Origin of the sequence: Actinoplanes sp. KI2 (assembly GCF_025630775.1) — a bacterium.
Lineage (GTDB): Bacteria > Actinomycetota > Actinomycetes > Mycobacteriales > Micromonosporaceae > Actinoplanes.
Genome location: NZ_JAOSZE010000003.1, coordinates 55915 through 111889 on the forward strand (window position 1 = coordinate 55915; position 55975 = coordinate 111889).

General features: G+C 71.9%; 53 protein-coding genes and 1 pseudogene (2 of these 54 running past the window's edge). 31 read left to right on the plus strand and 23 right to left on the minus strand.

Annotated elements, in window-relative coordinates; translation table 11 throughout:
* The 5 genes in view from ODJ79_RS03625 to ODJ79_RS03645 are tightly spaced (at most 22 nt apart) and all read left to right on the plus strand, a layout consistent with a single transcriptional unit that may run on beyond the window.
* Positions 1–513, plus strand: partial view of an alpha/beta hydrolase gene (locus ODJ79_RS03625; RefSeq protein WP_263021854.1) — the 3' portion only. It extends 192 nt beyond the left edge of the window; 513 of the gene's 705 nt are visible here — the last part of the coding sequence; its start codon lies off the left edge, out of view; the stop codon is at positions 511–513.
* 16 nt (positions 514–529) lie between these two features.
* Complete coding sequence (locus ODJ79_RS03630) at positions 530–1567, plus strand: hypothetical protein (protein ID WP_263021855.1); 1038 nt, start codon at positions 530–532, stop codon at positions 1565–1567.
* Positions 1568–1582: 15 nt separating this feature from the next.
* Positions 1583–2365, plus strand: coding sequence for an SAM-dependent methyltransferase (locus ODJ79_RS03635; RefSeq protein WP_263021856.1), 783 nt, complete (start codon positions 1583–1585; stop codon positions 2363–2365).
* 22 nt (positions 2366–2387) lie between these two features.
* Positions 2388–3278, plus strand: coding sequence for a fructosamine kinase family protein (locus tag ODJ79_RS03640; RefSeq protein ID WP_263021857.1), 891 nt, complete (start codon positions 2388–2390; stop codon positions 3276–3278).
* The gene (locus ODJ79_RS03645) at positions 3271–3654 is read left to right on the plus strand and encodes a VOC family protein (protein ID WP_263021858.1); all 384 of its coding nucleotides are present in this window, start codon (positions 3271–3273) and stop codon (positions 3652–3654) included. The genes ODJ79_RS03640 and ODJ79_RS03645 overlap by 8 nt, the downstream gene beginning before the upstream one ends.
* Here the strand turns inward: ODJ79_RS03645 and ODJ79_RS03650 are convergent, their stop codons facing one another.
* Entirely contained in the window at positions 3655–4455 is an 801-nt protein-coding gene (locus ODJ79_RS03650; protein ID WP_263021859.1) for a right-handed parallel beta-helix repeat-containing protein, read from the minus strand.
* Between the two features lie 275 nt (positions 4456–4730).
* Here ODJ79_RS03650 and ODJ79_RS03655 point away from each other — a divergent pair, with 275 nt between their 5' ends.
* The gene (locus tag ODJ79_RS03655; protein ID WP_263021860.1) at positions 4731–4961 is read left to right on the plus strand and encodes a hypothetical protein; all 231 of its coding nucleotides are present in this window, start codon (positions 4731–4733) and stop codon (positions 4959–4961) included.
* 91 nt (positions 4962–5052) lie between these two features.
* Positions 5053–6042 (plus strand): fatty acid desaturase, encoded by a 990-nt coding sequence (locus ODJ79_RS03660; protein ID WP_263021861.1) that lies wholly within the window; start codon positions 5053–5055, stop codon positions 6040–6042.
* Here the strand turns inward: ODJ79_RS03660 and ODJ79_RS03665 are convergent.
* The 3 genes from ODJ79_RS03665 to ODJ79_RS03675 form a co-directional block, all read right to left on the minus strand.
* Positions 6014–8098, minus strand: coding sequence for a cellulose binding domain-containing protein (locus ODJ79_RS03665; RefSeq protein WP_263021862.1), 2085 nt, complete (start codon positions 8096–8098; stop codon positions 6014–6016). The genes ODJ79_RS03660 and ODJ79_RS03665 overlap by 29 nt on opposite strands.
* 170 nt (positions 8099–8268) lie before the next feature.
* A complete protein-coding gene (locus ODJ79_RS03670; RefSeq protein WP_263021863.1) occupies positions 8269–8697 on the minus strand; it encodes a hypothetical protein in 429 nt (142 codons plus the stop codon).
* Between the two features lie 181 nt (positions 8698–8878).
* Positions 8879–9757 (minus strand): serine protease, encoded by an 879-nt coding sequence (locus ODJ79_RS03675; RefSeq protein WP_263021864.1) that lies wholly within the window; start codon positions 9755–9757, stop codon positions 8879–8881.
* Positions 9758–10074: 317 nt separating this feature from the next.
* On the opposite strand from ODJ79_RS03675, the gene ODJ79_RS03680 reads away from it, so the two are divergent.
* Positions 10075–12837 (plus strand): beta-galactosidase, encoded by a 2763-nt coding sequence (locus tag ODJ79_RS03680; RefSeq protein ID WP_263021865.1) that lies wholly within the window; start codon positions 10075–10077, stop codon positions 12835–12837.
* On the opposite strand, the gene ODJ79_RS03685 is transcribed toward ODJ79_RS03680, so the two are convergent.
* Positions 12834–14801, minus strand: coding sequence for an L-lactate permease (locus tag ODJ79_RS03685; RefSeq protein ID WP_263021866.1), 1968 nt, complete (start codon positions 14799–14801; stop codon positions 12834–12836). The genes ODJ79_RS03680 and ODJ79_RS03685 overlap by 4 nt on opposite strands.
* Before the next feature lie 126 nt (positions 14802–14927).
* On the opposite strand from ODJ79_RS03685, the gene ODJ79_RS03690 reads away from it, so the two are divergent.
* Positions 14928–15428: a hypothetical protein gene (locus ODJ79_RS03690; RefSeq protein WP_263021867.1), complete on the plus strand. Its 501-nt coding sequence runs from the start codon at positions 14928–14930 to the stop codon at positions 15426–15428.
* Here ODJ79_RS03690 and ODJ79_RS03695 read toward each other — a convergent pair.
* The 3 genes from ODJ79_RS03695 to ODJ79_RS03705 all read right to left on the minus strand — a co-directional run bounded on the left by ODJ79_RS03695 (position 15387) and on the right by ODJ79_RS03705 (position 17755).
* Positions 15387–15842, minus strand: a complete 456-nt coding sequence (locus tag ODJ79_RS03695) for a SitI3 family protein (protein WP_263021868.1) — start codon at positions 15840–15842, stop codon at positions 15387–15389. The genes ODJ79_RS03690 and ODJ79_RS03695 overlap by 42 nt on opposite strands.
* Before the next feature lie 14 nt (positions 15843–15856).
* Positions 15857–17077: a hypothetical protein gene (locus ODJ79_RS03700; protein WP_263021869.1), complete on the minus strand. Its 1221-nt coding sequence runs from the start codon at positions 17075–17077 to the stop codon at positions 15857–15859.
* A 123-nt stretch (positions 17078–17200) separates the two neighbouring features.
* The gene (locus tag ODJ79_RS03705; protein ID WP_263021870.1) at positions 17201–17755 is read right to left on the minus strand and encodes an isochorismatase family protein; all 555 of its coding nucleotides are present in this window, start codon (positions 17753–17755) and stop codon (positions 17201–17203) included.
* Between the two features lie 129 nt (positions 17756–17884).
* Between ODJ79_RS03705 and ODJ79_RS03710 the strand changes: the two genes are divergently transcribed.
* The gene (locus ODJ79_RS03710) at positions 17885–19015 is read left to right on the plus strand and encodes a type III PLP-dependent enzyme (RefSeq protein ID WP_263021871.1); all 1131 of its coding nucleotides are present in this window, start codon (positions 17885–17887) and stop codon (positions 19013–19015) included.
* Between the two features lie 3 nt (positions 19016–19018).
* Here the strand turns inward: ODJ79_RS03710 and ODJ79_RS03715 are convergent, their stop codons facing one another.
* Entirely contained in the window at positions 19019–19207 is a 189-nt protein-coding gene (locus ODJ79_RS03715; RefSeq protein ID WP_263021872.1) for a DUF397 domain-containing protein, read from the minus strand.
* Between the two features lie 8 nt (positions 19208–19215).
* On the minus strand, positions 19216–20058 hold the full coding sequence (locus tag ODJ79_RS03720) for a helix-turn-helix domain-containing protein (protein ID WP_263021873.1): 843 nt from the start codon (positions 20056–20058) through the stop codon (positions 19216–19218).
* Between the two features lie 101 nt (positions 20059–20159).
* Here ODJ79_RS03720 and ODJ79_RS03725 point away from each other — a divergent pair, with 101 nt between their 5' ends.
* A complete protein-coding gene (locus ODJ79_RS03725; protein WP_263021874.1) occupies positions 20160–20375 on the plus strand; it encodes a hypothetical protein in 216 nt (71 codons plus the stop codon).
* Positions 20376–20620: 245 nt separating this feature from the next.
* Here the strand turns inward: ODJ79_RS03725 and ODJ79_RS46975 are convergent.
* Together ODJ79_RS46975 and ODJ79_RS03730 are read right to left on the minus strand one after the other, a co-directional pair.
* A pseudogene (locus tag ODJ79_RS46975) lies at positions 20621–20940 on the minus strand (transposase); the annotation flags it as partial.
* Positions 20941–21071: 131 nt separating this feature from the next.
* Complete coding sequence (locus ODJ79_RS03730) at positions 21072–21311, minus strand: hypothetical protein (protein WP_263021875.1); 240 nt, start codon at positions 21309–21311, stop codon at positions 21072–21074.
* A 156-nt stretch (positions 21312–21467) separates the two neighbouring features.
* Between ODJ79_RS03730 and ODJ79_RS03735 the strand changes: the two genes are divergently transcribed.
* Both ODJ79_RS03735 and ODJ79_RS03740 read left to right on the plus strand, forming a co-directional pair.
* The gene (locus ODJ79_RS03735; RefSeq protein WP_263021876.1) at positions 21468–22649 is read left to right on the plus strand and encodes a sensor histidine kinase; all 1182 of its coding nucleotides are present in this window, start codon (positions 21468–21470) and stop codon (positions 22647–22649) included.
* A complete protein-coding gene (locus ODJ79_RS03740; protein WP_411267260.1) occupies positions 22630–23322 on the plus strand; it encodes a response regulator in 693 nt (230 codons plus the stop codon). The genes ODJ79_RS03735 and ODJ79_RS03740 overlap by 20 nt, the downstream gene beginning before the upstream one ends.
* Positions 23323–23393: 71 nt before the next feature.
* On the opposite strand, the gene ODJ79_RS03745 is transcribed toward ODJ79_RS03740, so the two are convergent.
* Entirely contained in the window at positions 23394–24341 is a 948-nt protein-coding gene (locus ODJ79_RS03745; protein ID WP_263021878.1) for a helix-turn-helix domain-containing protein, read from the minus strand.
* Between the two features lie 175 nt (positions 24342–24516).
* Here ODJ79_RS03745 and ODJ79_RS03750 point away from each other — a divergent pair, with 175 nt between their 5' ends.
* Positions 24517–25593, plus strand: coding sequence for a DNA glycosylase AlkZ-like family protein (locus tag ODJ79_RS03750; RefSeq protein WP_263021879.1), 1077 nt, complete (start codon positions 24517–24519; stop codon positions 25591–25593).
* Between the two features lie 101 nt (positions 25594–25694).
* Positions 25695–26678, plus strand: coding sequence for a pectinesterase family protein (locus ODJ79_RS03755; RefSeq protein WP_263021880.1), 984 nt, complete (start codon positions 25695–25697; stop codon positions 26676–26678).
* A gap of 10 nt (positions 26679–26688) precedes the next feature.
* Here ODJ79_RS03755 and ODJ79_RS03760 read toward each other — a convergent pair whose 3' ends face one another.
* Positions 26689–27684, minus strand: coding sequence for an RICIN domain-containing protein (locus tag ODJ79_RS03760; protein WP_263021881.1), 996 nt, complete (start codon positions 27682–27684; stop codon positions 26689–26691).
* 174 nt (positions 27685–27858) lie between these two features.
* Between ODJ79_RS03760 and ODJ79_RS03765 the strand changes: the two genes are divergently transcribed.
* The 3 genes from ODJ79_RS03765 to ODJ79_RS03775 are packed head-to-tail and all read left to right on the plus strand — an operon-like array spanning position 27859 to position 32591.
* The gene (locus tag ODJ79_RS03765) at positions 27859–30498 is read left to right on the plus strand and encodes a hypothetical protein (protein ID WP_263021882.1); all 2640 of its coding nucleotides are present in this window, start codon (positions 27859–27861) and stop codon (positions 30496–30498) included.
* A gap of 23 nt (positions 30499–30521) precedes the next feature.
* The gene (locus ODJ79_RS03770) at positions 30522–31352 is read left to right on the plus strand and encodes a helix-turn-helix domain-containing protein (RefSeq protein ID WP_263021883.1); all 831 of its coding nucleotides are present in this window, start codon (positions 30522–30524) and stop codon (positions 31350–31352) included.
* A 9-nt stretch (positions 31353–31361) separates the two neighbouring features.
* The gene (locus tag ODJ79_RS03775) at positions 31362–32591 is read left to right on the plus strand and encodes an FAD-binding oxidoreductase (RefSeq protein WP_263021884.1); all 1230 of its coding nucleotides are present in this window, start codon (positions 31362–31364) and stop codon (positions 32589–32591) included.
* Here the strand turns inward: ODJ79_RS03775 and ODJ79_RS03780 are convergent.
* The gene (locus ODJ79_RS03780; protein ID WP_263021885.1) at positions 32521–35319 is read right to left on the minus strand and encodes an ATP-binding protein; all 2799 of its coding nucleotides are present in this window, start codon (positions 35317–35319) and stop codon (positions 32521–32523) included. The genes ODJ79_RS03775 and ODJ79_RS03780 overlap by 71 nt on opposite strands.
* A gap of 90 nt (positions 35320–35409) precedes the next feature.
* Between ODJ79_RS03780 and ODJ79_RS03785 the strand changes: the two genes are divergently transcribed.
* The 7 genes from ODJ79_RS03785 to ODJ79_RS03815 all read left to right on the plus strand — a co-directional run bounded on the left by ODJ79_RS03785 (position 35410) and on the right by ODJ79_RS03815 (position 42624).
* On the plus strand, positions 35410–36225 hold the full coding sequence (locus tag ODJ79_RS03785) for a class I SAM-dependent methyltransferase (RefSeq protein WP_263021886.1): 816 nt from the start codon (positions 35410–35412) through the stop codon (positions 36223–36225).
* Positions 36222–37601: an aminotransferase class V-fold PLP-dependent enzyme gene (locus ODJ79_RS03790; RefSeq protein ID WP_263021887.1), complete on the plus strand. Its 1380-nt coding sequence runs from the start codon at positions 36222–36224 to the stop codon at positions 37599–37601. The genes ODJ79_RS03785 and ODJ79_RS03790 overlap by 4 nt, the downstream gene beginning before the upstream one ends.
* A 26-nt stretch (positions 37602–37627) precedes the next feature.
* A complete protein-coding gene (locus ODJ79_RS03795; protein ID WP_263021888.1) occupies positions 37628–38905 on the plus strand; it encodes a putative acyl-CoA thioester hydrolase in 1278 nt (425 codons plus the stop codon).
* A 116-nt stretch (positions 38906–39021) separates the two neighbouring features.
* Complete coding sequence (locus ODJ79_RS03800) at positions 39022–39417, plus strand: type II toxin-antitoxin system RelE/ParE family toxin (RefSeq protein ID WP_263021889.1); 396 nt, start codon at positions 39022–39024, stop codon at positions 39415–39417.
* Positions 39414–39728, plus strand: a complete 315-nt coding sequence (locus ODJ79_RS03805; protein WP_263021890.1) for a helix-turn-helix domain-containing protein — start codon at positions 39414–39416, stop codon at positions 39726–39728. The genes ODJ79_RS03800 and ODJ79_RS03805 overlap by 4 nt, the downstream gene beginning before the upstream one ends.
* Positions 39729–39821: 93 nt before the next feature.
* Complete coding sequence (locus ODJ79_RS03810) at positions 39822–41165, plus strand: pyridoxal phosphate-dependent decarboxylase family protein (RefSeq protein WP_263021891.1); 1344 nt, start codon at positions 39822–39824, stop codon at positions 41163–41165.
* 25 nt (positions 41166–41190) lie between these two features.
* The gene (locus tag ODJ79_RS03815) at positions 41191–42624 is read left to right on the plus strand and encodes a UbiD family decarboxylase (RefSeq protein ID WP_263021892.1); all 1434 of its coding nucleotides are present in this window, start codon (positions 41191–41193) and stop codon (positions 42622–42624) included.
* Here the strand turns inward: ODJ79_RS03815 and ODJ79_RS03820 are convergent.
* The 7 genes from ODJ79_RS03820 to ODJ79_RS03850 all read right to left on the minus strand — a co-directional run bounded on the left by ODJ79_RS03820 (position 42579) and on the right by ODJ79_RS03850 (position 49216).
* On the minus strand, positions 42579–43685 hold the full coding sequence (locus tag ODJ79_RS03820; RefSeq protein WP_263021893.1) for a VWA domain-containing protein: 1107 nt from the start codon (positions 43683–43685) through the stop codon (positions 42579–42581). The two genes, ODJ79_RS03815 and ODJ79_RS03820, sit on opposite strands and share 46 nt — an antisense overlap.
* Complete coding sequence (locus tag ODJ79_RS03825; RefSeq protein ID WP_263021894.1) at positions 43685–44659, minus strand: VWA domain-containing protein; 975 nt, start codon at positions 44657–44659, stop codon at positions 43685–43687. The genes ODJ79_RS03820 and ODJ79_RS03825 overlap by 1 nt, the downstream gene beginning before the upstream one ends.
* Positions 44656–45537 (minus strand): DUF58 domain-containing protein, encoded by an 882-nt coding sequence (locus ODJ79_RS03830; RefSeq protein ID WP_263021895.1) that lies wholly within the window; start codon positions 45535–45537, stop codon positions 44656–44658. Before ODJ79_RS03830 ends, ODJ79_RS03825 begins: the two co-directional genes overlap by 4 nt.
* Positions 45538–45539: 2 nt before the next feature.
* Positions 45540–46538: an AAA family ATPase gene (locus tag ODJ79_RS03835; RefSeq protein ID WP_263021896.1), complete on the minus strand. Its 999-nt coding sequence runs from the start codon at positions 46536–46538 to the stop codon at positions 45540–45542.
* A 15-nt stretch (positions 46539–46553) separates the two neighbouring features.
* On the minus strand, positions 46554–47423 hold the full coding sequence (locus ODJ79_RS03840; RefSeq protein WP_263021897.1) for a S1C family serine protease: 870 nt from the start codon (positions 47421–47423) through the stop codon (positions 46554–46556).
* A gap of 99 nt (positions 47424–47522) precedes the next feature.
* Positions 47523–48287 carry an ABC transporter permease gene (locus ODJ79_RS03845; protein ID WP_263021898.1) on the minus strand — a complete coding sequence of 255 codons (765 nt, stop codon included), beginning with the start codon at positions 48285–48287 and terminating at the stop codon, positions 47523–47525.
* Positions 48284–49216, minus strand: a complete 933-nt coding sequence (locus tag ODJ79_RS03850) for an ATP-binding cassette domain-containing protein (RefSeq protein WP_263021899.1) — start codon at positions 49214–49216, stop codon at positions 48284–48286. Before ODJ79_RS03850 ends, ODJ79_RS03845 begins: the two co-directional genes overlap by 4 nt.
* Positions 49217–49278: 62 nt before the next feature.
* On the opposite strand from ODJ79_RS03850, the gene ODJ79_RS03855 reads away from it, so the two are divergent.
* From ODJ79_RS03855 to ODJ79_RS03880, 6 genes are all read left to right on the plus strand, one after another.
* Positions 49279–50028, plus strand: coding sequence for a TetR/AcrR family transcriptional regulator (locus ODJ79_RS03855; RefSeq protein WP_263021900.1), 750 nt, complete (start codon positions 49279–49281; stop codon positions 50026–50028).
* Between the two features lie 66 nt (positions 50029–50094).
* Positions 50095–51831: a YncE family protein gene (locus ODJ79_RS03860; protein WP_263021901.1), complete on the plus strand. Its 1737-nt coding sequence runs from the start codon at positions 50095–50097 to the stop codon at positions 51829–51831.
* Positions 51828–52244, plus strand: coding sequence for a sigma factor-like helix-turn-helix DNA-binding protein (locus tag ODJ79_RS03865; protein WP_263021902.1), 417 nt, complete (start codon positions 51828–51830; stop codon positions 52242–52244). The genes ODJ79_RS03860 and ODJ79_RS03865 overlap by 4 nt, the downstream gene beginning before the upstream one ends.
* Positions 52241–52951, plus strand: coding sequence for a zf-HC2 domain-containing protein (locus tag ODJ79_RS03870; protein WP_263021903.1), 711 nt, complete (start codon positions 52241–52243; stop codon positions 52949–52951). Before ODJ79_RS03865 ends, ODJ79_RS03870 begins: the two co-directional genes overlap by 4 nt.
* A gap of 69 nt (positions 52952–53020) precedes the next feature.
* Entirely contained in the window at positions 53021–54262 is a 1242-nt protein-coding gene (locus ODJ79_RS03875; RefSeq protein WP_263021904.1) for a hypothetical protein, read from the plus strand.
* 81 nt (positions 54263–54343) lie between these two features.
* A complete protein-coding gene (locus tag ODJ79_RS03880) occupies positions 54344–55633 on the plus strand; it encodes an APC family permease (RefSeq protein ID WP_263021905.1) in 1290 nt (429 codons plus the stop codon).
* Positions 55634–55705: 72 nt separating this feature from the next.
* On the opposite strand, the gene ODJ79_RS03885 is transcribed toward ODJ79_RS03880, so the two are convergent.
* Positions 55706–55975 carry the end of a choice-of-anchor D domain-containing protein gene (locus ODJ79_RS03885; RefSeq protein WP_263021906.1) on the minus strand. Its footprint extends 1449 nt past the window's final position, so only the last 270 of its 1719 coding nucleotides appear in the window; its start codon lies beyond the right edge, outside the window; the stop codon is at positions 55706–55708.

The following is a 55975-nucleotide window of genomic DNA, read 5'->3' on the forward strand; positions in this document are numbered from 1 at the left end:
CTGGTCGCCGGCCGCGGCGTGCTCGGCGCGACCGTGGATCATCGGCTGCACGCCCCGGATGCGTACCCGGTCGCCGCCGACGACGTCCGCGGCGCGGTCGAGGCGGTCCGGGCCGACCCGCGGGTGGACGGCGGACGCGTCGCGCTGTGGTTCTTCTCCGGGGGTGGGCTGCTCGCCGCGGACTGGCTGCGTGAGCCGCCGCCCTGGCTGCGGTGCGTGGCACTCACGTACCCGCTGCTGGTGCCCTTGCCCGGCTGGCCGGTGCCGGACCGCTTCCGTGCGGTCGACGCGGTGGCGGCCGCCGGCGATCTACCGATCGTGCTCACCCGGGTCGGCCGGGAGAACCCGGCGATCGCCGAGGGCGTGAGCGCGTTCCTCGGCGCCGCGAAGTCCCGGCCGGACGTGGTCGAGGTGCCGCACGGCCGGCACGGCTTCGACTACCTCGACGATGACGACGCCTCCCGGGCCGCCATCCTGCGCGCGGTCGACCTGGTCCTCGCGACGATGATGTAACGATTACCATGCGCGAGTGATCGGACACCGCAATCTGCCCGCGCTCTGTGCCGAGCTGGCCTCCGCCGTGTTGCGCCTGGACGGCACCGAGTCCACAAAGAACCACCGCGCCATCGTCGAGCGGGTGCCCCTCGCCGACGAGGCGGAGCTCAGCGCCGGCCTGCTCCAGCTCGGGCCGGCGCTCTCCGACGTGGCTCTCGGCAACGGCGGATTCCTGGCCACCCTGGCGGCCGGCCTGATCGAGATGGGCGCCGACCCGATGCCGGTGCTCGGCGTACTGGTCGAGCGGCTCGCCGGCGGGCTCGAGGCGGCGGCCCAGTTCGGCCTGTTCGCCGACAAGCTCGGCGATGACGTCCCCGCGCCGGCCACCGCCGACGAGTACCGCGCGCTGCGCGAGCGGATCGTCGCGGCCGCGCCCTCGGCCGGACTCAGCGTCGAGGAGGCCGGCGCGATCACGCAGGCTTGGTTCTCGGTGAACGACTGGATCCCCGCCCTGCTGCTTCCGCTGCAGCAGAAGCGCTGCCGGCAGGCCCTGCCGCAGCGTGACCGGCTGACCGTCGCGACGATCGCGATGACCGAGCACGCCGACGACGCGCCCTGGCTGCTCGGCCTGCTTCGCGTCCTCGACGACGCGCCGCTCCTGGTCGCGCACCGGCCGAGCGGCAAGGTCTTCGAGATGACGATGAGCGGCGTCGGCGACAACATCCAGCTGCACCTTCTGCTCGCGGACGTCCTGGTCGGCGCCGGCCGCGTCCCCGGCGAGGCACCCGACCCGGACTGGGTGGCCGCGGCCCGGGACGGCCTGATGGTGCCGGCGGGCGGCGTCCGCCTCCAGTTCGAGCTCGCCGATGCCGATGGCGATCCGATCTGGGGCGAGGGCCGTCCGGCCGACATCCCGCTGGTCGAGGGTCGCCGCGTGATCGTGGTGAATCCGCCGTCGCACCCGCGCGGCTCCACCATCGGCCGGCAGTACCCGCTGATGGTCCCGGAGCTCACCGTCGACCGGGAGCTGCCCGCCGACGAGGCAAAGTCCTGGACGAGCCGACTGTCCTGAGTGCACGATGCCGGGGTGGACCTGCACACGGACCGCCCGCATCCCGCCCGCGTCTACAACTACCTGCTCGGCGGCGACGTCTACTTCGACGCCGACAAGCACGCCGCCGAGCAGGGCATCAGGTCGAACCCGCACAGCCGCGTCCCGCCCCGGGAAAATCGCGCGTTCCTCCGCCGCGCGGTGCGCTTCCTCGCCGCCGAGCAGGGCATCGACCAGTTCCTCGACATCGGCACGGGCATACCCAGCCCGCCGAATGTGCACCACGTCGCCCAGTCGGTGCATCCCGGTGCCCGGGTGGTCTACGTCGACCACGACCCGATCGTGCTGGCCCACGCCGCGACCCTGCTGGACGGCACCGGCGAGACCCGCTTCCTCAAGGCCGACCTGCTCGACCCGCGGGCCATCCTGGAGTCGCCCGAGGTGCGCGAAACCCTCGACTTCGACCGCCCGGTGGCGTTGCTGCTGATCGCGGTCCTGCATTTCGTCGGCGACGACCAGGACCCGTACGCGCTGGTGGCGGAGCTGCTCGCCGCCCTGCCGCCGGGCAGCCACCTCACGCTGTCCCACCTGACCGGGGATTTCGCCCCGGAGGCGTGGGCCGCGGTGACCGAGATCTTCCGCCGCCAGGGCGTCACCATGCGCGTCCGCACTAGGCCGGAGGTGGTCCGCTTCTTCACCGGCCTCGACCTGATCGACCCGGGTTTGCAGGTGCTGCCGCAGTGGCGCCCGGACACCGACGAGCCGCCCGCGTCCGACGCGGCGGTCTCGGTCTACGGCGCGGTCGCCCGCAAGCCCTGACCTCTCCGGCGAGGATGGTTCGGTGAGCGAAAGGTGGGCACCGAGCGTGGCGGCGGCCGTTTCCCGCCATCTCGGCGAGCCATGGCGGGCGACCGGCTTCACCGATCTCGGCGAGCGGGCGTCGCATCCCTGCGGGATCTTTCACGGCGAGCCGATCTCGGTGTTCGCCAAGCTCAATCTGGGTGGCGAGACCCCCGCCGAGCTGCGGGGGCTCGAGCTGCTGCGGCGACATGCGGTCGCCGTGCCAAAACCGATTGCGGAGGTACGCCTGGAGCACGGCACCCTCGTCCTGCTGGAAGCGATCCCGGAGATCCCGGCCGAGGACCGCACCCCGGAGCAGTGGGCGTCGATCGGCCACGAACTGGCCAAACTCCACCGGGTCCGCGGGCGATATTTCGGGCTCGTCGAATTTGACGGATATTTCGGGCCGCTGCCGCAGGACAACCGGCCGGCCGGGGACTGGCCGACGTTCTACGGCACGAGGCGGCTGGCGCCCCTGCTGCGGCGCGCGGTCGACGCCGGCCGCCTCGACGCCGACCTCGCCAAACGCGTCGAGCGGCTGATCGGGCGCCTTCCCGAGATCTGCGGTCCGCAAGCACCGCCGGCGCTGCTGCACGGCGATGCCCAGCAGAACAACTTCCTGACCGGCAAGGACGGCGCCTACCTGCTGGATGTCGCGCCCTACTACGGCCATCCCGAGATCGATCTGGCGCTGCTCGACTACTTCGCGCCGGTCCCGCCGATCGTGTTCGACGCCTACCGTGCGGTGATGCCGATCGACCGTACCTTCGGTGAGCGCCGCGAGCTGTGGCGACTCTTCGGCTATCTGGCCGTCGTCACGGTGGAGGGCGACTCGCAGTTCGGCCGCCCGTTCGTCGGCCGCATCGCCGCGGCGGTGGCGCGCTATGTCTGAGGTGCGGCTGCGAAAGATCGACTGCGTGCTGGTCCGGGTCGACGACCTGGCGGCGGCGTCCCGCTTCTACGCCGAGCGGCTCGGCCTGCGCGAACTGTGGCGGGACGAGTCCTCGGCCGGCATGGGCCTGCCCGAGACGGACGCCGAGGTCGTGCTGCACACCATGGACCTGCCACCCGCGCATGCCGTGCACTACCTCGTCGAGGACGTCCGCGCCGCCGCCGCGTCCTGGCGCGAAAGCGGCCTCGAGGTGCGCACCGAGCCGTTCGAGATCGCCGTCGGCTGGTGCGCGATCCTCGCCGACCCGTTCGGCAACGCGGTGTGTGTGCTGGATCTGACCGGGGGCGCCCGCTCAGGGTCGGCCGCTTCAGGCTGACTAGCCGCCCATGGACGCGCCCGTGCCGTTGCCGGTGACCAGGAAGGTGGTGCGGGGTAGCGAGCCGTCCGCCCGGCGTGGTCCCTCGGCCGAGGCCGGGTCGGTGGACCGGAACGTCGGGTCCCAGTCGTTGCGGCTCTGCCGCGCGTCGGCCGAGAGGGTGGCCGGCGTCCGGTTGCCTGCCGCCACGTCCGAACGCAGCAGCACCGGGCCGGCCGGGAACGCGTAGCCGGCCGCGCCGTTGCGGAACGCGGTGCTGTTCACGATCGAGACCGGGGCGCCGGCGCCGTCGTCGGTGAAGCCGTTGCCGCCGTTGTCCCAGGCCACATCGTGCCGCAGCGAGTGCGCGGCGGTGACGGTGCCGCCGGCCAGGGCGAAGCCGCTCTGCTCGTTGCCGTACGCCCAGTCGTACTCGAGCGTCACCGGCGACCCGAAGTCGCCGAGATCGAAACCGGCGGCCGCGTTGCCCCAGGACCGGTCGCCGCGCACGAGGTTGCCCGCGCCGTCCCCGAACTGGATCGACAAGCCGGTGCCGTTGTCGTGGAAGTCGCTGTTCAGCACCCGGTTGTCGGCGGTGCCGGGGTCGCGCAGCATGAGACCGGACCGGGCGTTGTGGTGCGACGTCAGACCGCGGAACAGCATGTGCGTGCACGAGCTGCACACGTACGCGTGGCTCCGAGAGTTTTTGATCTCCAGGCCCTGGACCGTCCACCAGGACGAATGCTGGGTGATCGCCCATTTGTCGGCGAGGATGCCGGCGGCGTCGAGCACGGGCCGCTCATCGCGGTAGTTGCGCAGCACGATCGGCCTGTCGGCGGTGCCGCTCGCGGTGATCGAGATCGGGTCGGTGAGCCGGTGCCGCCGCGCAGCGAGATCGTCTGGCCGGGCCGGACGGCCGCGACCGCCCGGCCGAGGGACATCGGCCGATCCGCGGAACCGTCGCCATCCATCACAACTGGCTGTTCAACAACACGCAGCGCAATCCCAGCGCGGACAACCTGGCGTACGCGCACCTCTACGACAACTACCTGCAGAACATCACGTCGTACGGGAACTACTCGCGCGGCGCGACCAAGATGGTGATCGAGAATGGCTACTTCGATCACGTGAACAACCCGTACTACCCGGACTCCACCGCCCAGCTCAGGCAGACCGGCAGCATCGTGGTCAGCTGCACCGGCAAGCAGGAGACCAGCGGCAGCGCGTTCACGCCGTCGAGCTTCTACTCGTACACCCTGGACCCGGCGGCCGACGTGCCGTCGCTGGTGAAGACCTACGCGGGGCCACAGGCGAACCTGGGTCTGTGAGGGGAGGGGCCGGCCGGAGTCGATCAGGCTCCGGCCGGCCTTCAACTGCCGTACACATGCCGGTCTCCTGTCGCGGCTAGCTTGCAGAAACGTGCCATCAGCCCGCACCTACGGCTCGACGGTGACCTCCGGCCTGCTGGTTGCCGGCGCCCTCGGCTCTCTCCTGCTGCAGCTTTACGTGATCCCGCTGGCGGCGTTGCCCGGCTGGTTACTGATCCCCTTGGTGCTGACCAGCACGCATCTGTGGTCGATCCTGCACGAGTCGATCCACGGCTCGCTGCTGCGCGACCGCGCCTGGAACGACCGTCTCGGCCGGGCCCTCGCGGTCGGCTACGGCGCGCCGTTCATCCTGCTCAAGTCCGGTCACCTCCTGCACCACCGATTCAGCCGTACGCCGCGGGAGCGCACCGAGGTCTACGACACCGGCAGCTGGGCATCGCATGCGCCGGGCTACTACCTGCGGCTGGTCGGCGGGCTCTACCTCGCCGAGGTCGCGTCGGTGGTGCTCGCGCTCGCGCCCCGGCGCGCCTGGCATCGGCTGCGCCGCCTGCTCGACACGCCGGACACGGTCACCGCGCTGCTGTTCGACGCGGTCACCGGGCGCCGGCTGGGCCAGTTCCGGGTCGACGCCGCGCTGATCGTCCTGGGCTATGCGGGGGCTTTCCTCGCGTACGGTCAAAAGGGGTGGATGTTGATCTCGGTGTTGGCCGGCCGGGCATTCCTGGTGTCGGTGGCCGACAACGCCTACCACTACGGCACGGCGCTGGACGAGCCGCTCGAGGCGATGAACCTTCGCCTGCCGCGGTTGCTGGAGTCGTTCGTGCTCGCCTTCAACCTGCACGGCGTCCACCACAGGTACCCGGGGCTGGCCTGGCACAGCCTGCGCGGCGCGTTCCTGGCCGACGGCGGCCGCTTCGACCTGGGCTGGTGGCAAGCGGTGGCCCGGCAGCTCCGCGGCCCGATCGCCGCCGGCTCGCTGACATCCTCGCTGACATCCTCGCGGACATCCTCGCGGACATCGGAGACCGGCGGCGCATCAGGTGCGGACGGGGTCAGCTCGTCGAGCAGAGCGTTCCGTTGAGGGTGAACGCCGCCGGCAGCACGTTCGGCCCGCTGTACGCGCCGACGAAGCCGACCGAGGTGCTGCCGCCGTTCGCGGCGAGCGTCGCGTCGCTGGTCACCCGCACGTCGGTGCCGGTCTGCGTCCAGGTCGCGTTCCACCCGCTGCTCACGCTCTGCCACGTGGTCGGCCAGGTGAAGTTGAGCGTCCAGCCGTTCAGCGGCGCCGCGCCGGTGTTGGTGATGTCGACCTGCGCGACGTAGCCGTTGCCCCAGTCGTTGACGTCCGCGAACTTCACCGTGCACGTGCTGGTGGCGGGCGCGCCGGTGGTGAAGGTCAGCGGCGGCGAGGACCAGGAGAGGCGACCGGCCGCGTCCCGGGCGAGCACGTTGACCGTGTACCGCTTGCCCGGCTGCAGGTTGCCCACCGTGAACGAGGTGCCGGTCGTCTCGCCGAGCTGCTCGCTGATCGCGCCGTTCGCCCGGTAGACCTCGTACTTCGCGGCGCGGCTCACGGCCGGCCAGGAGATCGTCGCGCCGCGCTCGGTGACCGCCGAGGCGCTCGGGGCGCCGGGCGCGTTCGGCGCCGCCGCGTTGCTCGTGCCGGGGTGCAAGGTCAAGAGCGTCAGCGAGTACGGCGGCAGCGTGCTCGCGCTGCCCTCGTGCACCGCGGTGTCGCCGTTGCCGTAGGTCAGCACCGTCGGCGCCGCGGCCGACGGGGTGTAGCCCCGGTAGTTCAGGGCAACGTCGTGCGAGGCATCCGGGTCCTTGTTGACCAGCAGCACCCCGAGATCGCCGTTCGGCCGGCGCGCCGCGTGCACGGTGACCAGCGCGTTGTCGGCCGAGGCCTGGACCATCTGGTCGCCCGGGTGCACGAACGAGGACATCAGCTTGAGCGCGTGGTACGGCGCGAACGGCGTGTTCAGCGGCGGCTCGCAGACCGTGCCGTCGCCTGTGCACGTTCCGCTGGAGAGCAGCCCGAAGTCGTTGTAGTCGGTCTGCCCGGCCACGGTCGACGGCGTGCCGATGCCGTTGTGCACGTTCCACCACTGCACGGTGAAGACGCCGTTGGCGATCAGGCTGCTGTACGCGTCGGCCAGGAAGATCGCCCCGGGCTGGGTGTTCTGTCCGACCCCGACGTTCGTCTCGGTGAGGCTGATCCCGATCCGGCTCGCGTTCGCGCCACCGTACTTGTTGATCTGATCGCGCAGCAGGTACATCGAGTCGTCCAGGTACTGCGTCTTGCCGATCGCCTCGGCCGCGCTGCCGCCGCCCGGGTACCAGTGCACGTCGACGAAGTCGATGTGCGGGCCGGCGGCCTGCAACACCACCTGGTTCCAGGTGCCCGCGTCGCCGCCGCCGACCAGCCCGTCCGGCCAGTTCGCCGGCATGGTGAGCACGGCGCCCACCTTGATCGTCGGGTCGACCGCCTTCATCGCGTCGGCGTACGCGATCACCTCGGCCGCGTACTGGGCGGGACTTTTGTCGGCGTGGTCGTCGGCCTCCCAGGAGGAGCCGTAGTGGCCGTTGCCGTAGTTCTCGTTGCCGATGGTCCAATACTTCGCGCCGTACTTCTTGGTGACGTTCGCGTACCGGACCCAGCCGGCGGCCTCGTCGGCCGAGCCGGTGCCGTAGTTCGCGATGATCATCGGCTCGGCGCCCGTCCGGCGCGCCGAGGCCATGAACGTGTCGAAGTCGGTGTTCGGGGCGACGTAGCCGCCGGGAGCGGTGTGTGTCTCCCAGTGGTAGATGTCGGCGTAGGACCCGCCGGGGTATCGGATCATCTTGACGCCGGCGGCGCCGAGCAGGTCGGCGACCGCGTTGGTGCCGAGCGTGGTGTCCCAGATGGCGTCGTTGACGCCGAGCGCGGTGGCCGGGACGGTGGCCAGGCCGGCCCGGGCGTTCACGGTGACGGTGACGGGGGTGGTGGCGGCGTAGGCGGCCTGCGCCGGTGGCGCGGCCAGGGCGGTGACGGGGGTCGTGGCGGCGTGTGCGGCCTGCGCCGGTGGCGCGGCCAGGGCGGTGGCGGCGAGCAGGGCGGCGCCCAGCGCGGCGCGGCGGGGGATCGCGGATGGCATGGCTCTCCAGGGGACGAATTGGGGGTTTGGGAGCGCTCCCAATATTGCGTCCGATAACGAAGGCTGTCAATGCACATCGCTTTTGGCCTGGAGATTTCCGGGCAATTTCCCCGGGAAATGCGGCGCGGGGCCGCCCCCGATGGGGGCGGCCCCGCGCCGGTCGCGACGGATCAGTGCCGGTTCCAGCCCGGGCCGCCGAAGCCGCCGATGCCGGGGCCGCCCCAGCCGGGGCCGCCGAACCAGCCGTGGCCGGGGAAGCCGAAGCGGTGCCAGGTCACCCGCAGCGCCCAGTTTCCGCCGAAGCCGAAGGGAACCGGGTAGCAGTTGTAGTAGTCCCAGCGGTGCGTCCAGATGCCGTTGCGGCCGACCTGGTTGCAGGTGAACGGGTTGCTGAAGTACCCGACGACCCGCGACCCGCCGGGACCCCAGCCGGGACCCCAGTTCTTGGTGTTCTCCGTGGTGGTCTGGCTCTGGGTGGTGACCTTGTGCTGGGTCGGGGCCGGCGCGGCCGTGTCGGCCATCGCCGGGCCCGCGCTGAACGTCGCCGCAGCGACAACCGCCATTCCGGTCATCACCAGCATCCGCGTTGCTTTATTCATCGATTCACCTCTTCGTGTCCGGATATTGCCGATGTGAAGATCATAGGAAAAATGCGGCATTTGTCCGTGCGGAAACGCAAACACGATTAGGTGAAAAGGACGTGCGATATTTCGATTCCGAGAAATGTATTCCGGCAAAAATAAGGTGCCGGACCTGCGGCGATTCGTCCGTTCGGACGAGTCAGGATGCCGGTTTGGTCAGAAGACACCCCGAGATGGACAAATCAATCGTCCGGGCCGAGTTCAGACATGTCGTGAACCAGTACGTCTCCTGGCCGTAGCTCTGTCCCTGGTAGGCATGCGTGACGCCGTTGGCGTCGACCTCGCACGGGTTGTCGAGAGTGCACATCTCGCCGTCGTCGTTGCCGGTGTTGTTGATCCCGACGATCTGGCCCGAGGACGCGTCCACGAGCGGGGAGCCCGAGGTGCCGTGGATCGTGTCGCAGGCGGCGTCGTACCGGACCGAGTCGTGCCAGGTCCACACGTCCTCGCGGAGCGTGCCCACGAAGCTGTCGATCTTGCAGTTCCAGATCTCTTTCCAGTACCCGGACGGGATGGCGATGCTCGCTCCGGCGGCCGGGTGGCCGGCCGAGATGGTCAGCGCGGTGGCGCCGTAGCGGCTGCTCAGGGTGGCGTAGGTGGAGGTGAGCCGGTACAGGGTGACGTCGGTGCCGGTCATCGTCGCGTACAGCACGCGGTCGGCGCGGACCGTGCCGAGCGAGCGGCCGCTGGAGTTCAGCAGTGTGCCCGACCGGCTGCTGCTCCTGTTCTGCAGCACCTGGCCGGCGCTGAGGAAGCCGCCCTCGTAGCAGTGCCCGTTGGTGAGCATCATGGCCCGGTCGCTGCTGACCGAGCTGGGGTAGCGCACGAGCGAGGCGGAGCAGTTGCTCAGCGCGATGGTCGAGGCGAGCGTGGTGGCCGCGAGGGCCGGGGCTGGGGCGGCGGCCTGGGCCGGGGCGGCCTGGGCTGGAGCGGCCTGGGCCGGGGCAGGCCCGGCGATCACGCCGGTAGCGGCCGCGACGGCGGCGGCACCCAAGGCGAAAGCCCGACGGAGACGCATGGGGGGATCCCTTCTGCTTGGTGGCGGCAGGGGATCGCCCGCCGCCGTGCTGGTGGCCGGGCGTGCCGGGTCGGCGACACGCGTACACCGGTGCCCGTACCCTTTCATCGGCGTGCATCGATGTCAACGATCGCTTGACGGCGCGCCACCGGGGCGATCAGCATGTATCGATGCGCTTCGACAGGGTAAGGGCTTTCCTGGCGGCCTTCACGGTGGCGGTCCTGGGGTTCGGGTCCGCCTCGACGCCGACCCAGGCCGCGCCACCGCCCGTAACCGACAGGAAGACTGCACACTCCGTCGCCTTCGACCAATACTCCATGATCATCGATGGGCGGCGGACCTTCGTCTGGTCCGGCGAGATGCACCCGTTCCGGCTGCCCAGCCCCGCCCTGTGGCGCGACGTCCTGCAGAAGATGAAGGCGATCGGCTTCAACACCGTCTCCGTCTACTTCGACTGGGGCTACCATTCCCCGGCGCCCGGCGAGTACGACTTCACCGGCGTCCGCGACATGGACCGGCTGCTCGACATCGCCGACGAGGCCGGGCTCTACGTGATCGCCCGCCCCGGCCCGTACATCAACGCCGAGGCCGACGGCGGCGGCTTCCCGGCGTGGCTCGCCACCCAGGCCGGCAAGGCCCGCAGCGACGCCCCCGACTACCTGGCCGCCACCGACGAGTGGCAGTCCGCGATCGACGCGATCATCGCCCGGCACCAGCTCAGCAACGGCACCGGCTCGGTGATCCTGTACCAGATCGAGAACGAGCTGGCCTCGACCGGCACCTCGCAGCGCAACTACCTGCAGCACCTGTACGACAAGGCTCGCGCCGACGGCATCCAGGTCCCGATCTTCCACAACGACAAGGGTCGCAACGGCTATTGGGTGCCCGCGTCGTCGACCGTGCCCGGCACGGTCCCCGGTCCGGTCGACCTGTACGCGTTCGACGGCTACCCCGGCGGCACCTGCCACACCGACGGCACCGTCGGCTCGCCCAACAACGCGCCCGACTGGGGAATTCAGGGCGCCGGCGGCGCGAAGGGCGGCGCCTCCGCCTCGAACGCCACGCCCGGCTTCGTGGCCGAGTTCGGTGGCGGCTGGTTCGACTACTGGGGGAGCGTCGGCACGTACCCGTGCACCGCGATCCGTCAGGGCCCCGGCTACGAGCGGGTCTTCTACGGCACCAACATCGCCAACCGGCTCACCGTGCAGAACTTCTACATGGTCTCCGGCGGCACCTCCTGGGGCTGGCTGCCGGCGCCGGTCGTGTACAGCTCGTACGACTACGGCGCGGCGATCGACGAGGGGCGGCAGCTGCGCGCCAAGGCGCAGACGCTGAAGACGCTCGGTTACTTCGTGCAGAGCGTGGCGCCGCTGACGAAGGTGGACAAGGGCGCCGACGTGCCGTCCTCGTCGGCGGCGGTGCGGATCGAGCACACGGTCAACGCCGAGACCGGCACGAACTTCTACTTCGCGGTGCACAGCCCGTCCAGTGCGACCACCGACGACAGCTTCACCTTCCCGATCTCCACCGTGGACGGGTCGTACACCGTGCCGCTGCGGCTGCACGGGCAGGACGCCAAGACGCTGGTCGCCGACTACGACCTGGCCGGCAACCACCTCGTCTACTCGACGTCGGAGATCGAGACGCACCTGCGCGGGGTGGCGTTGCTGCACGGGCGGGACGGCGAGGCGGGCGAGACCGTGCTGCGCTACCCGTCGTCGCCGACCGTCGACGTGCTCGACGGGGCGGCTACCGCCGACTATGACCCGACGGCCGGCGATCTGAAGCTTTCCTACTCCCATCACGGGCTCATTCGCGTACGCATCACGGCTGCGGACCGGCCCGCGCTGACCCTGCTGATCGCCGACGAGGACACCGCGGCCCAGTTCTGGCGGGTCGACGATCTGCTGGTCCGGGGTCCCCAGTTGGTGCGGACGGCGCGGGTGCACGATGGGCGGCTGGCGCTGACCGGGGACACCACGGCGGCCGCACCCCTGGAGATCTGGGGCGCCCCGGCGGCGTGCCTGGTCACCTGGAACGGGCGGCCGGTGGCGGTTCGTCCTGCGGTCGGGGGCGGGCTGGTCGCCGTACGCAATCTGGCGGGGCCGCGGCAGATCACCCTGCCGGAGCTGACCACCTGGCGGTATGCGGCGGAGTCGCCGGAGGCGGCGCCCGGGTTCGACGACAGCGGTTGGCGCACGGCCGACCTGACCGTCACCAACAGCACCACGAAGCCGCCGGCCGGGCAGGTCGTGCTCACCGCCGACGACTACGGCTTCCACCACGGCGACGTCTGGTATCGCGGGCACTTCGACGGCACAGCGCCGGCCGCGGTGAGCGTCGACTGGGGCGGCGGTGGCGCGGGCCTGATCCAGGCCTGGCTGGACGGCACCTACCTCGGGCAGCGTCAGATACCGAGCGGGGTCGCCGCGCCGCCGACCCGCGGCAACGACACCTTCGCGATCCCGTCCGCGCTGCAGGTCGCCGGCCCGCACACGCTGTCGATCATGGTGCGGAACGACGGGCACAACGAGGACGGCGGGGTCAACGACGCGCACAAGGAGGGGCGCGGGGTGATCGGGGCGACCTTCGACGGCGTGGTGCCCTCGGCGGTGACCTGGCGAATCCAGGGCGCGGCGAGCGTCGATCCGATGCGTGGCCCGCTCAACAACGGCGGCCTGTACGGCGAGCGGAACGGTTGGTCGCTTCCCGGTTTCCGCGACCGCTCCTGGTCGACGCGCTCGCTACCCGACGATTCCGCTATTTCGGGTACGGCGTGGTATCGGACGACTTTTGACCTGCACATCCCGGCGGACGTCGACGCGTCGCTCGGGCTGACCATCGGAGACCCGTCCGTACCCCACAACTCCCGGCACTACCGCGTGCTGATCTTCGTGAACGGCTGGAACATGGGCCAATACATCGCCGACGTCGGCCCGCAGCACACGTTCGCGCTGCCGACCGGGGTGCTCGACCCGCGCGGCCGCAACACCGTCGCGCTCGCCGTGACCAGCGACGGCGGCGAGGCGAACGCACCGGAGGGCATCCGCCTCACCACGCTGGGGGTGTCCCGCCGCTAGGACGGGATCATCCAGCTCAGCACCGGGGTGCCCTGCAGGGTGACCAGCACGCACATGAGGGCCAGGAGGACGGCACTCCAGGCGACGACCTTCCGGAAGATGTCGCCCTCCCGGCCGGCCATCCCCACCGCCGCCGCGGCGATCGCCAGGTTCTGCGGGCTGATCATCTTGCCGAGCACGCCGCCCGACGAGTTCGCGGCGGCCAGCAGCAACGGATCGAGCCCGGCCTTCGTCGCGGTCTGCACCTGCAGGGCCCCGAACAGCGCGTTCGACGACGTGTCCGATCCGGTCACGGCCACCCCGATCCAGCCGAGAATCGACGACAGGAAGACGAAGAAGCTGCCCGCCTGCGCCAGGAACGCGCCGAGCGTGTTGGTCTGCCCGGACTGGTTCATGACGTAGGCGAGCGCCAGCACCGCCATCACGGTCACGATCGCGTGCCGCAGCGTCCAATAGGTATCGCCGTACGCCCTGATCGCCTGCCCCGGCCGCACCTTCAGCACGATCGCGGTCAGGATCCCCGCAATGATCATCAGGGTGCCGGCCGCGGGCAGCCATCCGAACGTGAAGTTGGTCGAGGACACCGGCTTGCCGCTCGCGCTCAGCACATGCAGTCCCGGCCACCCGAACACGGTGGTCCACGGCTCCTTGGCGAGGGCGGCCTTGACCGGCCCAAGGTTCACGATCGAGAACAGCAAGATCACGATCAGATACGGGGCGTAGGCGCGGGCGATCTCCGCGGGCGGGTCGCGCTGATCGAGGGTTGCGCTGCTTTGACCGTACGCGTCGACCCCGTTCCCGACCGCAGGAGAGTCACCGTCGGTGCTGCCCGAGATCTCTGCATCGTCCCCCGTGGAGCTCGCCGCCCCGTCAGTGCCTCCGGCACCGCGGCGCCCGGTCCCCGCCCCTTCTGGCGGCCGGGATCCGGTCCCCGCCCCTTCTGGCGGCCGGGTTCCGGTCCCCGCCCCTTCTGGCGGCCGGGATCCGATCTCCGCCCCTTCTGTCGGCCGGCTGCCCGGCGTGCTCGCCTCCGCCGACCCGTTCCGGCCGATCCCCGCATCGCCCGTCGCCACCGCGCCGACCGTCGCCACCGCCGGCTCGTGTAGCGCCGGCACCTCCGACGGCTGCCAGATGCGCAGCAGCAACACCACGGCCGCCGCCGACGCCAGCGACGCGACGATGTCGGTCAGCGGCACCGAGATGTAGTTGCTCGCCGCGAACTGCGCCACCGCGAACACCACTCCCGCCACCGCCGCCGCCGGCCAGGTCTGCCGCATCCCCCGCCGCCCGTCGATCACCGCAACCAGGATCAGCGGCACGATCAACGCCAGCACCGGCGTCTGCCGACCGACCATCGCCCCCAGCGTGTCGGTGTTCAGCCGCGGATCGTCCGAGGCCCCCGACGTGACCGTCCCGAGCGTGACGATCGGCGTGGCCAACGCCCCGAACGCCACCGGCGCGGTATTGGCGATCAGCGCCACCGCCGCCGCCCGAACCGGCGGGAAACCCAGCGCCATCAGCATGACCACGGTGACCGCCACCGGCGTCCCGAACCCGGCAAGCGCCTCGAGCAGCGCCCCGAAACAGAACGCCACGATGATCGCCTGAATCCGCATGTCCGGGCTGACCCGAGCCATCGACCGCCGCAACACGTCGAAGTGCCCGCTCACCACCGTCAGGTTGTAGACCCAGATTGCATTCAGCACGATCCACAGAATCGGGAAGAACCCGAACGCCGCCCCTTCGGTGGCCGACAGCAGCGCCTGCCCGACCGGCATCGAATACACGATGATCGCCACCAGCAGGCTGACGACCAGCGAGATGACGCCCGCGAGCCAGGCCCGCACGCGCAACGCCCCGAGCAACACGAACAACGTAAGAAGCGGCAACACCGCAAAAATGGCCGACAGCGCCAGCGAGTTGGCCACCGGGTCGGTCACGATCCTGAACTGATCAGCCAGCATGTCAGCCACCCAACTGTCGGTCGCGCAGCCAATCGATCACTTTCCATGAATCTAGCCTGTGACCCGCGTCATAGGTAAGGTCCTCGGGCGAGCTGATCACTAGCGCCCATCCGCGACCATGGACCCATGCCGCCCCGCGTCTACCGCCACCGCCCTTGGCAGGTGGGCGCCGTTTTCCTGCTGGCGCTGACCGCGGCCATGGCCTTCCCGGCGCTGAGCCAGGCATACCGAAACCCCGGCATCGACTCGATCGCCACCGCCTTCGTGATCCTGGTCCCGCTCTCGGCCTTCGCGGCCTTCCTGATCCTGAGCCGGCGTGTCCGCACCGAGGTCGACGACGAGGCCGTGACCCAGCACTGGATCACCCGCCGCTACCGCATCCCCTTGGCCGAAATCACCGCGCTCGAACCCGACTTCGCCCTGTGCCGCTGGTTCCTACGCATCCACGCCGGCGAACGCACCTTCGAGACAATCCCCTGCCAGACCCTCATCTGGCGCCCGTTGGCCGAGGCCCTGGGCCCACCCCGAGCAATGCAAGCCGCCACAGCGGATATCGAAAGCCGTCGCGCCGCCGTCACAGACCAATCAAAGAAGCGGCTGCACAAGCCGAGCGACCCGGTGTCCTGATCGGATGGCCGTGACCTCGGCAGAATCGCCCCAGTCCCAGTCGTCCGAAAAGACGGCCTTGCCATCCACACAGCGCAGCACGGCTTCCTCGCCGTTGAAGAGCAACACGCCGTCGGCGCCGGTCCGTTGCAGAATTCCCAGGACGCACCCGATCATCACCGCGGTGTTTTGGTCTTCGAGCTCACGCCGCAGATTCTGGAAGCGGAAGATGGCGGTGATCCGGTGCGTAAACCCGAACAGGCTCGCCGCTCGCGCCTCCTCACCCGGCGTCTCCCGCCACGAGGCAACGCTGAGCCCGTCCCGCTCGACCGTGATGTCGTCCACGACCGTTCCGTCGAGCAGCCCGGCGAGCATCGAGTGCAGTTCGCCTGCCCCGAGGTCGGCGGCACCGTAGTAGACATACTCCAAGGCCACGGTCGGCCACCTCCTCAGGAGAACGGGAAGAATCGCACGATCTCGCCGCCCTGGATGACGAGGATCTCGTTGAGCCCCGTCACCGGCTTACGCATCAGCACACCCCTGATGTCGGTGAGGGAGCGCGGACAATCATCGAGATTCAGGACGATTCTGTCCGCCTGCCTCGACTTGACCTTATCGCTGATCTGGTCCCGGATGTTATCCAAGTCGCTGGTGCTCGGTGCGTAGCAGTCGAAGTACTCGCCCTCGATCCGATAGTCGGGCTTCTTGCCGTAGGCATTCGGCGGCGGGTTCTGCTCGACGTCGAATCCCTGCGCGGCCAGAACGTCGGCCGCCTCGTTCTCCCGGCGCAGTCCCCGATCGGCCTTCTTGATCGGATGCGCATCGGTGCGACGGCCGCGAGGCTGGCGACCGGGGTCGGGCTTGCCGGACGGTCTGGTGAAGCCGCCGCCCGCTCCGCCGATCCCGTCGCCGCTTCCGGTGAGGCGGCGGAGGAGCGTCTTGATCGCTTCGAGGGCTTCCTTGAGGCGGTCGCCGAGGGTGGCCAGGTTGCGCAGGCTGGCGAGCAGGTCGCGGATCCAGCGGGAGATGCGGTCGGACCAAGCGGCGCACAGGGCGGCCGCCTGGTTGGCTACCACCGCGGTGGCTGCGCCCAGGCTGGCGAGCTCCTCGATCGCGTAGTCGATCAGGTGGGCGACCACGACCGCGATGGCGTCGCGGACCATCTGGCGTACGCCGGCGATCAGCGTGGCGGCGGCGTCGGTCATCACCGCCATCGTGTCGGCGGCGTGGGCCAGTGCGGTGATGGTGTTCTGCTGGTTGGCCGACCAGGCTCGGTACGCGTCGCCGGCCTCGCCCTCCCAGTCGGTGGTGTCCCAGCGGACCGCGCGGATCAGGTCGTCGCTGTTGTCGCGCAGGGCGCCGGCCACGTTGCGCCAGGTCTGGGTCTGGGCGGCGACGGCGGCCGGGTCGCCGGCCAGCCAGTCGAGCGCCTCGGCGAGCGGGCGGACGTGCTCGATCATCCAGGCGATGCCGTACTGGAGCAGCGAACCGAACGGGTCGGCCACGAAGGCGAGCACGTCCAGGCTCGCCGACGCGCCGGCCACGGAGAGCTCCGCCCAGCTGCGGTCCTGGACGGCGCCGCGGATGGATTCCACGTCGTCGGCCAGCCAGACACCCGCCCAAGGACTGACCGGGACGTCCACGGTCGGTGCCACCAGCGGGTTGGTCATGCCCCCCAAACGCCGCCCGGGGCACGGGAGGTTCACCTCCCGCAGAGGGTCGGGCGTGTGCGGGCGGCCGAGCTGCCCCTCAGCGGTCGGGCGTGTGCCGGGTTACCGAGCCGCCCGCAGCGGTCAGGGTTTGAAGTCGATGTCGGCGGCGGTGACCGTGCCGGCCGTGCGCCCGGGGGCGGACGTGTACTGCCAGTACAGGTTGGTGTGGGCGATCACCTCGCCGGGCGCGGGCGCGCCGTACGACCGCAGGTCGCCCGTGGTGTGCGCGTCGGAGACGAGCGTCGTGTCGTAGCCGCGGGTGAATGCGCCGTGCAACGTGGACCGGATGCAGGCGTCGGACGAGGCTCCCGACACGTACAGGTGCCCGATCTGCCGCGCGGCCAGCACCGACTCGAGGTCGGTCGCCTCGAAGGAGTCGCCATAGGTCTTGCGGATCAGCGGCTCGCTCTCGGCGCGGCTGAGCTCGGGAACGATCTGCCAGCCGTCGCTGCCGATCGTCATGTGGTCGTCGCTGTGCTGCACCCACACCACATCCACCTCGGCGGCGCGGGCCTTGTCGACGACCTCGGCGATGGTGGCCAGGATCCGGTCGCGGTCGTGCGCCTCGCTCACGACGGAATTTTGCACGTCGATGACCAGCAGGGCCGACCTGGTGCGACCTTCGAGAGTTGTCATGGGCACGACGCTAGACCGGGGGTACGACACTTTCGGGAGCAAGATCGGGATCGGCGGACGTCACTCGATCGAGGGACGTCCGGTCACCGTAAGCTCGGCGGGGATGGCATCGTCTCCTTCGGAGGCTGGATGGTGGACACCCCGTACCTGCTCATCGACATCGCCGTCGCGGTCGACCAGTATCGCCGGATCGCCGCGGCCTTCCCCGGCGTCCCGGTCTACTACGCGGTCAAGGCCAACCCCGAGCCGCTGTTGGTGCGCGAGCTGGTCGAGGCCGGCAGCCACTTCGACGTGGCCAGCCGCAACGAGGTCGATCTCTGTCTCGACGCGGGCGCCGACCCGTCCTCGCTGTCGTTCGGGAACACCATCAAAAAGGCCGAGGACATTGCGTACGCGTACGGCCGGGGTGTCCGGGTCTTCGCTTTCGACAGCCTCGGCGAGGTGGAGAAGCTCGCCGAGCACGCGCCCGGCGCGACCGTCATCTGCCGGGTGCTCGCCTCCAGCAAGGGCGCGCGCTGGCCGCTGAGCCGCAAGTTCGGCTGTGCCCCCGAGATGGCCGCCGACCTGATCCGCTGGGCCGCCCGCAACGGCCTCGACCCGGCCGGGATCTGCTTCCACGTCGGCTCCCAGCAGCTGGACCCGGGCCGCTGGGAGCCGAGCATCGCCGAGGCGGCCGCGTTGTATGCCCGGCTGCGTGCGGACGGGATCGCGTTGCGGCTGCTCAACTGCGGCGGCGGCTTCCCGGTGGACTATCTCGCGCCGGCGAAACCCATCCCGGCGTACGCGGCCGCGATCGGCGCCGCCGTCGACCAGCACTTCCCGGCGCACCGGCCGAGCCTGATGATCGAGCCGGGCCGCTACATCGCGGCGCCGTGCGGGGTGCTGCACACCGAGGTGGTGCTGGTCTCCCGCAAGTCGTACGCGGACGAGCCGCGCTGGGTCTACCTCGACGTCGGGCGCTTCGGCGGCCTGGCCGAGACCGAGGACGAGGCGATCCGGTACCGGCTGACCACCCCGCACGACGGCGCCCGCACCGGCCCCGTCGTGCTGGCCGGCCCGACCTGCGACAGCGTCGACATCCTCTACCAGAACACGACGTACGAGCTGCCGATGGCGTTGCGCCCGGGCGACCTCGTGCAGATCCACGGCACCGGCGCGTACACCGCGACCTACGCCTCGGTCGGCTTCAACGGGTTCCCGCCGCTGCGCACGGTCGTGCTGCCGCTGACCGATCGGTCCGGACCGGGCGAATCCCCCTGATGACTAGTGGTCGAACTCCGCGTCCTTCACGCCCTCGGTGAACGCCGTCCACACGCCGAGCGGGAAGGAAAGTATCGGGCCCGAGCGGTCCTTGCTGTCCCGCAGCTGGATCGTGTCGCCCATCCGGCGCGCCTCGACGCACTGGCCGTTGCTGCCGCTGCGCGTGCTCTTGTGCCAAGTCTGGTCGAGCATCCTGACTCCTAAGCTTGCTGCTCCGCATCGCGGATCTGCTTGATCATCGAGGTCGACTCGGACGGCGACAGCGCGGACGACCTCAGGTCGTTGAAGACGGTCGTGCATCGGTCGACGTCGGCACCCTCAGCGTAGAGGTCTCCGGTCAGACCCTCGATGTAAACCACTCCTTCGTGGTCGGGAAAGCTGAGGATCGCGAAGGAGGAGAGCATCGACGCGTACGCCCCCTCGCGGAACGGGATCACCTGGAGCGTGACGTTCCACAGCTCGGCGGCGCCCAGCAGCGCGGCGAGCTGGTCGTGCATCACCTGCGGGCCGCCGATCTGCCGGTGCAGCACCGCCTCGTCCATGACCGCGATGAGCCGGAGCCGGCCCTCTTTGATCAGCTTCTGCCGCTCCATCCGGACCGTGACCCGCCGCTCGATCGCGGCCGGGGTGGGCCGGAACGCGTCCGAGTTCGTCATGGCCCGGGCGTACGCCTCGGTCTGCAGCAGGCCGGGCACCACGATCGTCTCGAAGTTCTGCATCCGGTCGGCGGCCGACTCGAGGCCGATGTACTGCCGGTAGGCCGGGGGCAGATCGCCGAACTTGGCCCACCAGCCCCGCCGCTTGCCCTCCCGGGCCATCGACAGCAGCGTCTCGCGGAGCTCGGCGTCCTGTACGCCGTACTCGTTGAGCAGCGCGGTCAGCGCCGGGCCCTTGATGCCGACCCGGCCCGACTCGATCCGCCGCAGCGTGCTCGCGGACACCTCGATGACGTCGGCTGCCCGCTCGGTCGGCACCTTGGCCTCGTCGCGCAGCCGGCGTAGCTGGGCGCCGAGCTGGAACCGTACGAACGTAGGACTGTCCACGGCGGCATTGTGCCCGATCGATGCGGCGGGATCACTCTTCGCGGTGACACGGCCATCGTTGCGTAGTTGACCGGTAAAAAATGCGCGCGCAAACTGACGGCGTGGCGACCGACCATCTCCCCGACCGGCCGTCGTGGTGCTGCCGGTCCTGCGGCAACCCATGGCCCTGCGCCGCGGCGCGCCACCACCTGGCGGCACGGATGGACAAGGCCGCCCTCGCCACGCACATGTGGGCGCAGCTGGACAACGCCTTCGGCGACCAGCCGATCGGGCCGCCGGCCGAGATGTTCGACCGTTTTATCCGCTGGACGCATTGAACGGGATGTCCACATCACGCCATGGCGCTTCTGCGGCATGCTCGGGGACTGTTGGCGAAGTGCCAATGTTCTTCAAAATTTGAACCGCTGCCCCCCAGGGCCGCAGAGGTCCCCGGCCGCACCCGCCCGCGCCAATTACCCCAGCAGCGCGGGCGACACCGCCTCGCACCAACGACGACCGTCCGCAGCCCCCGCGGGCGGCACCGGTGCGGGGCGCGGTGCGGCCGGGCGGCCTTAGCTTGCGCTTAACCCGTGCGGCGCGGCTTGGTGCCCTTCTGGTGGTGGGCCGGTCGTTGATGGGCGTTGCCGGTGACCAGGGCGAGTCCCACGTCGTGACGGGTCGCGGTGTGTCGGTTGCGGGAACCGGACGGCTGTCCGGGGCCGGGATGACTCGGTTTCGGTGCACGCGCTGGTGAGGCGCTGGTCGCGCGCAGGTTCCGAACCCCCGCCGCACCCGGGCCGGGGTGAGCCGCTCCGGCGGCACCGGGCGCTCCCACGGCGGGCGTAGATCCTGCGCGAGGGGCCGGGCCAAGCGCAGCTGAGTATGCGCGGCCGGCACCCACCAGGGTCTTGACCGGCCCGTCAGTACACAACAACGCCTCGGTCAGCTCGAACAACGCATCCGCGCGTGCGGTGCGTTGCCGGTAGCCAACCGTCAGTGGACCCGGTCAGCAGTGAGTGCCAGCGGTTCGTGGTTCATCGCCGGGGGCGGCGGGTCAGCGCGTCGCCGGCCACGCCCACCGCGAGGCCGAGGGCGGTCATGATGACGTAGCCATAGATTTCATAGCCATCCGGGACGAAGAACCGGACGAAGCCCATGAAGCGGATCCAGCCGAACCACTCGTGCAGGAGGCCGCTGACGCCGCCGACGACCAGGACGAAGCAGAGCACGCCCGACAGGGCCGCCAGAGGGCGCTTTGGGGTGTTGGTGGTCATGGGGCGACGGTAGGCCGACAGGGTCGGGCGGCGGATCGAGCTTGGGACTGGCACACCGTGACGGAAGTTGGCGGTTGACGGCCGGCAGTCGTCCTTAAGTATCTCGTTACGGTTTGGACGTTCGGTCGCGGGCGGGGCTCTCGTAGATTTGCCGGCATGCGCCGGATGCACCGCACGGGCCGGGACTGGGCCGCTGATCTCGGGTTGCTCCTGTTCGCTGCCTGCTTCGCCGCCGTGAGTTCGCAGTCTATGCCGGTCGGTGAGGGCAGCGGTCCGGTGTGGCGGGCGGTCGATCAGGTGGTCGGCGGGGTGGGGTGCGCGGCGGTGCTGTGGCGGCGGCGTTGGGCGGTGCCGCTCGCGGTGGTGCTGCTGGTGGCGGGCACTCAGACGCATTACCTGACGGGTCCGACGCTGGTGGCGGTGTTCACGGTGGCCGCGACCCGTCCGTGGCGGACAACGGCGGGGGTAGCGGCGCTGGCCTTCGCGCCGCTACCCCTCTTCCTGTGGCGGATGGACCAGCTGCCCGAAGATCGGGCCGGGTCGGGGTTGACCTACTTCGCACTCATCGCCGGGGCGATCGGGTGGGGGCTGTTTCGCCGTTCCCGGCAGCAGTTGATCGCGTCGTTGCGCGAGCGCGCGGAACTGGCCGAGGCCGACGCCGAGTTGCGGGCCGAGCGGGCGCGGCGCGAGGTGCGGGAGGAGATCGCCCGCGAGATGCACGACGTGCTCGGGCATCGACTGTCGCTGCTGAGCGTGCACGCCGGGGCACTTGAATTCAATCGGAACGCGCCCCGGGCAGAGATCGCTCGGGCCGCCGGAGTGATCCGGGAAAGCGCCCACTGCGCCCTGCGAGACCTGGCCGAAGTCATCGGAGTGTTGTGCGCGGCGCCTACGGACAGCGAGCGCCCACAACCGGAACTTGCGGACCTGCCCCGGCTCGTATCAGAGGCCCAGGCCACGGGCGGCCGGGTAGAACTGGTCGGGCCACCGGACGAGCCGGCCCCACCGCCGCTTGTCGGCCGCACGGCATACCGAATCGTGCAGGAAGCGCTGACCAACGCCCGCAAGCACGCCCCCGGCACGGCGGTCGTGGTGCGGGTGACCGGGAACCCGGCGCGCAGGCTGACAATCGAGGTCCACAATCCGTTGCCGTCCGGCGCAGCAGCCCGGGACGCCGGCGCGAGCAGAGGCGGGGGGCAAGGCTTGATCGGGTTGGTCGAACGGGCTCGACTGGCAGGCGGTGAGCTGACGGCCGGCCCGGCTGACGGCGGGTTCCGGGTGTGCGCATGGCTACCCTGGCCGGCGACGGAAACCGCGTCTGCCGCAGGGCGCGGGTGAGAAGGAGCAACCGCGCGTGATCCGGGTCCTGCTCGTCGACGACGACGCGATCGTGCGGGCCGGGCTGCGCATGATGCTCGGCGGCGCCCCCGACATCCAGGTCGTCGCGGAAGCCGCCGACGGTGCGCAGGTTCCCGCACTGGTCGCCGCGCACCGACCCGACCTGGTGCTGATGGACATCCGCATGCCCGGAGTCGACGGGCTGACCGCCACCGAGACGCTCCGGTCCCGACCCGAGGCTCCAGAAGTACTGGTCTTGACCACCTTCCACACCGACGCTCACGTCCTCGGCGCGCTGCGCGCGGGCGCTGCCGGGTTCCTCCTCAAGGACACCCCGCCGCAGGACATCGTCACCGCCATCCGGACGGCCGCCGCCGGAGACCCGGTGCTCTCTCCCGCGGTCACCCGCCGGCTCATCGAGCAGGTGACGGGCGGCTCAGGCCACGATGCTCGGAAAGCCGATGCCCGGGCACGCCTGGCGTTACTGGGCGAACGGGAACGAGAGGTCGCCCTGGCGGTCGGGCGGGGACGCTCCAACGCAGAGATCGCGCGGGAACTGCATCTGGCCCTACCGACGGTGAAGGCCCATGTGTCACGGATCCTCACCCGACTGGACCTCAACAACCGGGTCCAGATCGCCCTGCTGACCTACGACGCGAAGACCGCGGAATAACGCCCCAGCGGTGCCGTGGCGAACCTCGCCCGTAGCGATCCTGCGCGACGCTCGGAGGGTTGAAGCGCAAGCTAGAGCCAGCCGCGCTTGGCCGCCTGGAAGGCCAGCCCCGCCCGGCTGTCGACGCCGAACACCCCCATCATCCGGTCGAGCCGGCGCTGCACGGTCCGCTTGCTCACCCCGAGGTGGGTGGCGATGGACTTGTCCGGCATGCCGGCCACGACCAGCGAGAGCAGCAGCTTGTCCGGTTCGTCGGCGCCCTCGCCGCCGCCCAGCGGGGTGGCCCGATCCCAGTAGCTCTCGAAGAGCGCGACCAGCGCGGCCAGCAGCTCGCTCGAGCGGACCACCGCGGCGGTCGGCTCGGCGACGGCCCACTCCGCGTCCGGCACGAGCGGGCAGATGGCCAGCTCCCGGTCGGCCACGGCGAGCCGGACCGGCAGCAGCGGCAGCACCCGCGCCTGCTCGCCCCAGCTCACCGCCTCGACAATGCCCGCCAGCTCGGCCGGCTTCTCCAGCAGCGCCCGCTCGTAGATCGCCCGATATCGGACACCACGGGCCAGAGCGGCCTTCTCCTCGGTGTTCACCGGCCCCGGCATGGCCAGCGGGTTGGCCCGGGAGAACCAGAGGATCTCCTCGCGCGCCGAGTCCTGCAGGTCGCGCAGCCGCTCGCGCAGCGTCCCGGCGCCCACCACGATCTCCACGAGGTGGTCGGCGCTGCGCCGGCGGGTGCTGGTGCGGTACTCCTCGCCGAGCGCGGCCACCAGCCGGCGGGCCGACTCCAGCGCCTCCTGCTCGCGCAGCAGCGCCTCACCCAGCGCCACGTCCGGCGGCAACGCGTGGAACGTGGGCCCGGGTGTCACCAGGCCCCTGCGCTGCAACGCCGCCAACAACTCCGTCGCCTGGCCCGGCCCGATGCCGGCCCGCGCGGCGAACTCCTCCGTGCCGACCCCGGACATCCGCATGAGCAGCCGGTAGGCCTGCTCCTCGGACGCGGGCAGCAGATCAAGCCGCTCAACCACGCGCCCACTGTACGAACGAAGGGCCGCGCAGGCTAACCCGAGCGGCCCCGAAACGATCACACTTCGGGCAGCGAGCCGTTGCCGAGCTGGCGGCGCGCGGCCTGGTCTTCCTCGACGAGAACCGGGCGATCGGCCTGGCCCTGCCGGCGATCCCCGGGCGTTAGTCTGGCTGACCATGCACAAGCTCTCCCGGGCGGAGGCGAGGCGCATCGCGGTGCGGGCCCAACTGCTCGACGCCGCGCGCCCCGACCACCTGCTCGACATGGTTCACGGGCTGACCCAGGTGCAGGCCGACCCCACCGCCGCGGTCGCGCCGAGTGCCCACCTGGTCGCCTGGTGCCGGCTCGGCTCGGCATACTCCCCGGCCGACCTCACCGCGGCACTGGCCGACCGGACGCTGATCGAGCTGCGTGGCATGATCCGCCCGGCCGAGGACATCGCGCTCTACCGCGCCGAGATGGCCGCCTGGCCCGGTACCGGCAAGCTCACCCGCTGGCAGGAGAACCTCCGGGACTGGGTACGCGCGAACGACGGCTGCCGCCGCGACATCCTGGCCCGGCTGGACGCGGACGGGCCGCTGAGCACGCGGGAGCTGCCGGACACCTGCACGGTGCCGTGGCGGTCGAGCGGCTGGAACGACAACCGCAACCTGGACCGGCTGCTCGACCTGATGGTCCAGCGGGGCGAGGTGGCGCTGGCCGGCCGGCGACGCGGCGACCGGATCTGGGACCTGGCCGAGCGGGTCTACCTGGACGACCCGGTGGTGCCGCTCGAGGAGGCGCTGCGCCGGCGCGACGAGCGGGAGCTGGCCTCGATGGGCCTGGTCCGTGGGCGGTCCACCCAGGTCGAGCCGTTTGCCGGCGAGCCGGCGGAGGTCGACGGCGTACGGGGTCGGTGGCGGGTGGATCCCGCCCAGCTGGATCAGCCGTTCGCCGGGCGGGTCGCGCTGCTGTCCCCGCTGGATCGGCTGGTCTACGACCGCAAGCGGATGACCGACCTGTTCGAGTTCGACTATCAGCTGGAGATGTACAAGCCGGTCGGTAAGCGCCGGTGGGGCTACTGGGCGCTGCCGATCCTGGCCGGCGACCGGTTGGTCGGCAAGGTCGACGCGACCGCCGACCGGAAGGCGGGCGTGCTGCGGGTGAACGCGATCCACGAGGACGTGGCGTTCGACGAGGCCGCGGTCGGCACGGAGATCGCCGAGCTGGCGGACTGGCTCGGGCTCGACCCGGTGGGCTCGATCGCCGCCTGATTGCATCGATCTTTGTCGATGGTTATCGTGCCGTGTTAACGATAACAACGATCACATCGGGGTGGGGTCGTGGGAGCACACCGGTGTGGAGGAGGTCCCCCATGCATCGCCCCACGGTTGCCCTGCTCGCCGCCGCCACGCTGATCCTCGCCTCGGCGGCCCCGGCCCGCGCGGCCACGACCATCACGGTCGCCGCCGACGGCTCCGGTAACTACACCACCATCCAGGCCGCGCTGGCCGCCGCCGCGTCCGGCGACACCATCTCGGTGAAGGCCGGCACCTACCACGGCCAGGTCTCCATCCCGTCCGCCAAGTCGGGCATCACCATCAAGGGCGCCACCGGCACCGCCACCGACATCGTCATCACCGGGAACACCCCGCAGTCCAGCGGCGGGGCGTCCGGCAGCGCCACGGTGCTCAACCTCGCGGCCAACACCACCATCACCGGGGTGACGATCGCCAACACGTACGGATCGGGCAGTCAGGCCCTCGCCCTCTATGCCGGCGGCGATCGGCAGACCTACCGCAACGTCCGGCTGCTCGGCTACCAGGACACGTTCCTGTCCTGGGGCGGCACCGGCAGCAAGCAGGTCCGGCAGTACGTCTACAAGAGCTACATCGAGGGCGCGGTCGACTTCATCTACGGCAACGGCGCGCTGGTCATCGACAGTTCGACGATTCGCTCGCTCGATCGCGGCAGCAGCAACAACGGCTACCTCACCGCCGCCGCCACCAATGCGTCCAACACGTACGGCATCCTGATCACCCGCTCGACCCTGTCGTCGAGCGCCGCCGCGCAGACCGTCGCGCTGGGCCGCTGCTGGCACGCGGGCGGCGCCACCGACGCGATCGGCCAGGTCCTGATCCGTGACTCGGCCCTGGGCGGCCACATCCGGCAGGCCGGCGCGTGGCAGGACATGAGCGGCTTCTCCTGGAAGACGTGCCGCTTCAACGAATACAACAACTCCGGCGCCGGCGCCTCCCAGGGCACCTCGGACCGCCCGCAGATGAGCGCCTCAACGGCGGCCAACTACACGTCCCAGAAATACCTGGCCGGGTCCGACGGCTGGAACCCGGTCCAGTAGCGGCCGCCGCTCAGGGGAGTGTCCAGCTCTGGGTGCCGCCGCCGGTGCACGCGGTGACCTTTGCCGTGGCGCCGGCGGTGCCCGGGTCGGTCAGGCACCGGTTGGTGGACGGGTTGACCAGTGCGTGCGACGGGCCCGCCCGCCACTGCTCGGCCGCCGAACTGCCGCACCCGGCAATGTGGACGGTGGCATCCCCGGTCACCTGGGCGCAGCGGCCGGACACCCGCAGCGTGCCGTCCCGGGCCAGGGTGAACTGCTGGGCGGGCAGGTCGACGCAGGTGGCCACCTGCACCGGGCTGCCGTTCGTGCCCAGCAGTCCGCCCAGCGCCAGGCAGCGGCCGCTCGCGGCGGTCACCTTGCCGGTGCGGTCGGCGGCCGGCGGCGGGGCGAGCGTCGAGGTGGTCGGGGGTGACGCGCTGGGCGAGGACGACGCGCCGGCCGACGGTGAAGCCGAGGCGCTCGACGAACTGGCTGACGGGCTCGGGCTGTGCGACGCCGAAGCGCGGGCCGAGACGCTGGCCGGGTCGGCCGGCAGGTCCGGGGTGAACTGCGGCAGCACCGCCGCCGGCTGGCTGGTGTGCTCGTCGGGGGAGTAGACGAGCCAACCGGCGACGGCGAGCGCGATGGCCAGGCCGGCCGCCAGGATCGACAGGCGCAGCGGCACCCCGAGGCGTGTCCGGCGTGGCGGCGGGGACGGCAACGGCGTCGGGGGTTCATCGACGATCGCGGGCTGGATCACCGTGGGCGCCTCGGCGGGCCCTCGACCGGGCCGGTCCGGCGCCGGGCCGACGTAGGGGCGGACCAGGACGGGGTCGGGTCGGTCCGCATTCGGCAGCGAAGTGTCCGGCAGCGAAGTGTCCGGCAGCGAAGTGTCCGGCGAAGAAGTATCCGGCTGGGCTGTGTCCGGCAGGGCAGTGTCCGGCCGGGCAGTGTCCCGCAGGGCGGTGTCGGGTTGCGCCGTGGCGGACCGGTCGGTGGGCCGCCGGTCGTCGTACATGTCGGTCATGTCGAGTCTCGGGTCGAGGGGACGATGCGGACAGGTAGGTGACCATACGCGAAATAGCCGCGAAAGGATCGAAGTGTCTGTCCGGATCGTGAGGTAAGCGCTTTCCCCACAATGGAGCGCGATCACCGGGCATCGATTGACATGGATCACCGCGACCGCGTACCGGTAGGCCTCATGACACCACCGCTGACCCGCCGGACCCTGCTCGCGAGCACCCTGGCCGCCGCCGCGCCGCTCCCGGCCCTCGACCCGGAAGCGGACGAACCGCCCGAGGTCGAGCTGCACTGGCTGGACGGGGTGCCCCGGGAGACGACCGGCAGCGCGTGGGGCGTCCCCTGGCCGCGCGGCCGCCTGACCCGTACCACCAAGCTGGCTCTCTCCACCGCCGACGGAACCGCCGTCCCGGTCCAGTCCTGGCCGCTCGCCTACTGGCCCGACGGCACTCTCAAGTGGACCGGCCACGCGATGGCCGCCGGTGCCGAGGCCGCCCGCTACCGCCTGAGCCCGGGAAACCCGGCACCACCGGAGACCCCGATCGCGGTCCGGCGGGACGGCAGCGACCTGCTCGTGTCCAACGGCGTCCTCGAGGTGCGCCTGGCCACCCGCGGCGACGTCCCGATTCGCGAGATCCGCCGCGCGGGTCGCACCACCGCGACCGGCGGCCGGCTGGTCCTCGACCTGCAGGACCGCCCCGACGACGAGGCCGGCACCCCGGTGCGGGCCGCCTACCGCGCGATCATCGAGCGGGCCACCGTGGAACAGTCCGGCCCGGTCCGCGCCGTCGTCAGGTTCACCGGCGCCTACCGCCGCGGCAACCGCCGCGTCCTGCCCTGGACGCTGCGGGTCTACCTGACCGGCGGCGAGGCGATCCGGCTCGTGCACAGCTTCACCTGGGACGCCGACCCGGCCCGGGACTTTGTCCGCGGCCTGGGCCTGCGCTTCGACGTGCCGATGACCGACGCCACCCACGACCGGCACGTCCGCTTCGGCGTGACCGGCGGCGGCTTCTGGGGTGAGCCGGTGCGCGTGCTGACCGGCCTGCGCCGCGACCCCGGCGCGGCGGTCAACGCGGCCCAGGTGGCCGGCACCGCCACCCCGCCGGCCGCCGAGTGGAACCCCCAGGTGAGCGCCGGCTACCAGCAGCTCGCCGAGTGGAACGACTTCCGGCTGACCCAGGAGTCGGCCGACCACTTCACCGTCGCGAAGCGCACCTCGGCCGCGGGCGGGTGGCTGCGGCACGCCGGCCGGGGACGCCGGGCGAGCGGCTTCGGCTACTGCGGCGGCGTCTCGGGCGGGCTGGGTTTCGGGCTCACCGACTTCTGGCAGCGCTTCCCGCGGGCGCTGGACATCCGGGGCGCGGCGGGCGCGACCGCCGAGGTGACGCTCTGGTCGTGGGCGCCGTACGCGCCCGCGATGGACCTGCGGCACTACGACACCACCGCGCACGGCCTGGACCTGTCCTATGAGGACGTGCAGGAGGGGTTCAGCACCCCGGAGGGGATCGTCGGGTCCACCGAGATGATCGTGTGGGGCTTCGACCGTACCCCCGCAAGGGAGCGCATCGCGGCGCTCGAGGCCGCACTCACCGCAACCCCGCAGCTGGTCTGCGAACCGCAGTGGTATCACGCGGCCGGCGTGTTCGGCCGATGGAGCCTGCCCGATCGCAGCACGCCGGCCCGCGCGACGCTGGAGAGCGCGCTGGACAACGAGATCGCGTTCTACGCCGGCCAGGTCGACCAGCGCCAGTGGTACGGCTTCTGGCACTACGGCGACGTGATGCATACCTACGATCTGGACCGGCACGAGTGGCGCTACGACGTCGGCGGCTACGCCTGGGACAACGGCGAGCTCGGCTCGGACGCCCTGCTCTGGTACGCGTTCCTGCGCTCCGGTCGCGCCGAGCACTTCCGCCAGGCCCGCGCGATGACCCGGCACATCAGCGAGGTCGACACCCACCACACCGGACGGTTCGCCGGTCTCGGCTCCCGGCACAACGTCTCGCACTGGGGTGACGGCGCGAAGGAGGCGCGGATCGGCGAGTCGTTCACCAAGCGGTTCGCCTACTACCTGACCGCCGACGACCTGCTCGGCGACCTGATCCGCACCTCGTTGCGCGCCGACCGGACCCTGCTCACCGTCGAGCCGCTGCGCGAGGTGCTGCCGCCGCAGACGCTGGCGCCGACCCGGCTGCGGATCGGCCCGGACTGGTACGCGCTGGTCAGCAACTGGCTCACCGAGTGGGAGCGGACCGGCGACACCCGATGGCGCGATCGGATCGTCACCGGCATGACCGATATTTCGGCATTTCCCGCGGGGTTGTTCACGGGTGAGGCCGGCGGTGCGGTCGGCTTCGACCCCACGACCGGCCATCTCACCAATTTCACCAAGGGCGACTACACCGGTGGCTACAACCTGTCGATGGCGTTCGCCGGGGAGCAGATCCTCTGGGAGGCGCTGGATCTTGTCGACGTCCCCGCCTTTAAAGCGAAATTTCTGGAGTTCGCTCGATATGTTCAGGCGCCGAGTGCGGAAAAGATCGCCCATTATGGCTTCGACTTCAATCCCGGCGTCTTCCCGACGATCTACTCGCGAGTGACCGCCTGGGCCGGCGAGCAACTGGGCGACGCCGTCATCCGCCGGCGCGGCTGGAGCCTGTTCCTCAACGACCCGGCCGGCAAACCCTGGCCCGCCCCGATCACGGTCAACGGCGTCCAGGAGATCCCCACCGCCGCCGACTTCGCCACCAACGACTTCGCCCAGCGCGGCCTGGCGATCATCTCGCTCCTGGCCATCGCTCCGGCGGAGGCACCATAGCCCGGCGGAGGCACCATAGCGGGGTGGGACAGACCTATCGCGAGCGGCCGCCGATCCCGGCCTTGGCCGGGTTCGTCTCGTCGACGTGGGTGCAGGACGTGCCGCCGGAGGCGGATCCGTACGTCCACCGCAGCATCCCCACCGGCGGCGCGGAGATCGTCTGCCGCTCGTCGCTGTCGATCGTCGGACCGTCGACCGGGCCCCGCGTCGAGACGCTGGCCCCCGGGACCACCGTCGTCGGCTTGCGGCTCCGGCCGGGCGTGGCCGGCGTCCTGCTCGGCGTCCCCGCGTCGGAACTCGTGGACGTGACGGTGGACGCCGCCGCGGTCTGGGGCAGCGCCGCTACCCGGGTGGCCGACGCTGCGGGTCCGGAGGATGCGGTGGCCGCCGTCCAGGCCGTGGTGCGGGAGCGGGTGGCCGCCTCGGCCGGCGTGGACCCGGTGGTGGCGGAGGCGGTGCGCCGGCTGATGCCCGGCCGGACGCCGGATGTCCGCTCGCTCTGGTCGTCGCTGGGCCTGGCCGAACGAAGCTTCCGCCGGCTGTGCCGCTCCGCGATCGGGCTGGGGCCCAAGACGTTGCATCGGATGCTGCGGTTCCAGGGATTCCTCGCGCTGGTCCAGTACGCACTGGCGCGGGGACGCACCCCGGGCGAGGAGGGGCTCGCCCGGTTGGCCGCCGACGCCGGTTACGCCGACCAGGCCCACCTGACCCGCGAGTGCGTGCGGCTGACCGGCGTGACGCCCCGGGCGTTCCTGCGCGACGTGACCCGCTCGTGCGGGCACGGCCACGACCACGAGGTGTCGTTCGCGCCGCTGGCCGTTCTGGTCAAGAACGGCGGGCCCGGCCGGCCCTAACGTCCTCGTATGCCGATTGGTCAGAACGTGCGCTGCGCGACGGCCACCGAGGTCGCCGAGGTCATCGCCCTGGCGCGCCGGAAAGGGCTGGCTTGTGCGGTCCGCAGCGGTGGCCACTGCTTCGCCGGCCGGTCGTCGACCGGCGACATCGTCATCGACGTGTCGCCGATGCGGGCGGTGTCGGTCGACGGCGACTCGGCGACGGTGGGAGCCGGCACCCGGCTCTGTGAGCTCTACCGGTCGCTGGCCGAGCACGATCGAACGGTGCCCGCCGGCTGCGGCCCGACGGTCGGCATCGCCGGCCTCACCCTCGGCGGTGGACTCGGCATCCTCGGCCGCAGCCGAGGGCTGACCTGCGACAATCTGCGGTCCGCCACGGTGGTGCTGGCCGACGGCCGGACGGTCGACTGCGACGAGCGGCGGCATGCCGATCTGTTCTGGGCGTTGCGCGGGGCCGGTGGCGGGCAGTTCGGGGTGGTCACGTCGCTGACCTTTCGCATCGGCCCGGCCCCGCCCGCCACGACCTTCCACCTCACCTGGCGGCCGGCCGACGCGGTCCGGGTGATCGGCGCCTGGCAGGAGTGGGCGCCCGGCGGCCCCGACGAACTGGCCGCCAGCCTGCTGGTCACCGTCGATGGCGCGACGATGTTCGGGACGATGCTCGACACCGAGTCGACCACCGCCACGCTGATCGGCGATTTCGTCGCGCGGGCCGGCGCCGAGCCGCTGTCCGCAGTCACCCGGCACCTGCCGTTCCACGACGCGAAACGGGACCTGGACCGGGCCGCCGACGCACCCACCGGTCACACGTACAGCAAATCGGGGTTCTTCGGCCGGCGCCTGCCCGAGGAGACGATCGCGGCCCTGGTCGACCACCTCACCGGCGACCGGGTGCCGGGACAGGCGCGGGAACTGGACTTCACGCCCTGGGGCGGCGCCTACAACCGCGTCCCGGTCGACGCCACGGCCTTCGCTCACCGCGACGCGCTGTTCCTGCTCAAGCACTCCGTCACCGGCGAGCAGGACTCCGCTCGGCGGTGGCTCGCGGGCTCACATGCGTCGGTGCATGCGTGGGGGACCGGCGGCGTTTACCCCAACTTCCCGGACCCCGACCTGACCGACTGGGCCACCGCCTACCACGGCCCCAACTACCCCCGCCTGCAACGCGTCAAGGCCCGGTACGACCCGGCGGGATTCTTCCGGTTCCACCAGGCGATCCGTCCCGGAGATGCTCGGTGAGCCGGGCCCGGGTGTCGCAGCCCAGCTTCTGGAAGACGTGGGTGAGGTGGGTCTCGACGGTGCGTCGCGTGACGTACAGCTGCTGCGCGATCTCCCGGTTGCTCAGCCCGCGCGCGGCCATCGTCGCCACCCGGTGCTCGGCCGGCGTCAGCGCCAGCGCGTCGGCCGACCGGGGCCGGGCCCCGGCCGCCCGCAGCTCCTCCCGGCACCGGCGGGCCAGCAGCCGCATCCCGCCCGGCTCGGCCAGCGCCAGCGCCTTCGCGAGCGGCTCCCGGGCGGCGGCTCGGTGGTTGGCCCGCCGCAGGGTCGCCCCGAGCGTGACCAGCACCCGCACGTACTCGAGCCGGCCGGGGGAGTCCGCAAGCAGGTCCGAAGCCTCGCGCAGCACCGCGATCGCGTCGTCGTGCCCGAGGGTTCCGGCCAGCGCCCGCAGCCCGGCCCCGCGCGGTCCCGGCAGCCCGAGCCGCTCGGCCAGCGCCAGGTGCTCCTCGGCGAGCAGCCGCGCACCCCGCACATCGCCCAGCGAAGCCAGCGCCCGCGAGTCGTCCACCCGCCACGCCGCCACCCCCGGGTGGCACAGCTCCAGCTGCTTCCACGTCTCGGCCGCCGCGGTCAGGTCCGCGTGCGCGTCGGCCGGCCGGTGCTGGGCCAGCCGCAGGCGCGCCCGGCGTTCCAGCAGCAGGCCGGTCGCGATCCATCCGTCGGGAAGCGAGGGGTTGGCCGCCAGCACCGCCTCCGCCTCGGCCGGCTCGTCCAGCTCGGTCAGCGCCTCGACCAGCGGAAAGATCGACCAGAGCAGCGCCGCGGGTGGACTGTTGACCTTCTTGAAGTCGTACGCGATCCGCGCGTCCGCCTCCGCCTCCCGGATCCGTCCCGCCTGCAGGTGCGCCATGGCCCGCAGGAAGCTGCCGTGCGCCAGCGCTATCCGCCATCCGCGCGGCCGGGCCAGATCGATCAGCGCCGTGCACCGCTCCCGGGCCGCGTCCAGCTCGCCGTAGACGATCAGCGCGAACTTGGCCAGCGTGGCCAGGATGGAGTCGTTGTCCTCGGGCGCGATCGGCGTGGCGAGCCACGCCCGCGGGCCGGCGGCCGGCCGCCCGTCGCACAGCGCCTCCCAGGCCAGGCAGATCGGCCGGGACGGCAGCTCCGGCGGCAGCCGGCGCACCAGCTGGTGCGCCTCGGCCGCGCCGCCCGCGCGGATGCCGACCTCACCGATCAGCTCGGCCTCGAGCCGGGCCAGCACGTCGGGGTCGGCGCCGGCCGGCTGGGCCAGGCCGAGCCGGCACATCCGCACCGCGTCCTCGAAGAAGCCGGCCAGCCCGAGCGCCCGGCCGCTGGCCAGCGCGAGCCGGGCCCGCTGGCGTGGGTCGGCGGCCATCTCGACGGCCGAGTCGAGCAGGCCGAGCGCGTCCGGCCCGACCTGGGCGGCGAGCACCAGCCCGAGCCGGCAGCGCACGTCGGCCTCGTCGGCACGGTCCGGCGGCGGCTCGGCGAGCGCCCGGCGCAGGAAGGCCGCCGCGCTCTCCGGCGCGCCCCGGCGACCCGCACCCTGGGCGGCCTCGCGCAGCGTCCGCACGGTCTCGGCGTCCCGGGCCGGCTCGCTGTGCAGCAGGTGCAGGGCGACCGCCTCCGGGTCGGCCCGCTCCCGGGCGAGGATCGCCGCGGCCCGGCCGTGCCATTGGGCCCGCTCGGCGGCCGGCAGCCCCTGGTAGAGCGCCGCCGCCACCAGCGGGTGCACCAGCTCGCGGTAGTTGAGCAGCCCGGCCGTGCGCAGCCGGTCGGCGAGCCGGGCGGCCACCGGGGTCTCGATGCCGGCCAGCTCCGCCGCGTGCCGCAGCGGCGCGCCCCGGCCGAGCACGGCGAACGCCCGGGCCAGCGCCTCGGAGCCGGCCGGCAGCCGGGACAGCTGGCGCTCGATGGCCCGGGCGACCTGCTCCGGGCCGAACGAGCTGAGCCGGGACGCGACCTGCTCGGTCGGGTCGATCCGCTCGGCGCGCAGGTGGGCCAGCAGGGCGCCGAGCAGGAACGGGTTGCCGGCCGTCGCGGCGTGGCAGGACCGGGCGAAGCCGGGCGCCGCGCCCGGCAGCCGCTCGTCGACCACCGACGCCACCGCGGCCGGGCCGAGCGGGGCCGGTCGCACCGGCGGCTCGGCGGTGGCCGCCAGCAGGTCGGCGACCAGCCCGGGCTCGGCGGGCGGCTCGCCGGAGCGGGCCGCGCAAAGGATGCCCAGTGGCAGGTCGGCGATCTGCCGGACCAGTTGGAGCAGCCAGCGCAGCGAGGGCGCGTCGGCCCAGTGCACGTCGTCGACGACGAGCAGGGCCGGTCCGCGCTCGGCCAGCCCGCAGGCGAGCCAGACCAGGCCGTGCGCCGCGGCGTGCATGGCCTCGCCGTCCAGCGCCGGCTCGGCGCCCGCGCCGTCCAGCGCCCGGCGGGCCAGGGCGGCGGCCCCGACGGTCAGCGACTGCCACTCGGCGCCGCCGCGCAGCGGGGCGAACAACTGGCGGGCGATGCCCCAGCCGGCGTCGTGCTCCAACGGGCCGCCCCAGGCCCGCAGCACCCGCATCCCGGCCGCGTCGGCCGCCCCGGCCGCGGCGGCGATCAGGCTGGACTTGCCGATGCCGGCCGGACCCTCGACGAGGATCAGCCGGCCGGTGCCCGCGCGCACGTCGCCGAGCCGGGCGTCGAGGGCGGCCATCTCGGCGTCGCGTTGCAGCAGCACGCGAGGCATGCTCCGACGGTAGGCCCGGCCCGGCCACCGCGAAACCTCGTGGTCGGATCCACGATTCAGCAACCGTCGAATCAGCCGAGCATCGTGGCCATGACTACTACTTCTCATTACGCGTTGCGCCGGACCCCCGAGGAGTACGACCGGCTGCGCGCCCAGGCCCGGGTGTGGGAGGAGGCGACCGGCCGGCTGCTCGACCGGGTCGGGCTGGCCGCCGGCGCCCGCTGCCTGGACGCCGGGTGCGGGCCGGGCGAGACGATGCGGCTGATGGCGCTGCGGGTCGGCCCGGCCGGCCGGGTCACCGGGATCGACGCGGACGCGCCGCTGGCCGCGCAGACCGAGCGGATGCTGCGGGACGGCGGCCATCGACAGTGCCGGGTGATCGCGCACGACCTCACCGCGTACGAGTCGGTCCCGGGCGGCCCGTACGACCTGGTCTTCGCCCGCCTGCTGCTGTTCCACCTGCCGGAGCGGGTCGCGGTGCTGCGCCGCCTGTGGCAGTCGGTGGCACCGGGTGGTCACCTGCTGGTGCAGGACTACGACCTGGCCGCGCTCGGGGTGCTGCCGCCGTCGGCCGCGCTCGACGAGGCCGGTCGGCTGATCGTCGACACGTTCGGCGCGGTCGGCTGCGACGTGCGGGTCGGCGCCACGCTGCCGGCCCTGTTCGCCCGCGCCGGGATCGGGGAGCCGGACGGCACCGACGTGGCCGGGCGGATCGAGCCGTTCGGCGTCGGCCGGCGGATGCTGGCGAGCGTGCTGGCCAGCCTGCTCCCGGCCGCCCTCGGGCACGGCGTCGCGACCGCCCGCGAGGTGGAGGCGGCGTTGACCGCGCTGGAGGCGGACGCGACCCGGCACCCGGACCGGCCGATGACCTGGCCGCTGATGATCGGCGCCTGGAAGCGGCGATGAACGCCCGTCCGACCACCCCGCCGCCGCCCTTGAACGGCCTGAAGACTGATCTCGATGTCGAGCGCATCCGGTCGCACTTCGACTTCCCGGCCGCGAACCGGGTGGTCACCAACAACGCGGCCAGCACCCAGCCACCCCGCGAGTTGATCAAGTTGATGGAGGAGCTGGCGCCCTGGTACGAGAACGTCCATCGCGGTCAGTCGGCGGCATCCCGGCGCACCACCGCCCTGTTCGAGGCGTCCTTCGACACGATCGCGGGCTGGCTGAACGCGCCGAGCCGCCGCTGCGTCGCCACCTACCGCAACACCACCGAGGCGCTCAACGCGGTGATGTACTCGCTGCTCACCGAGTTCCGCGACGGCGACAACGTGGTCAGCACGATGCTCGAGCACAACTCCAACTACGTACCCTGGCACGCGCTGTGCCGGGAGATCCTGCCGCGCCTCGGCCGCCGGGTGGAGTGCCGGCTGGCCCGCTTCGACGCGACCGGCCGGCTCGACCTCGACCACCTGGCGTCCCTCGTCGACGGTCGCACCAAGCTGGTCTGCTGCACCGGCGCGTCGAACTTCTTCGGCAGCAAGCCGGACCTCGCCCGGGTCCGGGCCATCGCGGACGCCGGCGGCTATCCGCAGCCGACCGGCGAGCGCCGCGCGTTGCTGCTGGTCGACGCCGCCCAGCTGGCCCCGACCAGCGCCCTCGACGTGCAGGCGCTGGACGTCGACTACCTGGCGTTCTCGTTCCACAAGATGCTCGCGCCGTTCGGCGTCGGCGTGCTCTACGCCAAGGAACACCTGCTCGAGCACGCGCTGCCGTTCCTCTACGGCGGCGACATGATCGCCGAGGGCCGGGTCACGCCGGAGACCGTCGACTGGAACTGTCTGCCGTGGAAATACACCGCCGGCACCCCGAACATCCTCGGCACGATCGTCTCCGCCCAGGCCCTGCGCCTGCTGATCGACCTGGTCATGCCGACGTCATTCGTCGGCACGGCCGGGCCGGTGCCGCGGGTCGCGGTCGAGGAGGTGATGGGCCGGATCGGCCGGTACACCGCGAACCTGACCGCTCGCTGCCTGGCCGGGCTCTCCGAGATCAAAACCTTGCGGGTGTACGGGCCGGAGCACCGCACGCCCCTGGTCGCCTTCAACGTCCCCGGCATCAGCCCGTTCGCCCTGGCCGAGGCGCTCGACCGGCGCGGCGTCGAGGCCCGGGCCGGCTGTCACTGCGCGACCCTGGCGCACCGCGCGCTCGGCCTCGACCCGCCGGCCAGCTGCCGCCTGAGCTTCGCCCTCTACAACACGGTCGAGGACGTGGACCGGGCGGTCGAGGCGGTCGCCGACGCTAGCTATCGACCTCGATCAATCATCGGAGTACCTTAGGTAAGCCCTTTCCTCCAGGAGGACCGATGAAGATCGCGTTGGCGGCGACCATGCTCATGCTCACGATGACCGCCCCCGGCACGGTCACCCGCCCGGTCCTCTCCGCCGCCGAGGCCGCCCCCTACGTCCCCGCCAACTACCTCGGCTACTCCGGCGACTATGCGGCCCCGGTCGCCGATCCGTGGCGCCCCGCCCCGATCGTGACCCCGGGGCGCCCCGACCTGCTGGTCGGCGGCCACGGCTCGGTCGTCGGCGGCCACGGCTCCGCGGCCGCCGACCAGGAAGCGGGCAACTACGCCACCGTGCAGGACGCGGTCAACGCCGCCTACCGGGCCGGCGGCACGAAGCGCCGTTACATCGGCATCCTCCCCGGCGTCTACCAGGGCACCGTCCTCATCCCGGCGGGCTCGCCGCCACTGACCCTCTACGGCCTCGGCCGCCCCGCCGACGTGCGGCTGGAGTTCACCGTCGACGCCACGATCACACCCGCCGCCTGGGCCGCCCTGGTCAACGCCGACGGCCGCTACGCCGACGGCGACCCGGCCTGGCCGATGTTCCAGTCCTGCGCCACCAAGACCAGCGCCACCGCCGGCCTGTGCGCCACGGTGGTCTGGGCGCAGAGCACCGACCTCCAGCTCAAGGGCCTGACCATCACGAACACCCTGCTCGACACCGTCGACCGCGGCACACACCAGGCGCTGGCCCTGCGCACCGACGCCGACCGCACCCAGCTCGAGGGCATGCGCCTGATCAGCCGGCAGGACACGTTCCTGGCCAACGCCGACGACGTGGCCCGGATCGCCCGGGTGTCGGTCCGCGACAGCTACATCGAGGGCGACACCGACTTCGTCTTCGGCCGCGCCGCCGCCGTCTTCACCGCCACCCACTTCCATCTCGTGTCGTCCCGCAAGTCCTCCGGCGGCGTCGTCTTCGCCCCGAACACGGCGCCCACCTACCCGTACGGCTTCCTGGTCACCCACTGCCTGATCACCGCCGACGAGGGCTACGTCACCGCACCCACCGGCTACCTGGGCCGGGCCTGGGATCAGGGCGCGAGCGCCACCGGCTACCTGCCCGGCAAGACCCCGAACGGCCAGCTGCTGATCCGCGACAGCCTGCTCGGCCCCGGCTTCAACGCCGTCGCCCCGTGGGCCCCGGCCGCCACCACGGCCCGCCCGTTCACCGCCCGCATCGACGACGGCCGAGACCTCAACGACCTCAACTTCAACCGCCTTTACGAGTACGCAAACCGTATCCTCCAGGCCCCCGCCGCCTCGGGCATTGTCCACGCCTTGCGTGAATAGCTCATGGCGCCCCGTAGTTGAGGCGTCATCTGCCACGCGGTCGGCGGGCGGTTTGCCTGAGGCCCGCGATGACGCGTCCTGCCTCATCGTTGTTTAGCTCAAGCTATAGTTGCTTCATGCCTCACGACGCACCACGTCGCTGGTCGATCAAGACCACGTCTGACGTGCGGACCTGGCTGCGGGCGCTGCGGCACGAAGATCCGGATGTCTTCCGATCGGTGAACGTCGCGATCGACATGCTGGCTGAGATTGGCCCTGCGCTCGGTCGCCCGATGGTCGACACGTTGCAGGGGTCGACGATCGGCAATCTCAAGGAGCTGCGGCCTCGGTCGGGTCGAGATGTGGCGATCAGAGTGTTGTTCGTTTTCGACCCGTGGTCGCAGGCGGTCTTGCTGGTGGCCGGGAACAAGGCCGGCGACTGGAGCCGGTGGTACAAGTCAGCGATTCCGGTCGCCGAAGGTGCGTACGAGACGTGGCTGGCCGAGGAGAGAAAGCGGAGGGACGACTCGTGAGCGAGTTCCAGGACTGGGAGGACCTCCGTGCGGAGCTGCACGACGGGGACGAGGAAGCTCTGGCGGCGGAACGGGCGCGGACCGAAGCCTGGATCAGTGCGTACCACCTCGCCGAGGAGCGCAAGCGGCTCGGCATGACGCAGCGGCAGGTTGCTGAGCTGATGGGGGTATCGCCCGGGCGAGTCAGCCAGATCGAGAACGGGGATCTCGACGCCAACGAGGTGGCTACCCTGAGTCGGTATGCGCGGGCGCTGGGCGCCCGGATGCGGATCATTTTCGACTACGGCAACGATCTTCGGCAGATCGCTTGACGGTGCACCGATCGTGCGGGCGGGGGAGTGGGTGGTTGACGCCTCTCGGGAGTCCATGTTTATTTGGGTCCGAACGAACCCCGAGGAGGGGCGATGGACCTGAGTAGATGGCTGACCGCGGCGGTCGCGGCGAACAACGACTGGGCCAAGTCGTACGGGTCGTTCGAGCCGCGTCCGGCGCTGGCCGTCGACGATGCGGAGTTCGCCGCCGCGTTCGGGCGGTTCGTCGAGCGGCTCGCCGACAACTACCCGTTCTTTCATCCGCGGTATGCGGGGCAGATGCTCAAGCCGCCGCACCCGGCCGCAGTGGTCGGGTACCTGACCGCGATGCTGATCAACCCCAACAACCACGCCCTGGACGGCGGGCCGGCCACCGCCGCGATGGAGCGTGAGGTGGTCCAGCAGTTGGCCGCGATGTTCGGCTACGACACTCATCTCGGGCACCTGACCACCAGCGGCACCATCGCGAACCTGGAAGCCCTCTACGTGGCCCGCGAGCTGCACCCGGGCAAGGGCATCGCGTACAGCACCGAGGCGCACTACACGCACGGCCGGATGTGCCGGGTGCTCGGCGTGGACGGGCACGCCGTCCCGGTGGACGACCGCGGCCGGATGGACCTCGACGCGCTCGAGGAGTTGCTGCGCAGCCACGAGATCGGGACCGTCGTGCTCACCGCGGGCACCACCGGGCTCGGTGCCGTCGAGCCGGTGCACGAGGCCCTCGCGCTGCGCGACCGGTATGGCGTGCGGATTCACGTCGATGCCGCGTACGGCGGGTTCTTCGCGCTGCTGGCCGGGACCTTGGGGATACCCGCGGAGCCGTGGCGGGCCGTCGCGCGGGCCGACTCGATCGTGGTGGACCCGCACAAGCACGGGCTTCAGCCGTACGGCTGCGGTGCGGTCCTGTTCCGGGACCCGACGGTCGGGCGCTTTTACCTGCACGACTCGCCCTATACCTACTTCACCTCCGAGGAGCTGCACCTGGGCGAGATCAGCCTGGAGTGCTCCCGGGCGGGCGCGGCGGCGGCCGGGCTGTGGCTGACCTTCCAACTGCTGCCGCCCACCGGCGACGGGCTCGGCCGGGTGCTCGCGGCCGGCCGGCGGGCGGCGCTGCGCTGGGCAGAACTGATCGAGAGCTCCGGCCGCCTGCGGCTGTTCCAGCCCCCGGAGCTCGACATCGTCAGCTACTTCGCCGGCACCTCGCTCACCGAGATCGACGAGGCCAGCCGGCGGATCATGCAGGCGGGCATGACCGATGCCGAGGACCCGATCTTCCTCAGCACACTCCGGGTCGGCGCCGAGCGGTTCGCCCGCCGGCACCCGGCGGTCAGCGCGGACGCCGACGGCGCCAGAGTCCTGCGCAGCGTGCTGATGAAACCCGAGTCCGAGACGTACGCCGAGCAGCTGCACCGCCGGATCGAGCAGCTCACGGCGTAACGCTGAGGCGAATAGGCTGGCTTCTATGGAGCCCCTGTTGAGCCTGCGTACGTTCCTGTCCGAAGTGGAGAAGATCGACGAGCTGAGCCACGTGCGTGGCGCCGACTGGGACCTGGAGATCGGCGCGATCGCCGAGCTCAGCTACCGGTCGCCTCAGCCGAGGGCGCTGCTCTTCTCGGAGGTGCGCGGCTACCAAACCGGCCGGGTGCTGACCGGCAGCACCGGTTCGGCCCGGCGGCTCGGGCTCACCCTGCGGCTGGGCGCCGAGCACACCGACGAGTCGCTGGTCGAGGCGCTGCGCGGCAAGACCTCCGAGTGGGCCACCGCGGCCGCCGACTTCCCGGTGCTGCCGGTGAGCGAGGCGCCGCTGCTGGCCAACCAGGTGGCCGGCGACATCAACCTGCTCGACTTCCCGGTGCCGCGCTGGCACGAGCACGACGGCGGCCGGTTCATCGGCACCGGCTGCCTTGTCGTCACGAGCGATCCCGTCACCGGCGCGCACAACGGCGGCTGCTACCGGATGGAGGTGCAGGACGACGGGCGATCGGTCACCATCGCCGCCGTCCCCGGCAAGCACGGCGCCCAGCACATCGCCGCCTGGTTCGCGCGCGAGGGCCGAGCCCCGGTCACCGTGTCCTTCGGACACGACCCGCTGCTGCTCGCGCTGGGTGGCACCGAGGTTCCGCTGGGCGTCTCCGAGTTGGCGTACGCCGGGGCGGTCGCCGGCGAGCGCGTCCCGGTCGTCATCGCCCCGGACACCGGCCTGCCCATCCCGGCCGGCAGCGAACTGGCCATCGAGGGCTGGCTGCGCCCCGGCCACACCCGCGAGGAGGGCCCGTTCGGCGAGTGGACCGGCTACTACTCGGGCAGCCGCCGCTCCGACCTGGCCATGGAGATCGTCCGGCTCTACCACCGGGACGACCCGATCCTGCTCGGCGCCCCGCCCGGCCGCCCGCCGCACGACTACTCCTACATGCGTACGGTGATGAAGTCCGCCATGATCCACGACGAGCTGGTCGGCACCGGTGTGCCCGGGATCGTCAAGGCATGGGCGCACGAGGCCGGCGGCGGACGGCTGTTCGTCGGCGTCGCGATCGAGCAGTGCTACGCCGGGCACGCCCGCCAGGTCGGCCACCTCACCGCCCAGCTGCCGGCCGCGTCCTACCTGAACCGGTACGTCGTGGTGGTCGACGCCGACATCGACCCGGCCAACCTGGACCAGCTGATCTGGGCGATCTCCACCCGCACCGACCCGGCCGAGGACATCGAGATCCAGCGCCGCACCCGGGGCAGCCGGCTCGACCCGATGCTGCCGGACGGGGTCCCGACGCACAACAGCCGGGCGGTGATCGACGCATGCCGCCCCTGGGAGCGGCTGCACTCGTTCCCCCGGGTGGCCGAGAGCGACCCGGCCTATCTCGCGTCGATCAAAGAACGCTGGGCAGCGGTCCTGGACTGAGCGGGCCCGCGGTTCCACCACAGCGACAACCCGACGCCGGCCATCACCAGCAGCGCCCCGGCCAGCACGAACCAGACCGTGATCTCCATCTGCTGCCGGTGCAGGCCGATCTCCCGGGGCAGGTCGTTGAGCACGCCGACCAGCTGGTCGGCGTCCTGTGCGCGGAAGTAGCGGCCGCCGGTGGTGTCCGCGACCTGCTGGAGTGCGTCCTCGTCGATCTCCTGGCTGCGGAAGCCGCCGCCCGGACGCCCGCCGAAGCTGCCCGGGAAACCGCCCATCCCGCCGAACTGGTCGGCGCCCATCTGGTCGGCGGTGCAGACCATCGGGGCGGGCTCGGTGGTGCCGAAGCCGATCGTGAAGATTCGCACCCGGCGGGCCGCGGCCTGCTGGGCGGCGGTGACCGGGTCGACGCCGGTGGTGTTCGAGCCGTCGGTGAGTACCACGATGGTGTCCGGCTGGTACTCGCCGATCGTGTCCGGCGCGGCGTCGCCGAGGTCCACGCCGGTCTTCGCGACGTTCGGGTTGTGCTCGGCGATCGCGTCGATGGCGGCGAGGATCGCCTGGCCGATCGCGGTGCCGCGGGCGGTCTTCAGCCCGTCGATCGCGTCCAGCAGCTTGTCCTTGTCGGTGGTCGGCGGGACGAGCAGTCCGGCGGTCCCGGAGAACGCGACCAGCCCGATCTTGGTGCCGTCCTTCTGTGCCTTGACGAACTTGCGGGCCGCGTCGCTGGCCACGGTCAGCCGGTTGGGCGGCACGTCGGTGCTGCACATCGAGCCGGAGACGTCGATGGCCAGCAGGATCGAGGTGTCGTTGGAGGGCACCAGCACCGTCGCCTGCGGCCGGGTCACCGCCGCGCCGAGCACGATCAGCCCGGCCAGAAACAGCCAGACCGGCACCCGGCGCCGCCACGAGCTGCGGCCGGGCAGCGCGGCCCGGATCAGCGCCACGCTGGAGACGGTCAGCGCCGAGCGCCTGCGCCGCCGGTTCATCCACCACCGGACGAGCAGCAGCAGGGGCACCACGAGCAGGGCGAGCAGCGCCCACGGCCAGCTGAGCGACATCAGACGAACCTCCCGTGCCAACGGGTGCCCAGGTACGCGCCGAGCGTGAGCAGCAGCAGCGCGGCCCCGGCGAACGGCGCGGTCAGCTCGACCGGCTGCTTCTTGGTGGTCAGCCGCAGGTCGATCGACCTGGTCGTGTCGGCCAGCGCGGCGGCGTCCCCGGCCCGGTGGTACGCGCCGCCGGTGACCTGCGCGATGCCGGTCAGCTCGGCCTCGTCCAGCGAGGTGGCCAGCTGGTAGCCGTCCACCTCGACGGTCCCGCCCCGCGGGGTGCCGACGCCGACGGTCTGGATGCGCACGCCGGCGGCGGCGGCGAGCTCGGCCGCGGCCGCGGCGTCCGGCCCGCCGGTGTCCTGCCCGTCGGAGAAGACCACGATCGTCGCCGACGGCCAGTAGCCGAGCGTCCCGGTGGCCGGGGTGGCGCCGTCGGCGGGCAGCGCCACCGGCTTGCCGGTGATCGTGCCGAGCGCGACGAGGATGGCCTGCCCGAGCGAGGTGCCGCCGCCGGCGGTGGCCCGCCTGATCGCGGCGATCGCGGCGCCGTGGTCGTCGGTCGGGGCCTGGGTGACCAGCGCCTGGTCGCCGAAGACGACCACGCCCACGTCGACCGAGCCGGGCTGGTCCTCGACGAAGCCGGCCGCGGCCTGCTGCGCGGCGGCCAGCCGGGACGGGGCCACGTCGGTCGCCTTCATGCTGTTCGAGACGTCGAAGGCGAGCAGCACGGTGCCGGCGACCCGGGGCACGCTGAGCTCGGCCGCGGGGCGGGCCAGACCCGTGATCATGATGGGCACGGCGGCGAGGAGCAGCGCGTACGGCAAATGGCGCCGGACCGACGCGCGGCGTGAGCGGACCGGAGCGAAGCCCGACGCCGTCCAGGCGGCGGCGCGCCTGCGCTGCACCGCGACGTAGCCGGCGATCGCGCACGCCGTGACCAGCACGGCGATCCCGAGCAGGAGCGGGTGGTCGAAGCTCACCGGCGCCCCCGTCCGGACTGCTGGACCATCGCGACCAGCGCGGCCAGCAGGTCCTGGTCGGTGGTGATCCGGTGCGCGGCGACCCCGGCCGTGCGCATCGCCGCGGCCACCGCGTCCTCGCGCGCGCCGACCTGGGTGGCCAGCCGCGAGCGGAGCAGCGGATCGCTGGTGTCGACCAGTAGCTGCTCGCCGGTCTCGGCGTCCTCGACCAGGATCACGCCGAGGTCGGGCAGGTCGAGCTCGGCCGGGTCGACCACCCGGATCACCACGACCTCGTGCCGGTGGGTGAGCCGGGCCAGGTCGCGTTCCCAGCCCGGGTCGCCGATGAAGTCGGACATCACGAAGATCAGGCTGCGCCGGCGGGTCGTGGTGGCGGCGGCCAGACTGAACATCATGGACAAGTCCGTTGTCCTGCCCCTGTTGCCGGCAAACGGCTTGATCAGCTCGCGAGCGATCCGCAGGATCTGGTCGCGACCGGTCCGCGGCGGGATCACCTGCCGGCGGTCGTTGTCGAAGAGGATCGCGCCCACCCGGTTGCCGCCCTGCGACACCAGCCGGCCCAGCGCGATCGCCAGGTCGGTGGCCACCGACTCCTTGCCCTGGGCGCCGAACCGCATCGACGCCGACCGGTCGATCACCAGCCAGCAGGTCAGCTCCCGGTCCTCGGTGTACAGCCGCACGTGCGGCTCGTCCATCCGGGCGGTCACGTTCCAGTCGATGTGCCGGACGTCGTCCTCGGGCAGGTAGACGCGCAGGTCGGTGAAGTCGATGCCGGCGCCGTGCCACACCGTGCGATAGGCGCCCTGCAGCCGCCCGTCCAGGCGGCGGCCGAGCCGCCACTCCAGGCGCCGCAGGAGCCGTTCCGGTGCGGTCGTCACGACTACCGTCCCCGGCCGGCCGGCTCCGGGATCGGCACGTTGGCGAGAATCCTGGCGAGGATCAGGTCGGGGCTGACCTCGTCGGAGAGCGCCTCGTAGGAGAGCACCAGCCGGTGCCGCAGCACGTCCGGCGCCAGATCGGTGAGGTCCTCGGGCACCACGTACTCCCGGCCGCGGACGTAGGCGAGTGCCCGGGCGGCCAGCACCAGGCTGATCGACGACCGCGGGCTGGCGCCGAAGGTGACATACCGGGCGAGGTCGCCGAGGCCGATCCGGGCCGGCTCCCGGCTGGCATGAGCGAGCTGCACGGCGAACTCGATCAGCGACGGGTCCACGTACACCTGATCGGCCTGCTGCTGAAGGCCCACCAAGGTCTCCGGTTCGATGATGCGCTGGATGACGGCGGCGGGCGTCAGCGCCCGCTCGACGACGACGAACTCCTCGGTCACGCTCGGGTAGCCGACCAGCACCTTCATCATGAAGCGGTCGACCTGCGCCTCCGGCAGCGGATAGACGCCCTCGTTCTCGATCGGGTTCTGGGTCGCCAGCACCAGGAACGGGTCGGGCACCGGGTGGGTCTCGCGGCCGATCGTGACCTGCCGCTCCTGCATCACCTCGAGCAGCGCGCTCTGCACCTTGGCGGGCGCCCGGTTGATCTCGTCGGCGAGCAGCAGGTTGGTGAAGACCGGGCCGAGCTGCACCTGGAACTCGCCGGTCGGCTGGTGGTAGACCCGGGTGCCGACGATGTCGGCCGGCACCAGGTCGGGCGTGAACTGCACCCGGTGGAAGTCACCGCCGATGGCCTGCGCCAGCGACTTCACGGCGAGCGTCTTGGCCAGGCCGGGCACGCCCTCGACCAGCACGTGACCGCGGGCCAGCAGCGCCACGACCAGCCGTTCGAGCAGGGCGTCCTGGCCCACGATGGTCTTCTTGACCTCGTAGAGCACCTTCTCGATCGGGCCGGCCGCGGCGGGCGGGGCCGTGCTGTCGCTCCAGCTCATGCAGGTTGCCTCTTTCTACAGTGGCGGGTTGCGGCCGTTGCCCTGGCCGCCGCCGAGCGCCGCGCCGATGGGTACGGCGAAGCCGATGCCGATGAAGGTGCCCGCGTCGGTCGGGTTGGCCAGCGCCACGACGATCCCGGCGACCTGACCGCGGTCGTTGAGCAGCGGGCCGCCCGAGGAGCCCGGGTTGACCGCCGCGTCGAACTGGATGAGCCCGGTGACGTCGCCGCCCTCGTCGCGGGACATCGTGCGGTTGAGCCCGGAGACCACGCCGCTGGTGGTGCTCGCGGTCAGCCCGAGCGGGTTGCCCATCGCCACCACCGGGTCGCCGACGTCGAGCCGGCCGCCGAGGGTGGCCGGCACCAGCGTCCCGGGCCCCCGGGCGGGGGTGAGCGTGGCGATGTCGTGCGCCGGGTCGGCCGACTTGACCTCGGCGGCCGCGGTGGTGCCGTCGGTGTAGGTCACCTGGATGGCCACGGCGCCGGCGATCACGTGGTTGGCGGTGAGGATGGTGCCGTCGGCGTTGGCGATGATGCCGGTGCCGGTCGACGACTCGGTCATGCTCTTGGCCGCCGATGCGGCCGGCCCGGCCTTGCCGGTCGACCGGATCGAGACCAGCGAGGGCAGGACGGTCTGATAGATCTGCGGGACGGTCAGCGGTGCGTCCGAAGCGGACGGTGCGGCGCTCGGCCGGGCGGCGGCCGGAGCTTTCGTCCCGCCGCCGTCGCCGCGGAAGAGCACGATGCCGGTGATCGCCGCGGCCCAGATCGCGACGGCGCCGATCAGGACCCTTCTCCACAGCTCATTTTTTGGCTTTTCATCGGTTTTGCCGGGGTTGTCGGCGCCGAGCATCGTCACCACCGGACGATCGCCGACGCTCCGCATTTCTCGACTGTAGGAGCGTTTCCCCCAAATTGGCTCGGAGCCGCCTGAGGGTTCTTCGTCCGCGAGATCACCCACCGTCCACGAAGTTTTACAATCCGGTCACGTCAACCGCCGATAGCGACGCACCGCCAGCGGTACGAAGACGATCAATAGGGCCAGCGGCCAGAGCACTGCCGGCCACACCGGACCGGTCGAGCCGGGGTTGCCGAAGAGCCCGCGGGTCGCGCCGGCGGTGGCCGACAGCGGGTTCCACGCCGCGATCGTGCCGAGCCAGGCCGGCATCGTCTCCGGCGCGGCGAAGACGCTGGAGAGGAACGCCAGCGGCCAGACCAGGATCTGCACCGCCATCAGCGTCTCCGGCCGGCCGGCCGCGAGCGCCAGCCAGATGCCGAACCACAGCAACGCGTACCGCAGCAGCAGCAACAGCGCCACCGCCAGCAGCGCGTCGCCGATCCCGTGATGCCAGCGCCAGCCGACCGCGAGCCCGCAGGCGATCAGCGCGGCCAGGGTCACCGCCGCGGTCAACATGTCGGCCACGCTGCGCCCGGTCACCACCGCGGCCGCCGAGATCGGCATGGTGCGCAACCGGTCGGTGACGCCGCGCTGGGCGTCCGCGGCCACCGCGGTGTAGGTGTTCTCCAGGCCGAACGCCATGGTCAGCGCGAACATCCCGGGCAGCAGGAACTCGCGGTAGTCGCCGCCGCCCGGCACCGTCATCGCCCCGCCGAACAGGTAGGCGAACATCAGCAGCACCATCACCGGGAAGAGCAATCCCAAAATCAACTGCCCCGGTTGGTTGCGCCAGTGCAGAAGCGTCCGCCGGGTGAGGATCCAGCTGTCCGAGAGCATCCAGTACGTCGTCACGCGGCACTCCTGACGGTGAGGGCCAGGAAGACCTCATCCAGGGTGGGCCGGCGTACGCCGATGTCCTCGGCCTCCACCCCGCGCTCGGCCAGCTGCCGCGCGACCTCGGTGAGGGCGGCGACCCGGTCGCGGACCGGCACGCCGGCCAGCCGACGGTCCGGGTCGACCCGCGGCTCGCCGTCCCCGGCCCGGGCCAGCAGGGCGGCCACCTCGTCGAGCCGGCCCGGGTCGCGTACCACCACATCCAGGTGGTCCTGGCCGAGCCGGCCCTTGAGCTCGTCGGCGGTGCCGGCCGCGACGACCCGGCCGTGGTCGATCACGGCGAGCGCGTCGGCGAGTTGGTCGGCCTCCTCGAGATACTGCGTGGTGAGCAGGACGGTGGTGCCGCCGGCGGCGAGCGCGCGGATGGTGCGCCACACCTCGGTGCGGGCCCGCGGGTCGAGCCCGGTGGTCGGCTCGTCGAGGAAGAGCACGGCCGGATCGGTGAGCAGACCGGTGGCCAGGTCGAGCCGCCGGCGCATGCCGCCCGAGTACCGGCCGGCCGGCCGGTCGGCGGCCTCGGTGAGGTCGAAGCGGTCGAGCAGGTCGGCGGCCCGGCGCCGGGCGTGCGCGGCTGCCAGGTGGTGCAGCCGGCCGAACATCTCGAGGTTCTGCCGGCCGGAGAGCTGCTCGTCGACCGCGGCCTGCTGCCCGACCAGGCCGATCCGGGCGCGCACCCGGCCGGCCTCGCGGACGCAGTCGTGGCCGGCGACCCGGGCCCGGCCGGCATCGGGTCGTAGCAGCGTGGTGAGGATCCGGACCGCGGTGGTCTTGCCGGCGCCGTTCGGGCCGAGCAGCCCGTGCACCGTTCCGGCCGGTACCTCGAGGTCGAACCCGTTGAGGGCGGTGGTGGGGCCGAATCGCCTGGTGAGTCCCTCGGCAGTGATCATTCGCTATCTCCTTACGGTGTACGGAGTTCGCCGAGTATAGCCGACTCCGTACGCTGTACGGGGTGACCACCGATTTCACCGGCGGGGGCGACCCGAAACGGACCATCGAACTGCTCTGGGGTCTGGGCGAGGGCCCGCGCCCCGGCCCCAAGCCGCGCTTCACCGTGGCCGAGGTGGCCGCGGCCGCGGTGGCCATCGCCGATGCGGACGGACTCGGAGCTCTCTCCATGCGCCGGGTCGCCGAGCGGCTCGGGGTCAAGGCGATGTCGCTCTACACGTACGTGCCGGGCAAGGCCGAACTGATCGACCTGATGTTCGACTCCGTGCTGGCCGAGGTGTCCGCCGACCAGGGCGGTGGCGACTGGCGGGCGCGGCTCGAGCGGGTCGCCCGCGACAACTTCGCCCTCTACCTGCGCCACCCCTGGCTGCTCCAGGTGGCGACCAGCCGTCCGCCGCTCGGCCCGAACGTGGTCGCCAAGTACGACCGGGACCTGCGCGCGGTCGACGGCATCGGGCTCGCCGACGTCGAGATGGACCTGGTCGTGCAGTTGGTCGGCGACTTCGTGCACGGCGCGGCCCGGACCGCGGTGGCCGCCACCCAGATCGCCCGGCGCTCCGGCCGCACCGACGAGCAGTGGTGGGCGGAGGCCGGCCCGGTGCTGGCCCGAGTGCTCGACCCTGCCCTGCACCCCACCGCCGCACGGGTCGGCGCGGCCGCCGGCGCCGAGTACAACGCGGCCGTCGACCCGGCCCGGGCCTTCGAGTTCGGCCTCGCCCGTCTGCTCGACGGGGTCGCGTCGCTGATCGAATAGATGCCAATCTTGCTCAGCGGGTTACGCTGACAGGCACCGTCACTGCATGATGATCGCGGGGACACCATGAGTGATCTAGGCCTGCCGACACATGTGACGACCGAGATCGACAGTCCGATCCGGGAGACTCGTCTGACCGCGGTGGACGAGCTGTCCCGGCTCGCCGGCGAAGCCGATCTCGCGATGGCCGCTGCCGCGCGTCGCGCCCTCGAGGCACTCACCCAGGACGACAGCCGCACCGTCTCGGCCGCGGCCGCCGCCGCCCTGGAACGCACCGCCATCCGGCTGCGCCCCGACCGGGTCGATTTCGGACAGGTTCCGCCGGGCACCCCGCGGGTGGTCGCCGACGTGCTGGTCGACGGGCCGCCGCTGGCCACCGCCACCGCCACGGTCACCGTCTCCGGTCCCGGCCTGCGGGCCATGCTGGCCGGCCGCCAGCTGCGCATCCTCTGGCAGCCGCGGTCGGAGTGGCTGGACGGGTCGGTCACCGTGCGCGGGCCGGCCGGCTGGGCCGAGGTGCGGGTGACCGGCCAGGTGCCGACGGCCGCGCCGCCGATGACCCGGACCGGGGTCGAGGCGCAGATGCGGGCGGTCGACGGGCTCAGCACGTACGGGCCGCCGCGGGTGACGGTGCTGCCGCCGCCGCGGGCCCGCCGCCGCGGCCGGGCCGGGGCCGTCGCGCTGGTCGGCGGGCTGACCGCGCTGGTGCTGCTCGGCGGGGTCGGCGTGGCCTGGGCGCTGGTCAGCGACCAGCAGGACGGCACCGGGTCGCTGGCCGAGCCGCCGCCCACCTCCGCCCCGGCGCTCGGCACCGCGCAGGTGGGCAACGCGCCGCAGGCGGGCAACGCGCCCACCCCGGTCACCACGATCAGCCGGGAGCCGCTCGCGCACCGGGTGGTCAGCGTCGCCAAGCCCGCCGTCATCGGCACCATCAAGGTCGGCAACGAGCCCGAAGGCACGGCCGTCTCGCCGGACAGCCGGACGCTCTACGTGGCCAACCAGAGCTCGCACGTGCTCTCCGTGGTCGACGCGGGCACCCGCCAGGTCTCCGCGGTGACCCTGCGGGACACCCCGCGCTTCGTGGCGGTCTCCCGGGACGGCCGGCAGGTCTTCGTGTCGATGTACGAGAACGACAAGTCCGGCAGCGGGGTGGCCGTGCTCGACGCGGCCGGTCGCGACGTCGACCACTACCTGGACACCGGGAAGCAGCCGTACGCGTTGTCGGTGAGCCCGGACGGCCAGGTCTGGGTGCCGATCCACTCGGCCGGCCGGATCGAGATCTACACCGCCGGCCAGCAGCGGGCGGTCGGCCGGATCACGGTGCCGGCCAACCCGCACGCGATCGGCTACGCCGGGGACCTGCAGCGCGCGTTCACCGCCAACCACGAGTCCAATGTGGTCGCCGTGGTCGACATGCGCTCGGACAAGCTGTTCAAGTCGGTGCCGGTGAGCAAGTCGCCGCACAGCCTCGCGGTCTCGCCGGACGGCCGCCGCGTCCTGGTGGCCGGCTACGACGCGGACGCCGCCGACCTGATCGACACCGTGACGCTGCGGCGCACCGGCCCGGTCAAGGTCGGCCACCAGCCGCAGAGCGTGGCCTGGGCGGCCGACGGCGAGCACGGCTACGTGGTGAACGAGGGCGACAACACGATCTCCGTGCTGGACGGGCACACCGGCAAGCTGACGGCGACGATCCCGGTGGGACACAGCCCGCGAACCATCGCGGTCGCCCCGGACGGCCGGCTCGCCTACGTCTCGAACGGCGACGACGACACCGTCTCCGTGCTCCAGGTGGGTGAGTGAACCGCCGCGGCCGCGCCGACGAGGTGCTGGTCCGTCGGGTCTTCGAGGAGCACGGGGCGGCGCTGCTGGCCTACGCGTCCCGGCTGACCGGCGATCGCGCCCGGGGCGAGGCCGTGACCCGGGAGGCGCTGGTGGCCGCCTGGCGTGACCCGTCGCTGCTCGACGCGCCGGTCCGCACCAGGCTGTTCGCGATCGTGCGGGACCTCGTGGGCGCCGGCCCGGCCCCCGACATCGCCCTGCTCGGCGCGATGGAGACGCTCGCGCCGGAGGAACGGGACGTGCTGCGGGCCCTCTATTTCCAGGGGCGGGACGTCACGGAGGCGGCCGAGTCGCTGGGGGTGCCGGCCGGGGCGGTCAAGTCGCGCAGCTATCACGCGCTGCGCCGGCTGCGGGAGGCGGTGGCGGCCGGGTGAGCGAGCACGAGACGGCTGCGGGAGGCGGTGGCGGCCGGGTGAGCGAGCACGAGACGGAGCTGCTCGGGGCGTACGTCCTCGGGGTTCTGGACCGCGGTGAGCAGGCGGCGGTGCAGGAACATCTCGACGGCTGCGGGTCGTGCCGGCGCGAGGTCGAGGATCTCCGCGGGATGGAGGCCGCGCTGGGCGAGATTCCGCCGGAGGCGTTCCTGGACGGCCCGCCGCCGGACGGTGACCTTCTGCTGCAGAAAACCCTCCGAGAGGTACGCCGGACGAGCGCCCGCCAGGCGTGGCGCAACCGGGCCCTGGTGGCCGCCGCCGTCGTGGCCGCCGTGGTCTTCGCGCTCGGCGCGGGCGCGGTGATCGGCCGCGGCACCGCCTCGCCGCCGGCGTCCGCCCCCACCGTTCCCGGCAGTCGCACCGGCGCGGGCGCCAACGCCGAGACCGGGGTGTCGATGACCGCCACGGTCCGCCCGGCGGCCGGCTGGGTCCGGGTCAGCGCGACGGTGACCGGCGTGCCGGCGGGCGAGCAGTGCCGCCTGTTCGTGGTCGCCCGCGACGGTTCCCGCGAGCCGGCCGGCAGTTGGCTCGGCTCGCCGTCCGGATCGACCACCCTGGACGGCAGCGCCCTGATGGCCCCGGTCGACGTGGCCGCGGTGCAGGCGGAGACGTATGCGGGTCAGATCCTCGTAGCGGTTCCGATCTAGGTCGTTCGATGCATATCATCAGAGCGTGACTGCTCAATACACCCAGAGTTATCGCGGCAGGTGGCTTCCATGACCGCTACCGGCTGGGTCATGTTGGCGATCACCATCTTCGGCGCGTTCGCGTACGCGGCGGCCTCGATCTTCCAGGCCCTCGGCGCCCGCCGCGCCACCAGCACGGTCAAGGCCTTCGGCCATCCGCTGTACATCATCGGCACCGTGCTCGACCTGCTCGCCTGGGCCGGCTCCATGATCGCGCTCAGCGAGCTCGCGGTCTACGTGGTCGAGTCGGTGCTGGCCGGCTCGCTCGCGATCACCGTGGTCTCCGCCCGGGTCATCCTCAAATCCCGCCTCCGCGCCATCGACGTCACCGCGGTCGGCGTCTCGGTGGCCGCGCTCACCGTGCTCGCCCTCTCCGCCGGCGAGCAGGAGAGCGTCGCCGCCTCCACCCAGCTGCGCCTCTGGTTCTGCGGCGCGGCGCTGCTGGTCGCGCTGCTCGGCTGGGGCGCCACCAAGGTCGCCCCGCCCGGCGTGGTGGCCGGGCTGGCCGGTCTCTGCCTCGGCGGCGCGGCCCTGGTCGGCCGCGCGCTGACCCTGCCCGACGGCGCGATGACCAGCGTCAAGACGGCCACCCTCGCGATCGTCACCGAACCGCTGGTCGCGGCGCTGCTGGTGTTCGGCGTGACCGGCATGATGCTGTACGCGAACGCCCTCCAGCGCGGCCAGGTCGGCCCGGTCACCGCGGTCCTCTGGATCGCCGAGGTGATCGCCCCGTCGGCGGTGGCCGTGCTGTTCCTGGGTGACACCGTCCGTCCGGGATGGAACGTGGCCGCCCTGGTGGCCGGCGGCGTCACCGTGCTGATGGCCGTCCTGCTGGCCACCGCCCCGGCCAACAAGGCGACCGCGATGCCGCCACCGGCCGCCCAACCTGCCCTGCCCGCCGCACCCGTTCCCGCCCTCGCCGCGGCGGCCACCCCCGCCGGCCGCCCGGTGGCACCCCGTCGGGCGACGCGCCCCCGCAGCCCCGCGCCGCCACTGGTCGCGGCCGGCCGCGGCGAGCGCGTCGTCTGGTGGGGGCCGCCGCCGATCTGGGTGCCGCCGCAGCGGGTCCGTCGCGCCCTGAGCGGCTCGACCCAGCCGGCCTTGACCTGGGCACCGCCCGAGCGCCAGCCGGTGTGGGTCCAGCCGCGCCCGGCCGACGCCGACGCGATCCCGGTGGTGGCACCGCGCGACGCGTTCGACCGGTTCGATCCGTTCGACGAGCCCACCACCCAGCCGGTCCGGCAGAGCCCCTGGCACGACCTGTCCGCGTAAGCCATCCGCGGCAGATGAGGCCTGTCGAGCATCGACTGGCTTCAAATGGTCGTGGAAGCCCACGACCGACGGGACCGAGCCATGGCCGCACCGGAAACCTCTCCGCACCTCTCCATTCGCCAGGCCGCCTTCATCGGCGTCGGCTCGATGGTCGGCGCCGGCATCTTTGCGCTGCTCGGCGCGGCCGGCGAGGTCGCCGGCGCCGCCGTGTGGGTGTCGTTCCTGATCGCCGGCGCGGTCGCCGTCCTGCAGGGCTACTCGTTCGCCCGGCTCGGCGCGCGCTACCCGTCGGCCGGCGGCCTGCTCGAATACGTGGCCAAGGGCTTCGGCGACGGGCACGTCACCGGCGTCACCGCGTGGCTGACCTACTCGGCGAACGCCATCGTCACCGCGATGGTGGCGGTGTCCTTCGGCAGCTACGCCAGCGACATGGTCGCCGGGCAGAACGCGGCTTGGGCCAAGGTCTTCGCGGGGCTGATCATCGTGGTCATGACGCTGGTCAACGTCGTCGGCTCGCAGTTGGTGGCCCGGGCCCAGACGGTCATCGTCTACGTCGTCCTGAGCATCCTGGTCGTCTTCGCGGTGGTCACCCTGGCCGACATGGACCCGTCGCTGCTCGCGCCCGCCGGCTATCCGCCGCTGCAGGACATCGTCTCCAGCGTGGCGCTGACCTTCTTCGCGTTCCTCGGCTTCGGCATCATCACGTTCACCGCCAAGGACCTCGCCAAGCCGTCCCGCGAACTGCCCCGGGCGATGTTCCTGGCGCTCGGCATCGCCACGGTCATCTACGTCGCGATCGCGCTCGGCGTCTTCGGCACGCTCAGCGTCGCCGAGGTCATCTCCTCGGGCGGCACCGCGCTGGCCGTGGCCGCCGAGCCCGCCCTCGGCCAGGCCGGGTACTGGCTGATGGCGATCACCGCGCTGTTCGCGACGGCCGGTGCCACCAACGCCGGGCTGTACCCCGCGGCCGGGCTCAGCGACCGCCTGGCCGCGACCGGCCAGTTCCCGCCGGTGATGGGCGGCCGCACCGCCCGGCGGATCCCGAACGGGCTGCTCATCCAGGCCGTGATCTGCCTGGTGCTGGCGGTGGCCTTCAAGCTCACCGCGATCGCCTCGATCGGCAGCGCGGTGGCCCTGCTGATCTTCATCCTGGTCACCCTCGCGCACTTCCGGGTCCGCGCGGAGACCGGGGCGAACCCGCTGCTGCTCGCCCTCGCCGTGCTCACCGCCGGCGTGGTGCTGGTGACCTTCGTGGTCACCGATCTGATCCACGAGCCGGCGTCGATGCTGACCCTGCTCGGGGTGCTGGTGCTGAGCATCGGCCTGGACCTCACCTGGAAGCGGAACGCCCGCCAGGCGGCGGTGACCTAGCAGCGCGGCGGCGACTCTTACGACGAAGGCTCCGACCGGGATTGACCCGGCCGGAGCCTTTTCGTCGAGCGATCAGTGGGTGAGGTGGGTCCCGTTCATCGGCGTGCCGCTTCGGCTGCCGCCGCCGGAGATCGACCCGCTTTGGGCCTGCGCCCGCGGCCCGGCGCCCACGGAGCTTGCCGTGGCCGCGGGGAAGAGGCTCTGGAAGGTGCCGACGACATCCACGAGTACGTCAGTCGTACCGACGTAGTTGTAAATGCTGAACGCCTTGTTCGTGCCTAGCCCCACGATCGCGGCGTTCGCGACGGTTTGGCCCTTGGCCGGGTTGAGGTTGCTGGCCGT

What these genes read in the sequence shown, in the direction of transcription:
- ODJ79_RS03820 (WP_263021893.1), bottom strand. Translation starts at nt 43,685, where the DNA reads ATGTCGCTCAGCTGGCCGTGGGCGCTGCTCGCCCTGCTCGTGGTGCCC.
- ODJ79_RS03810 (WP_263021891.1), top strand. Translation starts at nt 39,822, where the DNA reads ATGGACCTGAGTAGATGGCTGACCGCGGCGGTCGCGGCGAACAACGAC.
- ODJ79_RS03735 (WP_263021876.1), top strand. Translation starts at nt 21,468, where the DNA reads ATGCGCCGGATGCACCGCACGGGCCGGGACTGGGCCGCTGATCTCGGG.
- ODJ79_RS03860 (WP_263021901.1), top strand. Translation starts at nt 50,095, where the DNA reads ATGAGTGATCTAGGCCTGCCGACACATGTGACGACCGAGATCGACAGT.
- ODJ79_RS03880 (WP_263021905.1), top strand. Translation starts at nt 54,344, where the DNA reads ATGGCCGCACCGGAAACCTCTCCGCACCTCTCCATTCGCCAGGCCGCC.
- ODJ79_RS03705 (WP_263021870.1), bottom strand. Translation starts at nt 17,755, where the DNA reads ATGACAACTCTCGAAGGTCGCACCAGGTCGGCCCTGCTGGTCATCGAC.
- ODJ79_RS03785 (WP_263021886.1), top strand. Translation starts at nt 35,410, where the DNA reads ATGACTACTACTTCTCATTACGCGTTGCGCCGGACCCCCGAGGAGTAC.
- ODJ79_RS03670 (WP_263021863.1), bottom strand. Translation starts at nt 8,697, where the DNA reads ATGAATAAAGCAACGCGGATGCTGGTGATGACCGGAATGGCGGTTGTC.
- ODJ79_RS03765 (WP_263021882.1), top strand. Translation starts at nt 27,859, where the DNA reads ATGACACCACCGCTGACCCGCCGGACCCTGCTCGCGAGCACCCTGGCC.
- ODJ79_RS03680 (WP_263021865.1), top strand. Translation starts at nt 10,075, where the DNA reads ATGATCATCGATGGGCGGCGGACCTTCGTCTGGTCCGGCGAGATGCAC.
- ODJ79_RS03685 (WP_263021866.1), bottom strand. Translation starts at nt 14,801, where the DNA reads ATGCTGGCTGATCAGTTCAGGATCGTGACCGACCCGGTGGCCAACTCG.
- ODJ79_RS03815 (WP_263021892.1), top strand. Translation starts at nt 41,191, where the DNA reads ATGGAGCCCCTGTTGAGCCTGCGTACGTTCCTGTCCGAAGTGGAGAAG.
- ODJ79_RS03700 (WP_263021869.1), bottom strand. Translation starts at nt 17,077, where the DNA reads ATGACCAACCCGCTGGTGGCACCGACCGTGGACGTCCCGGTCAGTCCT.
- ODJ79_RS03840 (WP_263021897.1), bottom strand. Translation starts at nt 47,423, where the DNA reads ATGCGGAGCGTCGGCGATCGTCCGGTGGTGACGATGCTCGGCGCCGAC.
- ODJ79_RS03755 (WP_263021880.1), top strand. Translation starts at nt 25,695, where the DNA reads ATGCATCGCCCCACGGTTGCCCTGCTCGCCGCCGCCACGCTGATCCTC.
- ODJ79_RS03800 (WP_263021889.1), top strand. Translation starts at nt 39,022, where the DNA reads ATGCCTCACGACGCACCACGTCGCTGGTCGATCAAGACCACGTCTGAC.
- ODJ79_RS03715 (WP_263021872.1), bottom strand. Translation starts at nt 19,207, where the DNA reads ATGCTCGACCAGACTTGGCACAAGAGCACGCGCAGCGGCAGCAACGGC.
- ODJ79_RS03710 (WP_263021871.1), top strand. Translation starts at nt 17,885, where the DNA reads ATGGTGGACACCCCGTACCTGCTCATCGACATCGCCGTCGCGGTCGAC.
- ODJ79_RS03780 (WP_263021885.1), bottom strand. Translation starts at nt 35,319, where the DNA reads ATGCCTCGCGTGCTGCTGCAACGCGACGCCGAGATGGCCGCCCTCGAC.
- ODJ79_RS03775 (WP_263021884.1), top strand. Translation starts at nt 31,362, where the DNA reads ATGCCGATTGGTCAGAACGTGCGCTGCGCGACGGCCACCGAGGTCGCC.
- ODJ79_RS03730 (WP_263021875.1), bottom strand. Translation starts at nt 21,311, where the DNA reads ATGACCACCAACACCCCAAAGCGCCCTCTGGCGGCCCTGTCGGGCGTG.
- ODJ79_RS03760 (WP_263021881.1), bottom strand. Translation starts at nt 27,684, where the DNA reads ATGACCGACATGTACGACGACCGGCGGCCCACCGACCGGTCCGCCACG.
- ODJ79_RS03645 (WP_263021858.1), top strand. Translation starts at nt 3,271, where the DNA reads ATGTCTGAGGTGCGGCTGCGAAAGATCGACTGCGTGCTGGTCCGGGTC.
- ODJ79_RS03875 (WP_263021904.1), top strand. Translation starts at nt 53,021, where the DNA reads ATGACCGCTACCGGCTGGGTCATGTTGGCGATCACCATCTTCGGCGCG.
- ODJ79_RS03850 (WP_263021899.1), bottom strand. Translation starts at nt 49,216, where the DNA reads ATGATCACTGCCGAGGGACTCACCAGGCGATTCGGCCCCACCACCGCC.
- ODJ79_RS03790 (WP_263021887.1), top strand. Translation starts at nt 36,222, where the DNA reads ATGAACGCCCGTCCGACCACCCCGCCGCCGCCCTTGAACGGCCTGAAG.
- ODJ79_RS03655 (WP_263021860.1), top strand. Translation starts at nt 4,731, where the DNA reads ATGGTGATCGAGAATGGCTACTTCGATCACGTGAACAACCCGTACTAC.
- ODJ79_RS03675 (WP_263021864.1), bottom strand. Translation starts at nt 9,757, where the DNA reads ATGCGTCTCCGTCGGGCTTTCGCCTTGGGTGCCGCCGCCGTCGCGGCC.
- ODJ79_RS03750 (WP_263021879.1), top strand. Translation starts at nt 24,517, where the DNA reads ATGCACAAGCTCTCCCGGGCGGAGGCGAGGCGCATCGCGGTGCGGGCC.
- ODJ79_RS03835 (WP_263021896.1), bottom strand. Translation starts at nt 46,538, where the DNA reads ATGAGCTGGAGCGACAGCACGGCCCCGCCCGCCGCGGCCGGCCCGATC.
- ODJ79_RS03690 (WP_263021867.1), top strand. Translation starts at nt 14,928, where the DNA reads ATGCCGCCCCGCGTCTACCGCCACCGCCCTTGGCAGGTGGGCGCCGTT.
- ODJ79_RS03665 (WP_263021862.1), bottom strand. Translation starts at nt 8,098, where the DNA reads ATGCCATCCGCGATCCCCCGCCGCGCCGCGCTGGGCGCCGCCCTGCTC.
- ODJ79_RS03795 (WP_263021888.1), top strand. Translation starts at nt 37,628, where the DNA reads ATGAAGATCGCGTTGGCGGCGACCATGCTCATGCTCACGATGACCGCC.